This is a genomic window from Anabaena sp. FACHB-595, from assembly GCF_048568275.1.
In the GTDB taxonomy this organism is placed as follows: Bacteria; Cyanobacteriota; Cyanobacteriia; order Cyanobacteriales; family Nostocaceae; genus Trichormus.
The window spans coordinates 5,895,414-5,940,000 of the sequence record NZ_CP183473.1 but is presented as its reverse complement, the minus strand read 5'-3'; the positions used below and the strand labels follow the sequence as shown (position 1 = coordinate 5,940,000).

The following is a 44,587-nucleotide window of genomic DNA, read 5'->3' as shown; positions in this document are numbered from 1 at the left end:
TGCAGTAATGTATGAAGCTGAGGAGTACTAACAGACCGAGGGCTTGACCTCACAATCTTTGGCATATCGCGTTTTTTGCAGTCTTCAGGGTTTCTGACCCTACAAGTTTTCCTGGTGCCTATGGTGCAGTGGTACCACTCTGACCCCATCCCGAACTCAGAGGTGAAACGCTGCTATGGCTACGATAGTCTAGGGGTTGCCCTATGCCACAATCGCTCGGTGCCAGGTTCTATTTTTTAACTAAGAAGGCGTTCTCATGATTTGAGACCGCCTTTTTGTTTTATCTATTTTATGCTTAATCTAATTCTCTACGTCCTTCTAAAGCTCTTGCCAATGTTATCTCATCAGCGTATTCTAAATCTCCGCCTACGGGCAAACCAAAGGCAATTCTTGTCACTTTAGTAAATGGTTTCAAGAGTTGACCAACATACAATGTTGTGGTTTCCCCTTCGACGCTGGGACTAATTGCCAAAATTACTTCTTTTGGTTGCTGCTGACTGACTCTCCGCAACAAAGGAGTTATGGTCAACTGTTCTGGGCCAATTCCATCCATTGGCGAAATCACCCCACCCAGGACATGATACTTACCTTTGAATTCGCGGGTTTTCTCTAGGGCAATCACATCGCGGGAATCTGCTACTACGCAGATAGTATTATTTTCACGGTTAGGATTGCGGCAGATTTCACAAACTGGTTCAGAAGATAAGTGAAAGCAGACAGAACACAAGCCTATCTGTTTTTTCGCCTCAACTAGAGCTTGTGCTAAAGCTTCTACTTCAGATTCTGGTCGCTTCAAAATATGCAAAGCTAGACGCTGGGCTGTCTTGGGACCAACTCCAGGGAGGCGTTGTAATTGCTCAATTAAGCGTGCTAAAGGACGTGCGTAAACCGTGGTCTTGTCTCCAGAATGCTTTTACTTTAACTATGATGGCATTTTTACACGATTTTTGATTGCTCAATTAATTGAGCAAAACTGAGTAGGCTAACGTTTGAGAAGCGATCGCACTTACTATTACATCATAGATAAAAAAATAGGAGAGGTGAAAAGCTATCGCTCAATCCTCCCCTAAAATAGATCTATCACGCTGTTTTTGCGCCTGGTTGCCCGTTTTCTACTACAAAGGAAGCGAGGGTGCTAATAGAAGCATTCTCTTCAAGGATGCTAGACACAACACGATAATCAGTTTGCCAACGTTCTCTAGTTAGTTGGCAACGAACATAACCGCGATAAGCAGCATCGAAGAATTTTGTATGGGGGTTGTTACTCAGAGCCGCTTTAACTGGTGCGATGGAATTTGTAGGGAAGTTAGAAGTAATGGAAGTACCCACAAACTCAGTCCCAACGGTTGCTGACAGTGGATTATTGAAGTCAGTTTTTAAATCATGTACCCAACTGGAATGGATATCTCCAGTAATAACTACTGGGTTAGAAGGTTTGCGCTGTGCTAAAAAGCTCAAGAGCCGATTACGAGCAGCTACATAACCATCCCACTGGTCAACATTGAAGACTTGGGAATCTGGACGAGCATCGAAATCAAATTGACCAAGCATTGTTTGTTGAGCAATTACATTCCAACGCGCTTTTGATTGGTCTAGTCCTCTGAGTAACCAACCTTCTTGTCTTGCACCTGTCATAGTCGCTTTTGAATCTAAAGCTGCATCACAACGTGGCTTGAGTCCATCATTACAAGGTTGGTCAGTCCGGTATTGGCGAGTATCTAAGACATTGAACTCGGCTAAATCCCCAAAAGTTAATCGTCGATATAGCAGCATACTAGACTGCTTCGGCAAAGAAGATAGGCGCAATGGCATATGCTCATAGTAAGCTTGGTAAGCATTGGCTCGTCGGCCTTCGAATGCTTGCCGACTCTGGTTATCTTCAGGTATGAAGTTGGCATAGTTGTTATCTACTTCATGGTCATCCCAAGTAAAAATCCACGGGAAGTTAGCATGAGCTGCTTGTAAATTTACGTCGGTTCTATACAAGGCATAGCGGTTGCGGTAATCGCTAAGGGTAACGATTTCTGGGCCAATATGCTGACGTGGCGCACCAGAACGAGGCCCATACTCATAGATGTAGTCACCCAGATGCACTACTAAGTCAAGGTCTTCGTCAGCCATGTGCTTATAGGCTGTGTAAAAGCCATTCTGCCAATCTTGACAAGAAGCAAAGGCAAAATTAAATTTTTGAATAGAGCTATGAGGTGCTGCGGCTGTACGTGTGCGTCCTTTAGGGCTGACTTCATTACCCACTTTGAATTGATACCAGTACCAACGATCAGGCTCTAGCCCACGCACATCAACGTGTACTGAGTGAGCTAATTCTGGTGTTGCTAAAACTGTTCCTTTTTGTACAACTTGTGTCATATTTTCATCCCGTGCGATTTGCCACTGCACAGGAACATTGACCCGTGACATACCACCCCCATTTACTGGATCTGGTGCTAGTCTTGTCCATAACACCACGCTATCAGGTAAGGGATCTCCAGATGCAACACCTAGACTAAATGGATAGCCAGAAAATGTTGTTTGCGCCATCACAGGATGCCATTGGCTGGCTACTACTAACCCTGTGATTAATCCTGCACCCAGTAAAAAATTCCTGCGTTTACAATGGGTTGCGAGGAAGTTGCGATTTATTAATTGCATATTCACCCCTACTAAGATTTTGAGATATTGGCAAACTACTTGAGTTTGTCTAACTAAGCAAGAGAAACTTATCAATAAATCATCAAGTAGGGTTTAAGACGATGTTAAGTGATTGGTCAATTAACTTTGACGCAAATAACCATCCTCCATGTGAATAATGCGATCGGCAATATCTAAAATGCGATTATCATGAGTGACTAGCAGGATTGTGCAACCTTGTTCTTTAGCTAATTTCTGCATTAAATTGACGACATCTCGCCCAGATTTACTATCTAAAGCGGCTGTTGGTTCATCGGCTAATACTAGTTTAGGGTGATGTACTAAAGCACGAGCGATCGCTACTCTTTGTTTTTGTCCACCTGAGAGATCATCTGGATAATAATTTAGTTTTTCTTCTAAACCTACAGTTGTTAGCATTTCTGCTGCTTTTGTGGCTGCTGTGCTGAAGGAAATTTTCTGGTTCATTTCAAATGGCATTTGTACATTCTGTTGGGCTGTGAGAAACCCTAGAAGGTTATGGGCTTGAAATATATAACCAATATTACGCCGCACTTCCACCATTTCATTTTTAGTAGCACCAGATAGTTCTTTACCTAATATTTCCAGGCTCCCTGATTGCACAGAACGCAAACTACCAATGAGTGTAAGTAGAGTAGTTTTCCCCGAACCAGAGGGGCCAGTCATGATAACAATTTCTCCTGGTTGAATTGTTAAATTGATATCAAAAAGTATCTGCTTTTTGAGTGAACCTTCACCATAATAATGATTGAGATGAGAGATATAAATGGCAGGTAACATAATAATTAATAACTAACTATATTAGTGTTTAGAAAATATCGGCCGGGTCAGCAGCTTGTAATTTTCTGATGGCTAGTGAGGCAGAAATTGAACACATCAAAGTCGTGAGCATAAATATCAGCACTGCTCTATCTAGTGTCATCATGATGGGGAGGAGTGTTGCTTGGCGCGTAATCATATATAAGCCTTGGGAAATAGCAATGCCAGGAATAAAGCCAATAGCGGCTAAAATCAAAGCTTCTTGAAAGACGATTATGAGTAAGTAGCGATTTTTGAAACCTATAGCTTTTAATGTTGCATATTCTGGTAGGTGATCAGAAACATCACTATAAAGAATCTGATAAACGATAACTGCACCTACCATGAAGCCAATTATTACACCTAAAGTAAATGTAAAGCCTACGGGTGTGCTACTGTTCCAATAGCTTTTTTCTTGGTCGGCAAACTCTTGTTTTGTTAAAATATTTATATCATCAGGAAGATTAGCTTTTAAGTTAGCTAATACCCAATTTATATCTGCTCCTGATTCTAACTTAATCAAACCTAAATCAATTAATCCTGGTTGCCGTCTTTGATTAAAGAGGCGGAAAAAATTCACATCACTAGTAATGAGGTTGCCATTGATGCCAAAAGAAGTTCCTAATTTAAATAAGCCAACAGTTTTAATTTGACGATTATTAATTTCTGTGGTGAAAGTGCCACTAGTTTGAAATTTAGAAACAATCTGACCAAATTCCTTGCGAGAACCTAGATCAAACAACACAGTATCAGGTTCTCTTAATTTAGTTAAATTCTCTTGTACACCAGCTAAATTAAGTACTTTTTCTTCAGGATTAAAAGCAATAACGTAAATATTCCAAGTTTCTTGATTATCAGGATTTTTCCAAGGAATGGGATCGACATAGATGGGACTGACTGATTGCACACCAGTAAAACCCATTGCTTGATAAAGTCTGCGTTGGGAAAAACGCTGCTGTGAAAACAAGGATTTGTAACGACTACTCACCAGCACGATCTCACCTTCCAAGCTGTTGTGTAGTTGCACAGCGCCATCAAACAAAGCTTCGCGGATACCAAGTTGTAAAAACATCAGCACATCTGCAAAAGCAATGCCGGCGATCGCCACTACCATCCGTGCTTTTTCCCGCGATAATTGCAACCATGCTAAAGGAATTTTTCTTTTCATAGTTAGTTGTTGGTTTTCAATTTAAGGCGATCGCTACTTTGACTTTAGAGTTAGTTAAACCTGTAACTCTTTGGCTAGATTCGGGGTTGAGACGGATTTTTACTTCTACCACTCGTGCATCGATATCGGCGGCTGGATCGGTGTTGAGTACGTCTTTTTTGGCAATTAGTAAGCCAATATCCTCGACGGTTCCTGTCAATTCTCCGGGTAGGTTGAGTTGAGTTACAGTTGCGCGTTGTCCAATTTTGACGCGGTTGATATCAACTTCATACACTTCTGCAACTACATACATTTGATTAGTTTGTCCGATTTCTACAATACCTTTGTCGCTGACTACTTCCCCAACTAAGGTATGGATTTTCAGGATTTGACCAGCTTTAGGCGACTTTACATAAGTCAAGTTTAAATTAGCTTGGGCTTCTTGGACTGCGGCTTTGGCACTTTCAACTTCTGCTTGTGCTGCTTGCACATCCGTGGGACGCACCTCTGCAATTTGGTTTAAGGTGGCTTTTGCTTGTCTAAGTCTTTCTTGTAGGGTTTCTGATGTTTGGCTGCGATTAGCTAAGGCTTCCCGTAAACTTTCTTCGGCGGTTTCTAGAGTTAGTTTTTTACTATCTCTAATAGATACGGAAACCGCGCCATCTGCTTGCAGCGATTGATAGCGCTGATATTCAATTTGAGCATTTCTAACTTCTGCTTCTAAGCGCCTCACTGTCGCCACTCTGGCTGCAACTTCTTGGCGTAGTTCTGCTGCTAGTTCTGCAATTGTGGCTTGTTGAGCAGCAATTTCTCCCTGTTTGGCTCCAGCTTTTACTTGTGCTAATTGGGATTGTGCAACTGCGACTTGTTGCTTGGCTCTATTCAAAGCTGCTAGCCGAGTATCGCGGTTATCTAGGATAGCAATTATTTGTCCCTTGTTGATGCGATCGCCTTGTTTTACCAACAGTTCTGCTATGCGGTTACTACCAGCCGTCTGGGAAACTGACACCTGTACCACTTCACCCTGCGGTTCTATCCTCCCCAAAGCAGTAATAGCCTTGATTGGAGGACGGTTATCAATCACCATTGGGGTAATTTCTTTCCCCGGATTTCCCACGCCAGAGAGTAAATACAACGAACCAGCGACGCTTGCCAAAGCTATGGCAACTATACCGAAAATGATCGTTCTATTAGGATAGTTGAGATTCCTGAATCGGTCTGGATGGAGGTTTTGCATAAGTCATCGCCTAGATGTTGGCAGACAAATTTACTGTATACAACATTTTATAATCATAAAATTTTATTCAACTTGTTGTATACAAGCTCTAGTGTACACTTAAGAAAATATCTGTCAAGTAGTTCTTTATGGGTTTATCGCAAGCAATCCTGACCTGTTTAATTGATGCTCCCCACAGTGGTTATGATCTTTCTAAAGTTTTCAGCGAATCTGTAGGTTATTTTTGGCAAGCTTCCCAGCAACAAATCTACAGAGAACTAGGTAAACTGGAGTCTGCTGGTTTGATTGTGTCCGAGGTGATTCCCCGTGAAGGTCGCCTTGATAAAAAAGTTTACTCAATCACCGAACAGGGAAAGCAGCAGCTGATTGAGTGGATGCACAAACCCAGCGAACCTGATGTAATCAGAGAAGATTTGTTAGTCAAAATTTTTTCCGGTGGTCTAGTACCAGTCAGTCTATTGATAGAAGATGTCACACGTCATCGCCGAATCCATTTAGAAAAATTACTTACCTATGGAGAGATTGAAAAAGAGAAATTTCCATACCCGAAAGAACTCAATAAGGAAGAAAAATTGAGAACTTTAGTTTTAAAGGCGGGTATTAAATATGAGCAAGCCTGGATAGAGTGGTGTGATGATGCGCTTGAAGTTTTAAAAAATCTACCATAGGAAGGAAGATAATTATGCTAAATATTTAATATTGACAAAATAAAACCCCAGAAATGAAAAATTCCAGGGTTATCCTCGTGAACCACAGTTTTATTTTTAAACTAAAAATTATAGAAAATCAAATTCTATTTGGACTTATTTTTGGACTTATGTCTAACTGACCAAGTATATAAAATCTAGTTTTTATAATAAATTTTAGTTTGTTTCAATCATTCCTGGGAAAAATACATAGTTAGTAACTATATTTAGCAATTTATTTCTAGAGAAGAACTTAGCAATTATGTCTAAAAATTTAGTCAGAGATACTTGATTTATATCAACTATTCATCAAGAATGAAATCAGCCTCTAGAAAATAGTAGGCCATCTTGGTAATAACCTAACCTTATCCAATGTCCGTAGTCCGCGCAAGCGGACTTTATTTATATCAGCTATTATGTCCGACTATTTCAAAAATCAAGTATGAATCCTACATATTCTATTTTTAATCACTTGGGTTTAGTTACCGTTGGTGCAATAGGAACAGCTTATATAGTTGTAGTTGGCAAAGCCAGCACAGCAATTATCAAAGAAATTACCGACTGGACGGGGCCATTAGGATGGGAGGTTCCCTAATTTGTTTATTTGGTGTAGCCTGGGCATTACACTGCGTGCGATCGCCTATATTCCGAAAGAACGCAACCTGCCTAATTTAGGGTTATGTACTATAAACCATCAAAAACAGCATAAAGACTTCTCTTTTACACACCTCATGGTTATCATACACATATCCGTATAAATAGGGAAATGTTAAAAGTATTCGCTGACCGGGGTGGTACATTCACAGATATTGTTGCTGTTACCCATAATCAAGAGATCATAGAGAGATTATCAAAGTCAACCGAACGTTTTCTGATTGTTCCTCTGCCTAATCAAGAATGGATAATAGTATATAAATTACTCTCCGAAAATCCTGAACAATATCAAGATGCAGTTATCCAAGGTATTCGAGATATCATTGGGCTGTCACGGAATGAACCCATTTCTGATGAAGCAATAGAAGTAGTCAAAATGGGAACAACAGTAGCTACAAATGCTCTGTTGGAAAGAAAAGGAGATAGGGTTGTCCTACTGATTACCACAGGATTTAAAGATGCGTTAAGAATTGGCTATCAAAATCGTCCGAACATTTTTGCACAGCGAATTGTTTTACCGACAATGCTTTATGAACAGGTAATTGAAGTAGAAGAACGCTATGATGCCCAAGGAAATGAATTAACACCTGTCAACATTGCCCAGGTCAAAGAAGATTTACAAGCAGTTTACCATACAGGCATTCGTAGCTGTGCCATTATTTTGATGCACAGCGATCGCTACCCCATTCATGAACAACAAGTAGCCCAAATCGCCCAGGAAATTGGCTTTACTCAAATCTCCATTTCCCACCAAGTTAGTCCCTTAATGAAGTTAGTAAGCCGAGGAGATACAACAGTAGTAGATGCTTATTTAACTCCGATTTTACGGCGCTATGTCAACCAAGTATCTCATCAGTTGCCTAATATCAGATTAATGTTCATGAAATCTGATGGCGGTTTAACGGATGCTGATAAATTTCAGGGAAAAGATAGTATTTTAAGCGGCCCGGCTGGCGGTATAGTTGGCGCAGTTCAAACTAGTAAAAGAGCAGGCTTTGAGTTAGTAATTACCTTTGATATGGGTGGTACAAGTACAGATGTTGCCCATTTTAAAGGTGAGTATGAACGTCAATTAGATTCGGAAATAGCTGGTGCGCGGATGCGAGTTCCCGTATTAGCAATTAACACTATTGCGGCTGGTGGCGGTTCAATTTTATTCTTTGATGGTTCTAGTTATCGTGTCGGCCCAGAATCGGCTGGTTCAAATCCTGGGCCTGCTTGTTATCGGCGTGGTGGACTTTTGGCTGTCACAGATGCCAATGTGATGTTAGGTAAAATTCACCCCCAATATTTCCCTTCTGTGTTTGGGACTGATGGCAATTTACCTTTAGATAAAGATATTGTCATTCAGAAATTTACTCAACTAGCCCAACATATTGCAGATGTCACAGGAAATTATCGTACACCCGAACAAGTAGCGGCTGGATTTATTGCCATCGCAGTAGAAAATATGGCAAATGCGATTAAGAAAATCAGTCTCCAACGCGGTTATGATGTCAGCGATTATGTACTTTGTTGTTTCGGTGGCGCAGGCGCACAAGTTGCTTGTTTAATTGCCGATACATTAGGCATGAAAAAGATATTTCTTCATCCTTATGCTGGGGTTCTTTCTGCTTATGGTATGGGATTAGCTGATGTCCGTGCTACTAGAGTCGCCGGAGTAGAACAATTTCTAACTGAAGCATTAATTCCTCAATTATTACAGTTAATGGAGTTTTTAAAAACCCAAGCCAGAAGTGAATTTAGTAATATTGAAACAATTAATAATGAGATAGTAGTAAGAAAAGTAAATTTAAAATATGCAGGAACTAACTCTACTTTAACAGTTGACTTTTCCTCAGATGTGACAACGATGAAACAAGAATTTGAAATAGAACATAAATCTCGTTATGGTTTCATCCAGTCAGCGAAAAATTTAATTGTTGAATCTATCTCAGTAGAAGTGATTCAACAAATGAATACTCCCGAAGAACCGTTAATTATCCGTAACCCTTCCATAGAGGAAATACCCAAATCTGTTGAAATAGTACAAATGTTTACAGCAGATAAATGGCATAATACACCCGTTTACCGTCGAGAAGACTTACAACCGGAAGATAGTATTAACGGCCCTGCCATCATCATTGAAAAAATCAGTACGATTGTAGTTGAGCCTAATTGGCAGGCAAGATTAACTGAACGCAATCATTTGATTTTACAACGGGTTTAAACAAGAGATTAGAGTCTAGAAACTGATATTTTTGACTCAGCATTCGTTACTTTCTTGGAAACTGCTAGTTTTAAAAACTAAAATTTGACAATATTTTTGGAACATATTAACAATGTACACAACATCTCAACCAGACCCCGTTAGGTTAGAAATATTCAAAAACCTCTATCAATTCATCGCCGAACAAATGGGGATTGTTCTACAAAATACTGCCGCATCAGTCAATATTAAAGAAAGACTAGATTTCTCCTGCGCTATTTTTGATTCATCAGGATTATTAGTCGCTAACGCCCCTCATATTCCTGTACATTTGGGGTCAATGAGTGAAAGCGTCTGTAGTTTAATTAATGATAAAGGCGAAACCATCAAGCCAGGGAATGTCTATCTATCTAATAATCCCTATAACGGCGGAACCCACCTCCCAGATGTCACAGCCATTACCCCCGTCTTCCCAGAAACTCAAGAAAATCCCCCGACACCATTATTTTACGTTGCTTCTCGCGGACATCAAGCTGATATTGGTGGGATTACTCCCGGTTCCATGCCTCCCCACAGTACTACAGTAGAAGAAGAAGGTATTCTTTTTGATAATTTTCTCTTAGTTGAAGCCGGAAATTTTCAGGAAATTCAAGTTAGAAACTTGCTGGCAAATCATCTTTATCCTGCCCGTAATCCTGACCAAAATATTGCTGATTTTCAGGCACAAATCGCCGCCAATGAAAGGGGAGTTAAAGAACTACATAAAATGGTGGCTCAATATGGATTGCCAATAGTCCAAGTATATATGAAATTTGTCCAAGATAATGCGGGAGAGTCAGTAAGACGGGCAATTGATGTCCTCAAAGATGGCACGTTTATTTATGAAATGGATGGCGGCGCTAAAATCCAAGTCAAAGTAACTATAAATAGAGAAAAGCGTAGTGCAGAAATTGATTTCACTGGCACATCTGAACAATTAAATAGTAACTTTAATGCTCCCAAAGCAGTCACCCAAGCAGCAGTTTTATATGTCTTCCGGACGCTGGTTGATGATAATATTCCCCTCAATGCTGGGTGTCTTAAACCTTTAGACATTATCGTTCCTGAAGGATGTATGTTAAATCCAACTTACCCCAGTGCAGTAGTAGCAGGTAATGTGGAAACGTCCCAAACCATCGTTGATGCTTTATATGGTGCGCTGAGTGTGATGGCTGCTTCTCAAGGAACCATGAATAATTTTACCTTTGGGAGCGATCGCTATCAATATTATGAAACAATCTGCGGTGGTTCCGGCGCAGGCTCTAACTTTGATGGTACCGACGCAGTTCATACCCACATGACTAACTCTCTCCTCACTGACCCAGAAGTATTAGAAACTCGTTACCCTGTACTTGTGGAAAGCTTTAGTCTGCGTTCTGACAGTGGAGGTAAAGGAAAATATTCCGGCGGTAATGGAGTCGTGCGCCGCATCCGCTTTTTAGAACCCATGACAGCGAATATTCTCTCTGGACATCGCTTAGTTCCTCCCTTTGGGTTAAATGGTGGAGAAGCCGGACAAGTGGGACACAACCGGATAGAACGTCACGACGGAACCCAAGAAAATTTAGATAGTACCGCCACAGCAGAAATGCAGCCTGGGGATGTTTTTGTCATAGAAACCCCTGGAGGCGGTGGATTTGGTTCAAAATGAAAGGTAATAGGGGAGGAACTGATGACTGTTGACAACTGACAATTGACAAATAACAACTGTTACATTAAATATCAGCAAATAGTATGTTAGGTTATTATGACTTTTGATTATGACTTGTTTGTAATTGGTGCTGGTTCTGGTGGTTTGGCTGCTTCTAAACGAGCTGCTAGCTATGGCGCAAAAGTAGCGATCGCCGAAAATGATTTAGTGGGTGGAACCTGTGTCATTCGGGGTTGTGTACCCAAAAAACTCATGGTTTATGGTTCTCACTTTCCCGCTTTATTCGAGGATGCAGCAGGCTATGGTTGGCAAGTCGGTAAGGCAGAATTAAATTGGGAACATTTCATTACATCTATAGATAAGGAAGTCCGGCGACTATCCCAACTGCACATCAGCTTTCTAGAAAAAGCCGGGGTAGAACTGATCTCTGGTCGTGCTACTTTGGTAGATAATCACACAGTAGAAGTAGGCGAGCGTAAATTTACCGCCGATAAAATTTTAATTGCCGTTGGTGGTCGTCCCATCAAACCAGAGTTGCCAGGGATGGAATATGGCATCACCTCCAACGAAATTTTTCACCTAAAAACCCAACCAAAACACATCGCTATCATTGGTTCTGGTTACATCGGTACAGAATTTGCCGGAATCATGCGTGGTTTGGGTTCACAAGTCACCCAAATTACCAGAGGTGACAAAATTCTCAAAGGTTTTGATGAAGACATCCGCACCGAAATTCAAGAAGGGATGACAAATCACGGTATTCGGATTATTCCTAAAAACGTAGTTACAGCTATTGAACAAGTACCAGAAGGTTTGAAAATAAGTTTATCTGGTGAAGACCAAGAACCAATCATTGCCGATGTATTTTTAGTAGCTACAGGACGGGTTCCCAACGTAGATGGTTTAGGTCTGGAAAATGCTGGTGTTGATGTTGTTGACAGTTCTATAGAGGGGCCAGGATACAGCACCATGAATGCCATTGCAGTGAACGAATACAGCCAAACCAGCCAACCCAATATCTATGCTGTTGGTGATGTTACAGACCGCTTAAACCTCACTCCCGTAGCCATTGGTGAAGGTCGCGCCTTCGCCGACAGTGAATTTGGCAACAACCGCCGAGAATTTAGCCACGAAACTATTGCTACTGCTGTATTCTCTAACCCACAAGCCTCTACAGTCGGACTAACGGAAGCCGAAGCACGGGCAAAACTCGGTGATGATGCCGTCACAATATACCGCACCCGCTTCCGCCCCATGTATCACAGTTTCACAGGCAAACAAGAGCGCATAATGATGAAATTAGTGGTTGATACCAAAACCGACAAAGTTTTAGGCGCTCACATGGTGGGTGAAAATGCTGCTGAAATTATCCAAGGTGTAGCGATCGCTGTCAAAATGGGAGCAACCAAAAAAGACTTCGATGCTACCGTTGGCATTCATCCCTCCTCCGCCGAGGAATTTGTCACTATGCGATGAAGTAAGTAGGAAGCAGGGAGCAGGGGAAAGAAAATTGACAACTGTACAGACGCGATTAATCGCGTCTCTGAGCAATGACCAAATACATCTACCTCCACGGTTTTGCTTCCAGCCCCCTATCTGCGAAAGCACAAGATATTAGCAAGCGTTTCGCCCAAATTCACATACAGCTAACAATCCCTGATCTCAATGCTGGTGAATTTTCTCAGTTAACAATCACGCGCCAAATTCAACAAGTTGCCGCAATTTTCCCTGATAATTCTGAACCAATAACGCTGATAGGTTCTAGTTTAGGCGGTTTAACTGCTGCTTATCTAGGACAGCGATATTTACAAGTACAACGCTTAGTTTTATTAGCGCCAGCATTTGGTTTTTTATCCCATTGGTTGCCCAAAATGGGTGAAGAAGCTGTACAAAGTTGGCAACAAAACGGATATTACCCGGTTTACCATTATGGCGAAGGGAAGTCGCTTCCCCTAAGTTACAATTTCGTCACAGATGCGGCTCAATACCAAGAAGACCAAATACAACGCCCCGTCCCCACCTTGATTTTGCATGGCAAACAAGATGAAGTCATCCCCATCACAGCCAGCCGCGATTTTGCTCATTTCCGTCCTTGGGTGGAACTAATAGAACTCGACAGCGACCACGCCTTAGGTAATGTCATGGAAGAAATATGGCAAGCAATTAGCCTATTTTGTCAGTTACCCGAAAGCGGTAGAATATGAACTCTCCTGATAAATGTTTTGTGTCAGTTGTTAGTTGTAATTTGCTATTGACCACTGACAACTGACCACTGACAACTGATTAATTATGCTTCCTTTTATCCGCTCAGATTTAGCCCAATTTAACGCCTACAAACCTCATCCCAGCAGCGATACAGCCTCAGCCGTCCCGCCCCAATTGGATCGGTTGGATACTAACGAAAGCCCCTATGATTTGCCTCCTGAGTTAAAACAAAAGCTCGCCTGGACTTTTCAGCAAGTAATTGAAAGTAATCGTTATCCTGATGGCGGACATGAGACACTTAAAAGTGCGATCGCCGAATATGTCAACGAATCCGCTAATATTTCATCATTACGGTTTACCGCCGCTAATATATCTGTCGGTAATGGTTCGGATGAATTAATCCGTTCTTTATTAATTGCTACGTGTTTAAGCGGAGAAGGGTCTATTCTCGTTGCTAATCCCACCTTTTCCATGTATGGGATTTTGGCACAAACTTTGGGTATTCCTGTCGTGTCGGTATCAAGGAATCCTGATAATTTTGCCATCGACTTAACAGCAGCTCAATCTGCAATTGAACAAACTCTAAATCCTCCCATTCGGGTGGTGTTCGTCGTTCATCCCAATTCCCCCACAGCTAATCCTTTAACTGCAAATGAGTTGAGATGGTTGAAAAGTCTCAGCGAACGAATTTTAGTAGTAGTTGACGAAGCTTATTTTGAGTTTAGCCAAAATACCCTAGTCAGCGAATTGGCACAGCGTCCTAATTGGATAATTCTACGCACATTTTCTAAAGCTTTTCGATTAGCAGCCATGCGCGTTGGCTATTGTGTCGCTCATCCAGAAGCGATCGCTATTTTAGAAAAAGTCCGCTTACCTTACAATCTACCTAGTTTCTCCATTGCATCTGCTTTAGTTGCCTTACAAAATCGCGCCATCTTACTAGAATCCATTCCTCAAACTCTAGATGAACGCACCAAGCTGATTAATGCCTTCTCTCAGCATCCTGCACTAGCCGTTGCAGAAAGTGCCGCCAACTTTATTTTCTTGCGTCTGAAAGCAGATAGTGACAATTCATCAGACACTACTTTACTAAATCTTCATCAACAACTCAAGAATTCTGGCACATTAGTACGGCAAATAAGCGGCGGATTGAGAATTACCATAGGTACACCTGAAGAAAACATCCGCACGCTTAACCATATACAAACAGCCTTAATAAAGCCAGAGCTTGTAGGCTAGAGGAGACACAAATTACCGATTACCAATCCCCAAATATCAATCTATTCCGTTTCACTACCCCAACGACGTACCATTCCCGCAGTTTGTGGTAGCACTCCTACTAACAAAGCAAAAGCAACATCGGGTAAATCAGCTACCGTCGTAGGTGGAAAGTATTGCTCGAACTGATCCAGAATCTTCTGCACTCGCTGCTGAGGTACTGGGTTTTCTGTAATTTGTTTAATTAAACGAATCCATTGTCGTCGGATTAAATAAGCTTTTTGGCGTTCTTCATAAGATTCAGGGCTTAACAAAGAAAGATTGCCTATGGGTATGACCTTTTGGCAATCACAATCATAGTCCCCACCAATCGCTGCCCCTGGACCCGCAAATTCTGCATGGTAGCGCTTAAATAATATTAATCCGTTCCGTCTCCGACTATTGACGATAAAAACTTCTCCACTGTGCAGAAGTGTCAGAACGTCCGAGCTATGTGATTGCTCAGTCCCATCTAGCATGACAAAATCGTCAAGGCAACTTGTGTCAGGGTAGTAAGTTGATACCATAGTAGTTTGATAGCGGTGGAGTTTTTCGCTATCCATGTTTTTGCAAACTTTTTAATAACTGAGTTGTGTGGACAACTTAAAGTGGATATTTATGGTTAAAACCACTTCAGTTTTTATTGCTTCTTAGTAATATAAATTGGTTGTTCAATTTAACTAAGATACAAATATATTAATGCAAGTCATTAATCGAGTGATCACATTGTATGTGAATTAATCAATATTGTCTCTAAAAATACGTGCATTTTGTTTAAAGTTTTGATAAAGTCTAATATATTTAATGATAAGTTATTGTAAGGATTTAATAATTTATTTAAGGTAGTTCTACTGATATTGCTGTTTATCTAAAAATTGATATTTCGCAATATTTTTATTTGGTAATATTATAGCAAATTCACGTTTTATATGAAGATGAGATATTCATATTATATTTCTTGGTCGAAATAATATAAAGTCAATCAAAAAGCTGAGATAGCATTATTTCCACAGAAGAGTTAGTACAAATTCATTTAGAACCATCCTCACATAAGGATTCATAGCTATTGTCCGTAGAGGCTAGCACTAAGGCAAGAAGGAATGATAGCATACAGCTTTATGAAGTTAATCTTACTGGAAAATCTATGAGTGTCTTATTAGTGAGTGGTGAATGCTTACTAATTCATAAGATTTAACCAAAATATTAAGGTGATTGATAAAAGTTTATGAATTAAAAATTCTGTTCAGAGAATAATAATTCCATGATTAAGTACCTCCTAGAACATAAATTTTCAATCACGACTGTATGAGACTCCTATAGAGGTTGTTCTCTACAATGAACCGAAAAGAACCGTTTTATCACTGCACTTTTTCTCACAAACAATTAATTTAGCTAGTGGAAATGATATTGATGTGTTTGTGCAGAAGAATGTGTTGAGAGCGGCGAAATAAAAAACTATTCCAGTGAGAATCAATTTTGTGTACCTGATATCCTAACTTAAAATAGAGCTGACGCGCTTGATAGTTATTTTCCAGAACGTGCAGGTATAAATTCTGAAATCCCCATTCTTGGGAAACTTGCTCACATTTGACAAGCAATTTTGAAGCCACACCATGCCTACGGTATTGAGGATGAACCGCTAAATTAGACAGGTAAGGAAAGCTTTTGCCCGTCTGCGTCCAGTAATCACTAAAACGTACGCCAACTTCTACCGTTCCCACTAACCGATCAACTCCATTGTTGGTAGTTTCCACAGCAACCAAACAAAGGTGATGGGGGGTAGGCGATAATAGGCGATGTTTGAAATCTTCATAAATACCCAAGCGGAGTAGTGGAAAAGCCCATCCCCAGAAACCATTCTGAGAGTGAAAACTTTCCGCAATAATTTGGGCGATACTAGTCAAATCAGCAGGTGTAGCAGCACGAATGTGAACCTGGTGAGAACTTGGCTTAGTATCTGCTGTGACTGGCTTGTGGCTAGATGGATCAAAAAACCAGGATGTCAAGGCTAGTTGAATATTTATATTATTCAAATAAAATCTTCTCAAATATTCTAAACAGCAACTGGGAAAATTGAACTTGTAAATTGATTTAATAGTCAATGGTCAGTGGTCAGTTGTCAACTATTATTCCATCCGTCTCCTTAGGCTTTCGCACTCTTAGCCCAATTCTGTTCGGACGGCGACGTAAAATTTTGAGACTTCGACAAAACTTAGGCAGTCTGAGCGCTCAGTGTATCACAAATTTAGTGCGAAGACTCTCAGATACTCGGCTAAGACTTCCTTGTGGGATGCTACGCTTACCTCTCTGGGGAAGCAATGCTCTGTCATATCTTTTAATACTGACGCTTACGGAGAAAGCCTAGCCCCTAATTGCTGTCCTCTTACTCTAAGATAACTGCTATAAATAAAATTTACTTAAATGTGTTAGCACAACTGTCACAACGGGCAAACTTAATATGTAGCTTCATCTAGTTGGTTTTTGCACCAGACTCGAAGAATGTATACAGTAAGACTGAAATGTTTTTGTTGGAGGTGAGGCAAGATTTGACTAATAAGCATCAAATCTGTAAAGCAAAACTTGATAACGAGACCAATTGCACTGCACTAGCGCAAATGGCAGCCCTAAAAAGCCATTGAGGCAAATTACTGTGAACCAATCCTTCCCAATGAGATTAACCTTTATCCGACTGCCGTTACAGCAGGAAAGCGGTGCATGAAATCCCCAGTAAACAGTAAGCCCAAAATTTTGGTTGTTGATGATGAGCCAGACAACCTTGACCTGCTTTACCGCACCTTTTATCGTGACTACAAGGTGCTGAGAGCTATATCTGGCCCTGCGGCACTGGATCTGCTGGCGCAAGAGGGAGAGATCGCAGTGATCATCTCCGATCAGCGAATGCCGATCATGAGTGGTACGGAATTTTTGAGCCTGACAGCTACACAATATCCAGATATTATTCGGATTATATTAACTGGTTACACTGACGTAGAAGACTTAGTAGAAGCAATTAATGCTGGTAAGGTATTCAAATATGTCACCAAACCTTGGGAAGCCGAAGAACTCAAAGCAGTAGTCCGCCAAGCCCTGGATACTCACAATGTTCTTAAAGCCCGCACTCGTGAACTAACCCGCACGCTGCGTCAAGAGTCACTGCTGAACACCGTCACCAATACAATTCGTAGTGCTTTAGACTATCGACAAATTTTGCAAGCAATTGTCGATACAGTTGGTCATATGTTAGAGGTGGATGTCTGTTTATTACGTTCTTTTCAAGATGGTCAATTAGTAGATGAAGGATTTGTCTACCAAAAAGATTCTCCAGCCGCAGTAGAAAAAACTATACATGATTCTGCCCCTCTGACTATTCTGGCTGATACTGTCTGGGAAACCCGCGAAGTGCAGATAATTCATGATGTGGCAGGTGATGAGCGCATTCACGGAGATAGCCCCGAACTACAGCACAGAAATGATGCGTTTGCTGCGGCTGATATCCGTTCTAGTTTAGTTGTGCCACTGATTTGCCAACAAGAACTGATGGCTGTTTTGGCACTGCATCAATGTTCCCAAGCACGCGTCTGGGGAGAAGAAGAAGTGCAGTTAGTTTTGATGGTAGCAGATCAAGCTGCCTTGGCTTTGTCCCAGGCTTATGCTTATGAACAGGTACGGGCGCTGGCAAAACGAGAGTCCTTGATCAATACCATTACAACAGCGATTCGCTCTAGTCTCAACCCTGAAGATATTTTTGCAGCAATTACCCAAAAATTGGGGCAAGCTTTACAAGTGGATGGATGTGTCTTGTCTTTGTGGACGGAAGAGGATGAGTTTGTCAAGTGTGTAGGCTTGTATGATAGTTCTCGACATAGCGAAGACTCACTAGACAATCACCGTCTGATAACTCAGGAATTACCAGAGTCCCAAGCACCTATTTTAGAAAATCCAATTTTACAGGAAATATTAAAAACCCATGAGCCTGTAATAATTACGGATATGAATCATTCGGATTGGGAAACCAAAAGGTTTGATTTACATTTGAAAATGCCAGCGCGATCGCTCATGGTTGTGCCTCTACTGGCGGATGGCAAATGTATAGGCAGTATTACCCTGCGAGAAGGGAAGAGAGCTAGGCAGTGGCTATCAGCTGATATTGAACTGGCAAAAGCTGTAGCCGCACAAGCAGCGATCGCCGTACAACAGTCCCATTTATACCAGAAAACCCGCGAACAAGCCGAGCGCCTGCTGCAACTAGACAAGCAAAAAACCGAATTTTTTCAAAACATATCCCACGAATTTCGTACTCCCATCACCTTAATTCAAGGGCCGTTAGAATCGGCAGTGGGAACAGGGGAGGGGTTATCTTATGCCCAAAGTGCGATCGCCTTGCGTAACTCCCGACGGTTGTTGCGGTTAGTTAACCAACTACTAGATTTGCAACGTCTCGATGCAGGGAGAATGCAGCCTAGTTTCCGTCCTTGTGATTTAGTGGATTTTGTCAGTCAAATTGTTGAGTCATTTCGCCCCTACTGCGAAAAAAAGGCGCTACATCTGACTACAGAATTAGATGAATGTCCTACTGTCTATATAGACATGGAAAAATTTGACAAGGTGGTTTATAACTTGCTGTCAAATGCCATGAAATTTACACCAGAAGGTGGCACAATCAGTGTCAAGTTACAATCCCAGGGACACCACTGCATCTTGCAAGTCCAAGATACAGGTATTGGCATTGTTAAAGAGCAAATTCCCCATCTGTTTGAGCGCTTCCGCCAAGCCGAAGGTTCAGAAAATCGCTCCTATGAAGGTAGCGGCTTAGGTTTAGCCTTAGTAAAAGAATTAGTAGAACTACACGGTGGTAGAGTTACTGTCGAATCAGTCTATGGTAAGGGTACAACCTTTACCCTATGGCTAGTTATCGGTAATGCTCACTTACCTCTACAGCAAGTATCAGATACGCCTGTTGAACTGACCACTAGCCGGGCTAGTGTAGAACTAGCTGATTTAGAACTGGTAGAACCAACACTAGAAAATATAGATATAGAAACTATTAATCCCTTACCTATTTCTGAGACTCAGCATACAGCAAACAGCACACAGCAATCCACACATTCAATCCTCGTTGTTGATGACAACCCGGATTTGCGAACTTACGTATCCGATATTCTCCGCCGTAGTGGCTATCAAGTCTATACAGCTCGTAACGGCTATGAAGGATTTAGTAAAGTCCAAGAACTGACTCCTAATCTAATTGTTACGGATTTGATGATGCCTTTGGTAACTGGGTTAGAGATGATTCGGATGGTTCGCAACGATGAAAAGGTGAAAGGAACGCCAATCATTTTGCTAACCGCAAAGGTGGATGAGGAAACCCGCATCGAAAGCACAGAACATGGGGCGGATGCTTATTTAGCAAAACCATTTAATGACCGGGAACTTCTGGCAGAGGTTCGCAATCTTCTAGCTTTGAAGGAAAATGAAAAGCGAGTTTTGGAGTTAAATACTTACCTAACAGAATCAGTTCTTAAGCGCTTTTTGCCGCCTGCTTTGGTGTCGAAAGCGGCTGCGGGTTCTTTGAGCTTAGATTTGCGTCCAGAACCGCGTTTAATTACGGTGTTGTTTAGCGACATCGTTGGTTTTACACAGTTAGCCAACACTCTCAGATCCCGGCGAGTGGCAGAATTACTGAATGAGTATTTAGAGTTCATGACTAAAGCTGTGTTTGATAATGGTGGCACTGTAGATAAGTTTATGGGAGATGCTATCTTAGCTCTCTATGGAGCGCCAGAAGAACTCACACCTAATGAGCAGGTGCGTCGAGCAGTCAATACGGCTAGAGCTATGCACAGCTCATTGGCCCAATTAAACCAGCGTTGGCGGAATCAGGGGATCTTTGATACTCATGATTATGGCGGTGTGCAGTTTCGCTGTGGTATTCACCAAGGGACGGCGGTTGTGGGAATGTTTGGTAGTGCTGAACGTGCTGACTATACTGCCATTGGGCCTAGTGTCAATATCGCTGCTCGATTGCAATCGGCTGCTGTTCCCGGTACAATTCTGGTTTCTGCTGCTGTAGCAGATTATTTACAAGACGAAGAAATTACTAAAGGTAGTCCGCTAAAACTTAAAGGAATAGATGAAACAGTTCTGACTTTTGCTGTGAAATCAGAATTAATGGTTAACCGTTAATATTCACCTAGATTCACTAGCAATAGCTCCGAATCATATATTTATATCTAAATATGACAACATCGGTAGCGGATAAAACTCCCACTCCCGCTAAAGTCTGGCGGAGACATAATGATCCACCTGGTCTATGGTTTGCTGTAGCTATAGGTTCAGCTTCACTCCACTTATTAGCTTTTTGGTTAATACGTTCATCTAGTACTGTGGGTTTGTGGTTTCCACCGCAAGATCAAAGTGTTGTCCCTATAGAGTTGATAGAAGTTACACCTCAGACTAACTCTACAGATGAACCTGCTTCGTCACCACCTCAACAGTCTGTACCAAACACTACCACAACACAACCACCACAAACTTCCATAAATCAGGATGCTGAGATTGTAAATTCTGGTGAGCAATCCCAGCAGGAAAATAATAATGTTGCTCAATCTAAGGTGAAAGTTTTTCCTCAATCGGTATCTACACCAACTACAGAACCAGAACCTACACCTACACCTACCACAGAAGCAGAACCCACTCCTACACCAACCACAGAAACAGAACCCACTCCTACTCCAACAGTTCCTGTAGGTGAACTTCCTTGGAATCGTCGTGAAGAAATCGAACTGGGACAGGGAAAACCCCTACCTTCAGATATTCCACCTGTTACACCGGAACAAGTACAAGAGTCGGAAGCAGTAGAAGACAAAACTCCGCGAGATGAAGAAGACACCCCAGATACATCCTCTGGAGAAACTGCAAACACTCCAACGCAGGATAACCCAGCTAATGCTAACGGTGAAACGGCAAACACTCCATCTGGGGACAATTCACCAACCCCAACAGGAGAAACTGCAAAAATTCCTACTGAGCAATATACACCAACTCCAACAGAAGAACCTGCAAACACCCCCACTGAGGATAATGCAAATTCTACCGCCAGGGGAGCGATCACCTCCGGTGGGCGGAACGCCATCGCCACATTGACTCCTCTGGCAGAGTCAGAAGCACGTCAATTAGTCAATGATTTACCAGAAGTCTTGTCTGCATACCAAGGAAGTAGTTCAAAAACTGTAGACTCTAGCTATCTTCCTGGCGATTCTCCAATTAAGCCGACACAGTTACTAGCCAGTTTGGTAATTGATAAAAATGGTAACTTCCAACAGGCGATCGTGATCAACATAGAGCCAGCAAGTTTACAAGCTGAGAAAAGCTTATATGAGCAACTTATTGGTGATTTGTTCAAAAACGAAAGCTTTACTCCTGGACATAATCGGGATGGAAGCAAACCAGACTTCAGTAATTTTTTTGTCAGAGTGACAATAGAGCCAACTGGTCAATAGTCGCGTCGCTGACTCTAGGTCTTCACCTGATGATTATCTACGAATGTATAATTTGGGTGTGGAGGTAATAGCATGACCCAAGCATTGACCAAATTATTAACCTTCCATGAATTGACGGGATTTCAAGGGAATAGCGCGATCGCATCACCTAGCTTTCCCCAGTTAAATTTAACCGCACAGCAAATTCTTGATGCGGCTAATTAAGGGAGTATTGCAATTTCAACTCCTCTGTCCCTGACGGTGATTAGCCGCTTGGGTTAACAAACTTTCCGCAAAAGCGATCGCATCACTGGCGGATTTCCCACCAGCCAACTGGGCTAATTCTTCCCGGCGTGTAGTCAAATCATCTAAGTTTGTCACACGCACTACAGTACGCTGTTCACTGTTGCCATTGTTGGATTTTTTACCCTTACCTTGGGTAATAGTCTGCTTATCTACGCGGAAATGCTTATCTGCCATCGCTGCTACTAGTGGTTGGTGAGTGACACATAATACTTGATGACTTTGACTCAATTGGTGCAATTTTTCGGCGATCGCCTGTGCTACTCTCCCCGAAACCCCAACGTCGATTTCATCAAATACTAATGTCGCTGCCGCATCAGCTTGATTAAAACAGGCTTTCAGGGCTAATAAAAAACGGCTCATTTCCCCACCAGAAGCAATTTCTGTTAATGGTTGTAGTGGTTCCCCTGGGTTGGGGCTAAACATAAAGGTAATTTTGTCTGCACCAGCAGATGTTGGCACAGTTGGCAAGATTTCTACTTGAAACTTCACCTTTTCCATTGCCAAGGGTTTAAGTTCAGCTATCAACCGAGATTCTAAGGTAGCGCCTGTTTTCTGGCGTAACTGAGTTAACTTTTGGCAGGACTGAGTTAGTTTATCAAAACAGACTTTTTCTTGCTGTTCTAAACTTTCAATGGATTGTTCGCTATCGTTGAGGGCTGCCAATTCGGCTTGGATTTTTTCACTGTAGGCGATCGCTTCTGTTAAGCTGGGGCCATACTTACGGCAGATTTGTTTTAACTCTCGAATCCGTTCTTCTACTTCTTCCAAACGCTGGGGGTCAGCTTCCAAACTTTCCCCGTAAGTATTAATTTGCCTTGCTACTTCTGAAATAGCTGTTTGAGCATCCCTCACCAAATCTAACAGTGGTTGTAACTGCCCGTCATATTCCACCATGTCGTTTAAGGTGGCTTCACTGTCGCCAAGGAGGTCTGAGACGGCTAGGGTTTCATCTTCAGTTTGATACAAAGCCTGATAGACCTTGTAACTCATCTGTTGTAAATCAACAACGTGATTCAGGCGTTCTCGTTCTTGTTGCAGTTGTTCCAATTCCTGGGGGTCGCTGAGATTGGCTGTTGATAACTCTTGGACTTGATAGGTTAATAAGTCCAGTTGTTGCAGTCGTTCCCGTTCTGATGTCCGGCGCTTTTCTAAATTTGTATGGGCTTGCTGATAAGCACTAAAAGCTGTACCGATGTGTTGACGCTGCTGAATTAAAGCATCACCACCATACATATCTAACCAGTCCCGGACTTGGGCTGATTGTCCTACTTGTACTGTTTGACCTTGGGCTGTAATTTCCACCAAGCGATCGCGCAGTCCGCCCATAAGTTGGCGATTGACCAACACACCATTCACCCGCGATCGACTGCGGATATTACTAGTACTAACGGTAATCTCTCGACTAATGACTACAGAATTATCGTCAATTAAATCTATTTCTTGTTCTGTCAACCAAGCCGCTAAGGGGGGATTTGTAGTGAAAGTGGCTTCCACCATTGCCCTAGATGTCCCAGTCCGAATCACCCGACTAGAAACTTTTCCACCTAACACAGCATCGATTGCATCTAAAATAATTGATTTTCCCGCGCCGGTTTCACCTGTTAAAACATTTAGACCCGCGCCGAAATCCAGTTCCAGTTGATCAATTAGGGCAAAATTTTCAATCCGCAGGCAAAGCAACATCAAGCCATATTCTCCTAGAGGGGCAGATGCCGGATATTTCCCACTTTCGGCAACCAGCAATACCTACTACCATTGAATTAGCAAGCACATTCAAGTGTAACAAAAAAGGCAGGATGGGGAGCAAAGGAGCAAAAAAAGACCAGGTAAATTATATTCCTAGTCTCTAGTTCTCAATTCCCAAACTAAATTAGCAATTTCCTGTAAAGATATTGTTACAATACTTAACAAGTTCAATCCGACCGGTGGCTCTATTCATGACTGTGAAGACACTTCCCCCAAATTCCCGACCGATTGAGGGCGAACTACAGCTAAAGGATACACAAGCCTTGGTTGTGCGCTCATCAAGACCCGTAAGCTCTGAAAGACCCCAGGTGGTGGTAACTGCAAATCTCGAACCTGAGACAATAGTTTACGACCCTGTAGCGGTAGCAGAGCATTATCGTCATCGACCCCTGCAAGTTTTGCGGCGGATTTTTGCTGTGTTGGGGCCTACTTTCTCCTTTGCCTTTGGGTTGTGGTGGGATATTAAACGGGGAGTAGTCGTCAAAAATGACCGTCGTCGAGCTATTGAGTTAAAAGAATTATTAACGCAACTGGGGCCTGCTTATATCAAAATTGGTCAAGCCTTATCTACTAGACCAGATTTAGTCCCTCCCGTATATTTAGAAGAACTAACAAGGTTACAAGACCAGTTACCACCCTTTCCTAATGAAATTGCTTACCAATTTATTCAAGAAGAATTAGGACAGCCACCACAAGAGGTTTACGCTGAACTTTCAGCCCAACCAATTGCGGCTGCTTCTTTGGGACAAGTTTATAAAGGTAAGTTAAAAACAGGGGAAGAAGTAGCGGTTAAAGTCCAGCGCCCAGATTTACGAGAACGAATTACGATTGACTTATATATTTTACGTGGGCTAGCGGCTTGGATACAGAAGAAAGTCAAGAGGGTACGGAGTGACTTAGTTGGGATTTTGGATGAATTAGGCGATCGCATTTTTGAAGAGATGGATTATATCCACGAAGGTGAAAATGCTGAACGTTTCTTCCAACTATATGGTCATATGCAAGACGTATATGTACCGAGAATATACTGGGAATATACGAACCGTCGTGTCTTGACGATGGAGTGGATCAACGGCACAAAACTGACCCAGACAGAAGAGATTAGCTCCCAAGGGATAGATGCTCGTTATTTGATTGAAGTTGGTGTGCAGTGTTCCTTAAGGCAACTTTTAGAACATGGCTTCTTTCACGCTGACCCCCATCCTGGTAACTTGTTAGCCACACCAGACGGTAAACTCGCTTATCTTGACTTTGGGATGATGAGTGAGATTAAACCACCGCAACGTTATGGTTTAATTGAGGCGATCGTCCACGTAGTTAATCGTGACTTTGAAGGGTTAGCAAAAGATTACGTTAAGTTAGATTTCCTTTCCCCAGAAACAGACCTCACCCCAATTATTCCCGCATTTGGCAAAGTTTTCGCTAATGCTCAAGGCGCTAGTGTCGCCGAATTTAACATTAAGAGCATCACTGATGAGCTATCAGAATTGATGTATGAGTATCCTTTCCGCGTACCTCCCTACTACGCTTTAATCATTCGCTCTCTCGTTACCCTGGAAGGGATTGCTATCTATATAGATCCCAACTTTAAAGTTTTGAGCGAGGCTTATCCCTACGTCGCTAAACGTTTGTTAACCGACCCAGCACCAGAATTAAGAATTTCACTGCGAGACTTGCTTTTTAAAGATGGTAGATTTCGTTGGAATCGGTTAGAAAACTTATTACGTAATGCGCGGAAAAACCAAGACTACGACCTTAACTTAGTAGTGAATCAAGGTGTAGATTTTCTCTCATCTGAACGCGGTTCTTTTATTAGAGATAAGTTAGTCGATGAATTTCTCAACGGAATCAATGCTTTAAGTAAAAATGTGCTGCATAACTTTACCTACCTCCTAAGAGAAAGAGTAGGTATCACAGCCATCAACGAAACTCCAGCCGCGACAGTTGAGCAACAACAAACCTTAGAACACGTCAAAAATATTTTAAATATTTTGCAAGAAACCCGTGGCTTTGACCCAGCACAGTTTGCACCTCAAGTGGCTCAGTTGGCTTTCAATCCTGGTGTGCAACGTTTGGGACAGCAAGTTGCTAATCAATTATTTCAGAAAGCTACTGTGCGTCTAATTCGGGAATTATTAACAGCAGAAGAGGTCAAGAGTAGTGAAATTGAATACCCCACGAGAAAAGTGTGATATCTAGTTCTGCTAGTTCTGACGATATGTTTGGTCTGGGTAGGTAATAGCTAATTGGTCATTTGTCGCACTATACAAATTACCAGTTAGCAACTCCAAAGATATATAGCTGGGGACTGGGGAATGGGTTAAAAGTCTTGTTGTGTCTAGGTTGTATCATCTATTGATGTCCTAACACTACTGGCGACAGCTATAAATAAGTTTCAACTGCATATAGTATTATTCATCACCAGGCAAGTTCAAAGTTTAATGTCCCCCATGAAGATTCGTTACTACGAATTCAGTGGGGGACAAAAGTTGAATTAGGTGCTAAAAAAAGTCCATTCTGTGTTAAATAGCCTGAATCCACTCCTTAACAGCATATTCAGTCCAAATATTATGTTGCCAATAGGGGTCATTTTCAATTAACTGACGTATTGTGGCTTCATCTTCCGCCTCGTAAATACCAAACACTTTTGTCACATCTTTGGTCGGGCCAATAGTAATCAGCACACCAGATTCTTTTTGTTTTGCTAATCCATCCAAGTGTGCTTGACGGTAAGGTGTGCGTTTTTCGAGAACGTCTTCGCAGTAGGTTCCCCAAACAATGTATTTAGGCATAGTGATTCAATTCAAAATTCAAAATTCAAAATTAATCATAAGTGATGAGTGATGTGTCAACTCATCACTTATTTTTAGTTAACTGCGGAGGTTTACACCGAATTTCTCTACTAAAGCTTCGCGGACTTTGTTGTGTACTGGTTCGACCTCCGTATCTGTGAGAGTGCGATCGCTTGCCCGATACACTAGTCTAAATGCTAAACTCCGTTGTCCTTGGGGGACGTTTTCACCGCGATATTCATCAAATATTTCTACCGACTCTAGTAAACCTTTGCCAGCCTTGTTAATGGCTTTTTCGATTTCCGAGACGGAGACTTTTACAGGTGCAAAGAAGGCGATATCGCGATCGCTTGCGGGATAAGTGGAGTAAGGTTTGAATGTAGGTACAAGAATTTCATCTTTATCTAAAGCATTCAAAAACACATCCAAATCCAGTTGGAACACATAGACTGACTCTGGTAAGTCTTTGTCACGCCGTAGTTGGGGGTGGAGTTGTCCAAAGATGCCTAATCTATTACCACCAATCCATAATGAGGCAGTGCGTCCTGGGTGTAAGCGTTCGTCACGACAGTCGGGTTGATATTCTACCAAGATGCCGAGTTGCTGAAATACGCTTTCTAGGATGCCCTTAGCTTCAAACCAAGCCAGGGGTTGCTCTTTACTACCCTTCGACCATTTGCCCAGGCTTGTATCTCCTCCTATGATGCCAGCGATCGCATCTTTTTCTTGTAACCCATCTTCTTCTTGCCAGAAAATGCGCCCAATTTCAAAACCATTTAGGGAACCATTCCCTTGTTCTAGGTTGTATTGGAAAGCGTCAATTAAGCCAGCGAGTAAATCAGTTCGCAGGGCTGAATATTCAGCAAATAAGGGATTACTCAAGACTATTTGTCTATCTTCCCCTGGCTTAACTAAGGAGTAATGGATTAATTCTGTTAAACCTTCCGCCCGTAGCGCAGCGCGTAACTTGCGTACCAGTTCTTGATCTACAGGTAAATAACCAGCTTCTGCTTTGTCTGGTAAGGTATCACAGAAATTATCATAACCGTAGAGACGAGCAACTTCTTCAATTAAATCAATTTCCCGTTCCAAATCGCGGTAACGATAGGGTGGTACGGAAACATTCCAAGTCCCTTCGCCGGCTGGAGTTAACTCACATCCCAATGCAGTCAAGGTACGTTCTACATCTTTGGCTTCCAGTTCTCCAGTTTCTCCCACGTTGATTGGGCCGAGTACTTCATTCACCCGGTCTAAACGTAGTAAAATCGAACGACTCCAACTTGCAGGATCGGGACGAGTATCAGCGATTTCCTGATGGACAATCACACCAGCAGCCAATTCACTAATTAAAGATAAAGCGCGGCGATTAGCTATTTCCAACTCTGCCCGATTCACTCCCCGCTCGTATCTACCAGAGGCTTCACTGCGTAACCCCACACTACGAGAAGAACGACGAATTGCCACAGAATCAAATAATGCTGCTTCTAAAATTAGGCTTTGTGTACCCTCGTGGACTTCGGTTTCTTCACCGCCCATAACTCCCGCTAAAGCCACGGGTTGATCATTAGCCGTAATTAATAAATTTTGTGTTGTCAGGTTGCGAGTTTGCCCATCCAGGGTTTTCAGCGTTTCCCCTGGATTGGCAAAGCGCACACCAATAGTTAAACTGTCAGCATTGGCAACAAACTTTAATCGCTCTTGGTCAAAGGCGTGTAATGGTTGTCCCCATTCCAACAACACATAATTAGTAATATCAACTACATTACTAATCGGTCGTACCCCAGCCGAACGCAAACGCTGTTGCAACCATTCAGGGGATGAAGCAATTTTTACCTGTTCAATGACTGTGCCAATATAAGCAGGACAAGCTTGGGTGTCGGCAATTTTTAAACCTAACTTGCCCACACTTCCAGACACAGATACTTCCCCCGGTTCAGGGATATTCAATTTTGCATCAGTCAGCGCAGCCACTTCTCGCGCTATACCCACCATACTTAAGGCATCTGCACGGTTAGCCGTAGCAGTGACATCTAAAATCACATCATCCAAACCCAACAATGGACGCACATCGCTACCCAAGGGTAAGTTCTCTTGGGGGAAAATATAAATGCCGTCTACCTCACTAGGTAAACCGAGTTCTTTCAAAGAACAAATCATCCCTTGGGAGGGAACACCACGCAATTTTGCGGGTTTAATTTTCAAATCAATGTTAGGTAAATAAGCGCCTACAGTTGCCACAGGCACATAAATATCGGCTCTGACATTAGGTGCGCCACAGACAATATTTAAAGTTTCCGATGCACCGACATCTACTTGGCAAACGCTCAACTTATCAGCGTTGGGGTGGGGTTGACGCTCAAGCACTCTCCCCACAACAACGCCATTTGCCCAAGTGCGGCGGTCTTCAATATCTTCGACTTCAAACCCAGCCATTGTGAGAATATGGGCTAATTCTTCTGGGCTAAGTTTTATCTCTACTAGTTCCCGCAGCCAGTTCAAAGAAATACGCATTGGAGTGTGCTTGTTTGAGGAATCGTCTTTTGCTCTAATTCTAGGTTGCCTAATTGTGAATGAGTCACATCTCTAGGCGTACCTGAACAATCCTACTACGTACGTTAACTTTGGAGAAACAGAGGGGTGGGAATAGGCAGGGGAGGTAGGGGAGGAAAGAGGGTTATTTTGAGAATTTTTTCTTCTCCACTTACTCAAGAACAGCCTGGCTAACTAATAAAAAATCGGTGTAGGTTGACTGCACCGATAACTGCGCCGACGCTTCGCGTACGCACTTCGTAACTCTATTTGCACCAGACATTTACCTCACGCCAATGCTGAAGCTTGGGGTTTAGCAAAAATCATTCTCCCGGCTGAGGTTTGCAACGCACTAGTAACTACTACTCGCAGTTCACCACCTACATAACCTCTACCTTCTTCCACGACAACCATTGTGCCATCGTCTAAGTAGCCAATTCCTTGAGTCGGTTCTTTACCTTCCTTGAGAATTTTTAGGTCAAGGTTGTCCCCAGGTAAATAGCTAGGACGGACTGCATTTACTAGGTCGTTAACATTCAACACAGGCACTTTCTGCACGCTGGCAACTTTTGATAAGTTGTAGTCGTTGGTGAGTAGTGTACCGTTGATGTCTTGAGCAAATCTGACTAATTTAGCATCGACTGTAGCAATGTCTTCGTAGTCAGATGGATTAATCAAAATGCGGTCTGGGTAAGTTTCCCTAATGCGGTTGAGAATTTCTAGCCCACGTCTTCCCCGCACCCGCTTTTGGTCTTTGCTGGCATCAGCTACTTGTTGTAGTTCCAGTAAGACAAATTGTGGCACGATGATTTGCCCTTCCAGAAATCCAGTTTCTAGCAATGCCTCAATCCGACCGTCAATAATACAACTAGTGTCTAAAACTTTAGTATTGGCGGGTTTGAGTGTCCCTTCCGCCACCATTGTTTCTACGGTGTTGGGGTTAATAAACCTTAATAAGCCCCGTCCGTGGGTGTCGGCTAAATTCATCCCCGTGACAGAGAGAATAATACTACCAACCACCGCCACCAGTGGTTTAATAAAACTAAAATCCGTGGGAATAGGTAGCAAAAATAGCGGAGCCAGCATTAAGTTTGCCAGCAATAATCCAATCACTAAGCCAATGGCACGCGTTAAAATTACTTCCAGTGGCAAATCTCGGACTTGGGCTTCTAAGCGACGATAGGTCGTTTGGAAACTTAAACCAACAGCGCCACCAATAATGGCGGCAAAGACGGCAACAGTTAAGCGTAAAGCTTCGAGGTTCGTTACCCGGTCTAACGTACCATTGGGTAGTAGTTCGGTGCTATAGAACCCGATTCCTGCTGCTGCCAGGATGAATGAAAAAATAATAATGGCATCAAGCATGATTTTGCTGTTTTCCTGCGACTGTTTTACCCGATAAAGTCAAGTATTTTTAATTTCATCGGTAAGAGAGACTAATTATATTGACTCAGACTAGGGTTTTTATGCAGGCAATATCTGCAAACATTATAACCAAAGTCACTCCGCTTAAGATTTGTCATAGTTACGTCAAAAAACGATAGAAACCTGTAAATAAACTATTTATTTTCATTATTTCTAATTTTCCGTTAATTAAGTTTATTCTTGTTCACAAATATGCAAAAAGTTAATGTTCCTAGCCTCGCTAGTTCTGCTTATGTACATATTCCCTTTTGCAGAAGGCGGTGCTTTTATTGTGATTTCCCGATATTTGTTGTTGGCGATCGCCAACGTGGTGAAACATCTGTTACCATCTCCGGGTATGTCGATGTTCTCTGTGAAGAAATCGCCATTACACCAGCCTTTGGTCAACCCCTCAAGACCGTATTTTTCGGCGGTGGTACGCCTTCGCTGTTATCTACAGAGCAATTAGCACAAATACTAGTAACGCTAGATAAGCAGTTTGGGATTGCGCCTGACGCAGAAATATCTATGGAGGTAGATCCAGGCACATTTGATCTAGCACATATCCAAGGCTATCGTAGTGTTGGTGTAAATCGGGTCAGTTTGGGTGTACAAGCGTTTCAAGAAGAATTGTTAAAAGTAGCTGGGCGATCGCACTCGCTTAAAGATATTTTTGCAGCTATAGACTTGATTCACCAAGTCGAGATTCCCGAATTTAGCATAGACTTAATTTCTGGCTTACCGCATCAGTCTTTAGATCAATGGCAAGATTCCCTAGACACAGCCGTTAACATCGCACCCACCCACATATCTATATATGATTTGACAATTGAGCCAGGAACAGCTTTTGGTCGTTATTACAAACCTGGGGATAATCCCTTACCTACCGATGAAACCACGGTAAAAATGTATCAGATGGGTCAGAAGATTTTGACTGGTGGCGATTATGAACATTACGAAATTTCCAACTACGCCAAGCCAGGACACCAGTGTAGACATAACCGAGTTTATTGGGAAAACCGCCCTTATTACGGCTTTGGTATGGGTGCGGCGAGCTATGTAGAAGGTAAACGCTTTACCCGTCCCCGGAAAACAAAGGAGTATTATCAATGGGTGCAAGAGTTGATTGCTAATCACGGTGTGATTGATTGGGAAATTACACCAAAAGCAGATGTATTGTTAGAAACGTTAATGTTGGGGTTACGCTTGGCTGATGGTGTGAGTTTAGCAGCACTGACGGAGGAATTTGGCAAGGAGAAAATACAAGAACTGCATCAATGTCTGCAACCTTATTTTACTCAAGGTTGGGTACAAGTTGTGGGTGATAGGTTGCGGTTAAGTGATCCCGATGGTTTTTTATTTTCCAATGTGGTGTTAGCCGATTTGTTTAGTCAGTTGGGGTAACAGTAGGAACACTCAAGAGGGGTAAGATCGCGCTATAAAAAGAATAATGAAGAGTAAAAAGCGACGGAACCCCCTGCGCCAATCACTGGCAGTTTTCCGTTATAGTGGCAGGGCGATAAATTTGGTGTGGACTACTAGCCACACTATGACTATAATTTTGGCTACTTTAACTTTAGTGGCTGGTTTGTTACCTGCGGCGATCGCCTATCTCGGTAAACTAATTGTAGATGGCGTAGTTTTAGCATCCCAAGGCAATACACAAGGGAATATTTATGCACCTTTATTGTATGTCGGCTTAGAGGCGATCGCAGTAGCTTTGTTAGCAGGTTCTCAACGGGGACTAATTATCTGTCAGTCACTATTGCGGGTGTTACTCGGTCAGCGAGTCAATGTGTTAATCCTCAAAAAAGCCCTGACTTTAGATTTGACTCACTTTGAAAACTCAGAATTTTACGACAAATTAACCAACGCCAGACGAGAAGCATCAGTACGTCCCCTCTCTTTAGTTAACCGTACCTTTGGCTTAGTCCAAAATGCCCTTTCTCTCATCACCTTCGGCTTTTTGTTAGTCAAATTCTCGATTTGGGCAGTAATTGTCTTAATTGTGGCAGCAATGCCCGCCTTCATAGCCGAAACTCGCTTTGCTGGGGAAGCTTTCCGTCTATTTAGTTGGCGTGCGCCAGAAACTCGCCAACAGCACTATATAGAAAATCTTTTAGCTAGAGAAGACTTTGCCACCGAAGTCAAACTCTACCAACTAGGAGATATGCTTTTAGGACGTTACCGCAACGTATTTCGCCAACTCTACAACGAAGACCGCGATTTAACCATCCGTCGGGGAATGTGGGGATACCTTTTAGGTTTAGTTAGTACCGTAGCCTTTTACATCGCCTACGCTTGGATTGTCATAGAAGCAGTAGTCGGGAGAATTTCGTTAGGTGATATGACGATGTATCTCACCGTCTTTCGCCAAGGACAATCTACCTTTGCTAATGCCCTGACTTCCATTGGTGGTATGTATGAAGATAACCTCTATCTCTCCAACCTCTACGATTTCTTAGAAGAAAAAGTCACTCAACCCTGGGGTAAAATCACAAAAGGTATTGATACCCAAGACGGTATCCGCTTTGAAAACGTCACCTTTACCTATCCAGGAAGTTCTCAACCCGCCTTAAAAAACATTTCCCTACATTTAAAACCAGGCGAAAAACTAGCAATTGTCGGTGAAAACGGTTCTGGAAAGACCACCCTAATTAAACTCCTCACCCGACTCTATACCCCAGACTCCGGCAGAATTTTATTAGATGGCGTAGATTTGCAATCATGGAATGTAGACGCACTGCGTCAACGCATCGGCGTAATATTCCAGAACTTTGTCCGCTATCAGTTCACCGTCGGCGAAAATATTGGTGTCGGGGATGTAGACAGCCTCAATGATACAACCCGTTGGCAAATAGCCGCCCAAAAAGGTAACGCCCATAGTTTTATCGAACGCTTACCCCAACAATTCCAAACCCAGCTAGGAAAATGGTTCAAAAGCGGACAAGAACTATCAGGCGGACAATGGCAGAAAATCGCCCTAGCCCGTGCATTCATGCGGACTCAAGCAGACATTTTAGTCCTAGACGAACCCACCTCAGCCATAGATGCCCAAGCCGAGTATGAGATTTTCAATCATTTCCGCGCCCTTACCCAAAATCAAATGGTATTTTTAATATCTCACCGCTTTTCAACAGTCAGGATGGCAGACAAAATCCTAGTAATTGAAAATGGGGAAGTAAGAGAACAAGGAACTCATGAAGAATTGTTAGCCCGTGAAGGACTATATGCCAAATTATTTTTATTACAGGCAGCAGGTTATCATTGAAACTCCGCGCCCCTCCGCGCATACCTCCGCGCCCCTTTGCGTTTAACCAATCTCAAGTCCTTATACTATCTAACAGGGAATTTTTAAAATCTACCGCACTCTTAAAATAAATTTCCGGCTTTTCTACTAATCCCAAATCAATCACTTCCGCTAAATTCTTGGGGATACTTGCATTGCGTTGCAGAATTGGTACAGGATCATTTTGCAACACAGCTAAAAACGGGTCGCCTGTAAAATTGCGCGGAAACTCTCCTGTTAACATATTATAGAGAGAGGCAGAAGTAGCCCAAACATCAACTTCTGGTTTTGTATATTTAAAATTAAGTAGCTGTTGACGAGGGATAAAAGCAGGTGTTCCAGCCTGAGAACCTGTGAGAGTTTGTCCGCTTAACCCTGCTAAATCAAAAGCTTTAGCTAAACCATAATCGCCTATTTTGGCGGTGATTTTACCGTCAATGTAATTAAGTAAAATATTAACCGGTTTTAAATCACGGTGGACTAAACCCCTTCCTTTACCAAAACCACCATCGCTTAATTTCACATAAGGAATTTCTGCATTGTGACTATATTCCAAACCGTTGAGAACTTGCAGAGTAATTGGTAATGCAATATCAACAGGTAATTTACCACCATATTGTTGCATTAAATCTGCAACAGTTCCTCCTGCACAATACTCCATTGTGAAGAAGAAAATACCCTCAAAAAAGCCATAATCAATGACTTGCACAACATGAGGATGGTGTAAAGCTTTAGTATTTTCTGTCTCTCGTAAAAACCTCTGCACAGCATTTTCATTTCCTGAAATTGCAGGTAACATCACCTTCAAAGCGATAAATTTACCTGAACTATTGTGCTGTGCTAAATAAACTTCGCCAAAACCGCCTCTACCCAATAATTTAATGATATTATACCCCTGAATCGCCAGCAATTGGTTATTGCCATTGGCTGCTAAACCCAACCAGCGTTTGATAATTTCTAAGAAGTTGGGCGGTTGTGTTGGTGGTTGATTATGGTTAATAGTTACAGGAGAAAAGTTAGGAATATTTATTTCTGCTGGATCGGCTTCGATATGAACTGCAAATACAGTATTGCCCAATTCAATTTCATCATCAGATTGTAAATCGTATTCAGGAAAATTTATTTTTGCTCCTTCTTCTGGTGTTTGATGTGCTTCTCTCTGTCCAATTTTCTGCCCGTTTACATAAGTACCATTTTTGCTACCAAAGTCTCTGATTCTTATATTTGGTGGCATTATATCTAACAAACAGTGATAGCGAGAAATGGTTTTATGTTCTGCATCATCTGGTAGTTGAATGTTTGCTTCTGGACTTCTACCCATGATACAGGTGGCGCGGGAATCGAAGGTATATTGTCTTCCTAAGAGCTTACCTTTAACGATAGTAAGGGTAATTTGAGCAGGCATAGGATGTTTTAAATTTAAATAGTATTAAGTTTAAATTGATTAGTAAGCAAGTTTGTGTAAATTGAATGCTTATTAGTTCAGGACTTTATTCCTTAGATAAATCAGGACTAAAGTCCTTACTACAAACCTGAAATAAATATTTAATTCGACTGTAACCAATTAACTAAATCTGTTAGGTTACTGAAGTCTAATAAGGCTTCACTCAGATTTTCTAGTTGGTTTACAGAAAGAGATTGGATACGTTGTTGAATTTCTGGTGATAGTTCACCTAATCGTCTTTTGAGTAGCTTTAGAATAATTCCTAATTCTCCTTCTTGGATTCCACGCTCGTAACCAATGCGCTCTGCTGAGGTGACATATCTCATAGTCCGCTCCTGCTCTAATTGTTGAACTTCTGAACACAATTGATTTTCTAAGGCTTTTGGTAAGATCATAACCCAATCAATAAAACGATAGAGGTTACGAATATCTTGTTCTTGTAAGCCTAAATCATACAATCTGCGAATCAAGCTGAATTTCCAGATTTTGCGTTCTTGGGGTGATGAGCGTGTTTGCTGGGTTTTTAAATGCGCCATCACGACTGTCGCAAAGGGATTAGTGTTATTTTCTAACTCATCAAAGCGATTTTCGTAATCTAACAGTTTAACAATGCCAAATTCAAAATTTAGGCGAGTTTGGGGATAATTGTAACTGTAATTACTGGGTCGCCATTGGCGGTTGGTGTCGCATAATATTGCTAAACTAATGGCTGGTTTTTCAAATCTGTCGAAGATGCGAAAGTTGTAGGTGAACATCCGTTTACTGAAGTCATCTTCTTTTTGGGCTTGAATTTCTACGTGGATTAATAACCAGATTTCTTCGCCTTGGATTTGCCAAACTTTGACTAATTGATCAGCGTAGGGTTTACCTTGTTCGGCTTCGCGGGCGATTTGTTGAAATTCGGTGTTGAGAAATTCGTAAGGGCGTTCCCAGTTAATTAACGCGGCTGTTTCTGGGAAAAAGAATTGCACGGCTTGGGGGAAATATGCTTCGAGTATTTCTTTCCACGGGCTGTCAAAATCTGCGCGTTCATTATTGTCTGTCATGAATTGATGGTAGATGACTTTATTTGTATTGTAGGTTCTGACTTTTCATGGCTGATAAAGAATAAACATTGCAGAGACACTTAGAATTACTGTCGGTTACTTCTCCAGTCACCTCTACATCTTGGTTAAGCTTCTTAATTCTTTTCTAAAAATTCTTGAACAGTCAGAATCTCAATGTCTCTCCAGGGGTTTAGCACCAGCAGATCATCGTCTCCGGTCACAATACATTCTGCTTTTCCACTGACTGCTAATTCTAAATATTTGTTATCTTTTGGATCTCGACATTCATTAATCTGTTCAGTTACTTTAATGAACTGTACAGTTTCGGATAAATCTACCAGGAATTCGTTTCTTTCTTCTAGCGTGATGTACCGATTAAATTTGGGTCGAGCGAGTACCTGTTCTAGCTCCAGCCAAATGGACTCGGACACCAATAATTCTCCCAAATCTTGAGCTTTTCTCAGTGCGCTTTCTGGTTTGCTCCCTGGTAATAACACTGCGCTAATGATGACATTCACATCAAACACAAACCGTCTTTCATTCGTCCTTATTCAAGATTGACTCCAAAATCTCTGGCGTTAAACCCCTTTGGGTGGCTCGTTTGCCAATATCATCCATTGTCTGCCTGAGCTTGGCAATGGCTTCTTGCCTGGAAGTCATTGAAGACTTGAGTAACACTGCAATCCGGGTTTCAATTTGTAAGCGTTCTTCTTCCGTGGCATTGCGGTATGCCTCTGCTACCTCAGATGGGACTTTGATGGTAATTTCTTCTTTAGCTATCATGGTTTTTTGTTGTCATAATCTCTCATATTTCACCATGTTACTTCTTCTGCTCAGAGTTACTCATCAGCCTGTTTTAAGACAGTCGCTACATTTAGTTTTATATGTCCCGACAAATAAGACAATTTCAACCAGGATATTCTTACCACATCACCATTCGGTGTAATAACCGTGAGTTCCGTTTAACAAGGTGGGAATGTCGTCAAGTTTTACTTTATGCCATCAAAAAGGCTATAGATAAATACCAGTTTAAATTGTACGGTTTGTGCATCATGTGCATCATGAGTAATCATATTCATTATCTCATCGAACCGCGCGAACCTCAAGATGTACCCAAAATTATGCACTGGTTAAATTGGTATACTGCCATGTGTTTTAACCAAATGCTCAACCGTACAGGACATTTTTGGGAAAAGCGTTATCACAGTACGGAGTTTGAGAATACAGATAAAAAAAGGGCTTTAAATACTTTGCGTTATATCCATGCTAACCCGAAGGCGGCGGGGGTACAGCAAGGATTTTTTTATGACTTTAGTAATTATGGTGTCCATGATCGCTTAGGTGATGATGGTATCACTACTTGGCATCCGGCGTTTTTGTCTCTGGGGAAGACTTTGGATGAATGTGCGGCGAAATATCGAGGGTTTTGTAAAAAATACCGTCCCCAACCTAAACCGGAAAAGCGACATCGTTGGGGAAATCGGTTATTGGCAGGGATGAAACCTAAAGGTAAAGGTAAAAAGTGTTCACCGGGACAGTTGAAGTTACTTTGGGATGACTGGGAAATGGATAATGAGGAAATTGAACGGGTAGCGTCTAAGTTTGTTAAAGCGAATTGTTATAACCCTAACCCTATAGCTAAGGATAATGTACTACAAAAAGAAGAGCCAGAATGAAAAAACGCAGTGCCAGGTATCGAAAACCCAGAACCCGCAAGGCTTCGTAAGAAATCGCCTATTCATAAAAGTTAATAATTCTCTGTAACCTTTATATGTTACATTTTACAAGTCTCGACGCGAGAGAAGAGACCACCCCCCCACCACCACCACAAACCAAAACCCGGACTATAATCAGTGTAACCAACTTCACCTCGTGAAGTGTAAGGGATAGTAAGAGTGTAACAAGGGAGGTGTGCTTCTGGTGCTGTTATATCAAAAGTAATATCTTTGTAGTACAACCACTCTCCTCCTTTCCGCCATCCTACCTTGTCGCCAAAGGCTCGCCAAATTTCCTCGTCGTAGCTTCTCTTTCCCCCTAAACTTTGGTAGATGCGCTTTTGAACGGAAAAACCAAACCGCCCATTGCTGTATTTTACCCACAACTGGTCAATGGTTCGGAGGTCTTCGCAGGGAAAAAACCATGTGTCTTCTTCTCGTAACCAACCTTCTTTTTCCCGTTTCATCGCTGCTAACATTACGCGTGCTGTTTCCGCATCTGCTTCTTTCCACTTCCCAACAGCGAGTAAGTCACGCAGTTGGCGGTAGTCCATCCCCACAGATGACTTTAATTGTACTTCTGCCCCCCCACTACTCACCAAACCTAAATTTTTCCGAAATTCTAAGACTGTGGGAGTACGTTCTTGTGGTTCTAACTCCATCCCTTTGAGAATCGCATCATTCACTCTCTGACTAATCTGGGAATTAAATTGCTTTGGCGGTGGTAAAGGTATACCAGCCTTGCGAAAATTAACTGGTAAAGGAACTTTTCCTGTTAACAAATTATACAGGGTGGCTGCTAAAGCATAAACATCTACGTAAGCATCAAACCTCCCTCGTCTTTCATACTGTTCAGGCGGCGCATAACCTTCTGTCTTAGCATTAGTCATGCTTCCTGTTTGATCAATAGTAAATTCACGAGCTAAACCAAAATCAATTAATATGGCTTTCCTGGTAGTGTGCCGTAGTAAGATATTTTCAGGTTTAATATCTCGGTGTAAATGTTGTTTTTGATGAATCAATTCTAAGGCTTGACCAATTTGGTTTACATATAACAATGCTTCTGTTTCTGATAATTGTCCTTTGTCTTGGACATATTCAAATAAAGTTACTCCATCTATATATTCCATCACCACACCAAACAGTTCACCTTCTTGGATGACTTCATGAACTTTGAGAATATGGGGATGGTCAAAACCTTTAATAGTCAAGGCTTCGTTAATAAATTTAATCTGTTGTTCAGCAAAGTCACTCCTAAGAAGTTGCATTTGCTGATTGAGGGTTTTGATGGCGTATAGTTTGCCTGTGCTGGGTTCTAAGGCTTTGTAGGTGATCCCAAAACCACCCTCACCCAAGGGTTTACCCTGAATGATAAATCTACCGTTGTTGATTTTTTGATCAGGCTGCCAAATTATCATGGGTTTGTGAAAGTTAACTACCCTTGTTAACCTAAGATAACGGGGGTGTGGTGATATATAGTCAAGTATATTCTAGTTACCAATTATAGGTATTTGTAGGGGTGTGATATTTTGTGTCTCTAGTCGTTTAGGGAACATGAGCAAGGAAATTATCTTATATTCAGGGTTTGGTAGTGGTGTGTTAGCCACAGCGCAACGCACCTCCCCCCTCAACACTTCAGAGATAACCACCAATGAAACTGATTTCCGAACCGTCGATTCCTGTAAAAATTCAAAAGATGAAGGATAGGGTGCGGTGGAAGCATCCTAGTATTGTGCAACGGGGAATCGACCAAACGAGTATGGTAATAGACGATGGTCGGGATGATAACCCGGAATTTTCGTTTATGGTGATTGGGGATAGTGGTACAAAGTCTCATTACGGCCATCATCCCCAAAGACAAGTTGCAGAACTAATGCTTCCTCACAAGGATGAATGCCGTTTTGTGCTGCACACGGGGGATGTAATTTATGTGGTGGGTTCCCATGAGTATTACCCAGCAAATTTTATCGAACCTTACCGGGAGTTTTTAGTGGGTGGTGAGCATCCCCAAAATATTGCTTACGATCGCATGACTTTTAATTTACCGTTTTTACCAGTCTTGGGCAATCATGATTATTATGATGTGCCTTTGATGTATCGCTTGTTGACTGGTAGTACTTTACGGTTGCGGCGAATGCTACGGTATAAGGATTTTGAGATTGGTTGGCATGGTTCTAACCAAGGGGATGCTTACTCACGAGCCTTTATTGATTATCTAGCAACCATTACACCAGAAGACTTACATCGTCATTTAGATTTACACTACACCGCTAAAAATGATACTAATCGCTGTCTACGTTATGTACCCGGAAGTTTCACCCGTGTACCTAACCGCTATTACAGTTTTCGTTATGGTGGGATAGATTTTTTTGCCCTTGATTCTAATACTTGGAATACACCCTCACCTTTACCAACAACCCAAGCTGGAGACATTTACCGCCGGGAATTGCAAAAGCGTCGCCAAGAAATAGATCAAGAAGAAGTACAAATATTAGCAGAATGCGATCGTCTCAATCCAGATCAACCAGATGATGCAGAACAACTCGACGACCTCAGCGCCAAGTTAGACCAAATCAATGAAATCAAACTCGACATCGAGAAGCAACTCGCATCTCACGACACAGTAAATATCGATTTTGAACAACTCGACTGGTTACGAAATCGCTTAATCGAATCTTGGAATACCAAGGAAGTCCGGGGAAGAATCTTATTTTTCCACCATCCACCATACGTTACAGAAGCAACCAAGTGGAATCAAGCCCAAACTTTGGCGGTGCGTCATCGTCTGCGTTGGGTATTCGACCAAGTGGCGGAAAATCTCGGCGCTTTGGTGAAAGAACGCCCCATAGTTGATTTAATATTTAACGGTCACGCCCACTGTTTAGAATATCTCCGCACAACTGATACAGGTTATGCAGACTCACACCTCAATTGTATTATCTCTGGTGGTAGTGGTCGCCGTCCCCGTCGTCAGCGACCAGAAGGGACAGAGTTGATGGAGATTTTTAGCGATGTTCCTGGTCATTCTTTGCGGAAAGTTGCAGACTCGCGGTTGTATGTGGGACGCAGTGAACAAAACCTCCAAAAGTGTCTTTCCTACTCTGGTGTACGAATTGATGTTCAAGATGGTAATCCGCCTAAATTTATTGTCAGACCTTTGGTAGCAGAACGGGTTGATGGACTGTGGAATCAGCGTGAGTTGGAGTCTTTTGTGATTTAACCAGAACTATGATGATTTATAGAATTTGGCATTTAATTGTAATTATTTGGTTGATTGGAGGATGTTGGCTACTGGATGGTACAGGCGTAGCAATAGCGAGTCCCACAACTTCCAATATTTACGAACAACGGACTATCCACAGCCCAGACGGTATTGGCAAATACTACATGGGGCGAGAAATTGCCAAATTCATGGGACACACAGGCGCAGGTTGGCTGGAAAGACCAAGCCGTGAAGCGGAAGAACAGCCTAGTAAATTAATTAATGCCTTAAATTTAAAACCTGATGATGTTGTCGCAGATATTGGTGCTGGTACAGGTTACATTAGTTTGCAAATTGCACCTTTACTTACAGTCGGTAAGGTTTTCGCTGTGGATATTCAGCCAGAAATGTTGGAGATTCTGGAGTTTTTCAAACAAGAGAAACATATCTTCAATATTGAGCCTATTTTGGCAACTGCCAATAATCCAAATCTTCCACCCACAAGTGTAGACTTAGCACTGATGGTGGATGCTTACCATGAGTTTGAATATCCCCAGGAAGTGATGCAAGGAATAGTCCAAGCCCTGAAACCAGGCGGTAAAGTTGTACTGGTGGAGTATCGAGGCGAAAATCCATTTATCATGATTAAGCGTCTGCATAAGATGACGCAAAAGCAAGTCCGTCAAGAAATGGCTGCTGTTGGATTAACGTGGCGAGAAACTCAGAATTTATTACCACAGCAACACTTAATGATATTTGAAAAAGCGGTCAGAAACTCATGATTAGGCTGGGCTGAAGAGCTATGAGATGCGATCGCTGGTACAGGCTCACACTCATATAAAATATCACTATCATCCTACAATCAGTCCATGACTAGGTTTCCCTACGACCAATTCGCCAAAGATTATCTTAAAGAATTATTACAGCCATTGGGAGATGTAGAAACAAGTCGCAAAGTACCTACAGAAATACGAGAGATTGATGTTTACTTTGCACCTTCACCCCCATCAAGCAATAGTACAATACAAATAGGGCTGTTAGGAAAAATCGCCTCTGAGCCTGCACTAATTGAACCATTCAGAAATGCAGCTACAATTGCAGAAATTCGTAGTTGTATGAACAAATTATTTGACATCTTTGCTGAAATTAAGCGTCAGGCTAAAGGTGAAAAAAACCGCACTGCCGAATCAGAATTACCGCGCTTATGGATTTTGTCACCCACAGCCTCTGAATCTATACTAGACGGCTTTAGAACTAGCATAGATGAGGAAAAATGGGGTAAGGGTATACATTTTTTAGGTGAATATTTACGAACGGCTATTGTGGCTATTCATCAATTACCTTGTACAGAAGATACATTGTGGTTGAGAATTTTAGGAAAAGGAAAAGTTCAAAAACAAGCAATAGAGGAATTAGAAGCGCTTCCCTACACAAACCCCATACGTTCCAAAGCAATTGATTTATTATTGAGTTTAAAGACCACCTTAGAAGTAAGTCAAAATCTAGACGAAGAGGATAGAGATTTAATTATGCGCTTATCACCTATTTATGAGCAGAAATTAGCAGAAGCTAAACAACAAGGTCTTCAGGAAGGCCTTCAAGAAGGACTTCAGGAAGGTCTTCAGGAAGGTCTTCAAGAAGGAATCCAAGCCGAACGTCGTCAAGTTATAGAGAATGTATTGCAAGTTCGATTTGGCTCTTTAGATGCAGAATTAAGCGCAGTTATTGAACCTCTATTGAAATTAACTCCTGAACAATTCACTCCTATATTACTGCAACTATCGAGGGAAGAACTATTAAATAGGTTCCTCAATTCCTAATGTTAGGAAACACCAAAAAATAAAAACTCCATCCCCTTATGGGTGGAGTTTTGTCAGTAGTCAGTCATTAGGGTGCGTCAGTGTAAGAAAACCTAACAGTCCCAAAAAATTATTCACACTGACGCACCCTACCAATTGGATGCTTTTTTATCTATAAGCCCCTATTGACTATTTTTAATCACCTCCAATAATTCCCTTGGTTGGTGAATTAAAAAATCTGGATTTTGTTTAGCTAATATTTCGGGAGAATTGAAACCCCAAGTCACGGCGATTACTTTGATGTTGGCTTTTTTTGAAGCTTCTATATCTCTAGTTTCATCACCAACATAAATTACGGATTGGGGTTTGAATTGTTTTTGTCGGAGAACATTATTAATTATAGTTGTTTTACCAAAAATTGTGACTCCTGAGTAAATAAAATCAAACAAACTATCTAGTTCATTAATGCTCAAGAAATTTGTCACATTTTCTCTGGAATTGGACGTAATAATTCCTAGTTTATAATCATGTTCTTTCAGTTCTAACAAGGCTTCTTTAATACCAGGAATAGGTTTCAATTCATGAATTTTATTTTTTAACTCTGACTTAACTTTTTTAACTAAAAATGGTATTTTTATCAGAGAAACTCCTGAATATTTGATAATTTCTCTAGATGAAAAATTCCTGAGGAGAGTCAATTGCTCTGGTGTGATTTGTACATAACCGAACTCTACCGCCAAGCGGTTGGCAATACTTACAAGAGCATCCACGGTATCCGCAATCGTGCCATCAAAATCAAAAATGATTACTTTCTGTGTCATTATTTCGCTTAGATGCGTCTAGATTAGCACGGGCATTCCGTCTTAACATTTCTGGCTTAATTCTCCTTAACGCTGATGCCGGAAATCGTTTATCCCACTCCTCGTCTGAGATTTGCGCTAATTCTATCAGCTTAGGAGCAATATTGTCTGGGTATGGTTGAAAATCTACCATATCTGTTGTTTGTGCAAAACGTTGATTCCAAGGACAAACATCTTGGCAAATATCACAACCAGCTACCCAGCCTTGCATTTGGGATGCGATCGCTTCCGGTAATTCTGCTGCTCGATTCTCGATGGTATGATAAGCAATGCAGCGATTAGCATCCACCACAAACGGCTGAGTAATCGCCCCTGTAGGACAAGCATCTAAACAACGAGTACAGCTACCACAATGTTCTGTATGGGGACTATCCTTTTCTAGTTCTAGATTCGTCACTACTTCACCCAAGAATACCCAAGAACCATACTCTCTAGTAATTACATTCCC

The 44,587-nt window shown here is 41.8% G+C and carries 35 protein-coding genes and 2 rRNA genes (2 of these 37 only partly in view); 19 read left to right on the top strand and 18 right to left on the bottom strand.

Going from position 1 to position 44,587, the window contains the following annotated elements:
• Window positions 1-51: ribosomal RNA gene (locus ACN222_RS24855) — 23S ribosomal RNA — on the top strand (it extends 2,777 nt beyond the left edge of the window).
• Window positions 52-110: 59 nt separating this feature from the next.
• Window positions 111-228, top strand: a 5S ribosomal RNA gene (rrf, locus tag ACN222_RS24850).
• Window positions 229-295: 67 nt separating this feature from the next.
• Here the strand turns inward: rrf and recR are convergent.
• From recR to ACN222_RS24825, 5 genes are all read right to left on the bottom strand, one after another.
• Window positions 296-862, bottom strand: a complete 567-nt coding sequence (gene recR / locus ACN222_RS24845; RefSeq protein WP_041456203.1) for a recombination mediator RecR — start codon at window positions 860-862, stop codon at window positions 296-298.
• A gap of 218 nt (window positions 863-1,080) precedes the next feature.
• Complete coding sequence (locus tag ACN222_RS24840) at window positions 1,081-2,649, bottom strand: alkaline phosphatase D family protein (protein ID WP_044522427.1); 1,569 nt, start codon at window positions 2,647-2,649, stop codon at window positions 1,081-1,083.
• Window positions 2,650-2,769: 120 nt separating this feature from the next.
• On the bottom strand, window positions 2,770-3,447 hold the full coding sequence (locus ACN222_RS24835; RefSeq protein WP_010999101.1) for a DevA family ABC transporter ATP-binding protein: 678 nt from the start codon (window positions 3,445-3,447) through the stop codon (window positions 2,770-2,772).
• Window positions 3,448-3,475: 28 nt separating this feature from the next.
• Window positions 3,476-4,633: an ABC transporter permease DevC gene (gene devC, locus ACN222_RS24830; protein ID WP_010999100.1), complete on the bottom strand. Its 1,158-nt coding sequence runs from the start codon at window positions 4,631-4,633 to the stop codon at window positions 3,476-3,478.
• Between the two features lie 16 nt (window positions 4,634-4,649).
• Window positions 4,650-5,849 (bottom strand): ABC exporter membrane fusion protein, encoded by a 1,200-nt coding sequence (locus tag ACN222_RS24825; protein ID WP_010999099.1) that lies wholly within the window; start codon window positions 5,847-5,849, stop codon window positions 4,650-4,652.
• A gap of 128 nt (window positions 5,850-5,977) precedes the next feature.
• Between ACN222_RS24825 and ACN222_RS24820 the strand changes: the two genes are divergently transcribed.
• The 7 genes from ACN222_RS24820 to ACN222_RS24790 all read left to right on the top strand — a co-directional run bounded on the left by ACN222_RS24820 (window position 5,978) and on the right by ACN222_RS24790 (window position 14,511).
• Window positions 5,978-6,517 carry a PadR family transcriptional regulator gene (locus ACN222_RS24820; protein ID WP_010999098.1) on the top strand — a complete coding sequence of 180 codons (540 nt, stop codon included), beginning with the start codon at window positions 5,978-5,980 and terminating at the stop codon, window positions 6,515-6,517.
• 460 nt (window positions 6,518-6,977) lie between these two features.
• Window positions 6,978-7,130 carry a hypothetical protein gene (locus ACN222_RS24815; protein ID WP_010999097.1) on the top strand — a complete coding sequence of 51 codons (153 nt, stop codon included), beginning with the start codon at window positions 6,978-6,980 and terminating at the stop codon, window positions 7,128-7,130.
• A 171-nt stretch (window positions 7,131-7,301) separates the two neighbouring features.
• Complete coding sequence (locus tag ACN222_RS24810) at window positions 7,302-9,398, top strand: hydantoinase/oxoprolinase family protein (RefSeq protein WP_010999096.1); 2,097 nt, start codon at window positions 7,302-7,304, stop codon at window positions 9,396-9,398.
• 112 nt (window positions 9,399-9,510) lie between these two features.
• Window positions 9,511-11,067 carry a hydantoinase B/oxoprolinase family protein gene (locus tag ACN222_RS24805; RefSeq protein WP_010999095.1) on the top strand — a complete coding sequence of 519 codons (1,557 nt, stop codon included), beginning with the start codon at window positions 9,511-9,513 and terminating at the stop codon, window positions 11,065-11,067.
• Between the two features lie 96 nt (window positions 11,068-11,163).
• Window positions 11,164-12,543: a glutathione-disulfide reductase gene (gene gor / locus ACN222_RS24800; protein ID WP_010999094.1), complete on the top strand. Its 1,380-nt coding sequence runs from the start codon at window positions 11,164-11,166 to the stop codon at window positions 12,541-12,543.
• 74 nt (window positions 12,544-12,617) lie between these two features.
• A complete protein-coding gene (locus ACN222_RS24795; RefSeq protein ID WP_010999093.1) occupies window positions 12,618-13,271 on the top strand; it encodes a YqiA/YcfP family alpha/beta fold hydrolase in 654 nt (217 codons plus the stop codon).
• Window positions 13,272-13,356: 85 nt separating this feature from the next.
• Window positions 13,357-14,511 carry a histidinol-phosphate transaminase gene (locus ACN222_RS24790; RefSeq protein WP_010999092.1) on the top strand — a complete coding sequence of 385 codons (1,155 nt, stop codon included), beginning with the start codon at window positions 13,357-13,359 and terminating at the stop codon, window positions 14,509-14,511.
• 41 nt (window positions 14,512-14,552) lie between these two features.
• Here the strand turns inward: ACN222_RS24790 and ACN222_RS24785 are convergent, their stop codons facing one another.
• Entirely contained in the window at window positions 14,553-15,092 is a 540-nt protein-coding gene (locus ACN222_RS24785) for a hypothetical protein (RefSeq protein ID WP_010999091.1), read from the bottom strand.
• An 825-nt stretch (window positions 15,093-15,917) separates the two neighbouring features.
• Complete coding sequence (locus ACN222_RS24780; protein WP_231865493.1) at window positions 15,918-16,562, bottom strand: GNAT family N-acetyltransferase; 645 nt, start codon at window positions 16,560-16,562, stop codon at window positions 15,918-15,920.
• 682 nt (window positions 16,563-17,244) lie between these two features.
• On the opposite strand from ACN222_RS24780, the gene ACN222_RS24775 reads away from it, so the two are divergent.
• The 3 genes from ACN222_RS24775 to ACN222_RS24765 all read left to right on the top strand — a co-directional run bounded on the left by ACN222_RS24775 (window position 17,245) and on the right by ACN222_RS24765 (window position 22,232).
• Window positions 17,245-20,712 (top strand): response regulator, encoded by a 3,468-nt coding sequence (locus tag ACN222_RS24775; protein WP_010999089.1) that lies wholly within the window; start codon window positions 17,245-17,247, stop codon window positions 20,710-20,712.
• 53 nt (window positions 20,713-20,765) lie between these two features.
• Complete coding sequence (locus tag ACN222_RS24770; protein ID WP_010999088.1) at window positions 20,766-22,028, top strand: hypothetical protein; 1,263 nt, start codon at window positions 20,766-20,768, stop codon at window positions 22,026-22,028.
• A 72-nt stretch (window positions 22,029-22,100) separates the two neighbouring features.
• Window positions 22,101-22,232, top strand: coding sequence for a hypothetical protein (locus ACN222_RS24765; protein ID WP_269083584.1), 132 nt, complete (start codon window positions 22,101-22,103; stop codon window positions 22,230-22,232).
• A gap of 15 nt (window positions 22,233-22,247) precedes the next feature.
• Here ACN222_RS24765 and recN read toward each other — a convergent pair whose 3' ends face one another.
• Entirely contained in the window at window positions 22,248-23,996 is a 1,749-nt protein-coding gene (gene recN / locus ACN222_RS24760; protein WP_010999087.1) for a DNA repair protein RecN, read from the bottom strand.
• A 254-nt stretch (window positions 23,997-24,250) separates the two neighbouring features.
• Between recN and ACN222_RS24755 the strand changes: the two genes are divergently transcribed.
• Entirely contained in the window at window positions 24,251-26,251 is a 2,001-nt protein-coding gene (locus ACN222_RS24755; protein ID WP_044522419.1) for an ABC1 kinase family protein, read from the top strand.
• Between the two features lie 330 nt (window positions 26,252-26,581).
• Here ACN222_RS24755 and ACN222_RS24750 read toward each other — a convergent pair whose 3' ends face one another.
• From ACN222_RS24750 to ACN222_RS24740, 3 genes are all read right to left on the bottom strand, one after another.
• Window positions 26,582-26,851, bottom strand: coding sequence for a YciI family protein (locus ACN222_RS24750; protein ID WP_010999085.1), 270 nt, complete (start codon window positions 26,849-26,851; stop codon window positions 26,582-26,584).
• A gap of 78 nt (window positions 26,852-26,929) precedes the next feature.
• Window positions 26,930-29,362, bottom strand: coding sequence for a phenylalanine--tRNA ligase subunit beta (gene pheT, locus ACN222_RS24745; RefSeq protein ID WP_010999084.1), 2,433 nt, complete (start codon window positions 29,360-29,362; stop codon window positions 26,930-26,932).
• Window positions 29,363-29,668: 306 nt separating this feature from the next.
• The gene (locus ACN222_RS24740) at window positions 29,669-30,745 is read right to left on the bottom strand and encodes a PIN/TRAM domain-containing protein (protein WP_010999083.1); all 1,077 of its coding nucleotides are present in this window, start codon (window positions 30,743-30,745) and stop codon (window positions 29,669-29,671) included.
• Between the two features lie 252 nt (window positions 30,746-30,997).
• Here ACN222_RS24740 and hemW point away from each other — a divergent pair, with 252 nt between their 5' ends.
• Together hemW and ACN222_RS24730 are read left to right on the top strand one after the other, a co-directional pair.
• Window positions 30,998-32,188, top strand: coding sequence for a radical SAM family heme chaperone HemW (gene hemW, locus ACN222_RS24735; RefSeq protein WP_010999082.1), 1,191 nt, complete (start codon window positions 30,998-31,000; stop codon window positions 32,186-32,188).
• A gap of 46 nt (window positions 32,189-32,234) precedes the next feature.
• Window positions 32,235-34,055 carry an ABC transporter ATP-binding protein gene (locus ACN222_RS24730; protein WP_010999081.1) on the top strand — a complete coding sequence of 607 codons (1,821 nt, stop codon included), beginning with the start codon at window positions 32,235-32,237 and terminating at the stop codon, window positions 34,053-34,055.
• Between the two features lie 52 nt (window positions 34,056-34,107).
• Here ACN222_RS24730 and ACN222_RS24725 read toward each other — a convergent pair whose 3' ends face one another.
• The 4 genes from ACN222_RS24725 to ACN222_RS24710 all read right to left on the bottom strand — a co-directional run bounded on the left by ACN222_RS24725 (window position 34,108) and on the right by ACN222_RS24710 (window position 37,346).
• Window positions 34,108-35,478, bottom strand: coding sequence for a protein kinase domain-containing protein (locus tag ACN222_RS24725; protein WP_010999080.1), 1,371 nt, complete (start codon window positions 35,476-35,478; stop codon window positions 34,108-34,110).
• 140 nt (window positions 35,479-35,618) lie between these two features.
• Window positions 35,619-36,563, bottom strand: coding sequence for a DUF4351 domain-containing protein (locus ACN222_RS24720; RefSeq protein WP_010999079.1), 945 nt, complete (start codon window positions 36,561-36,563; stop codon window positions 35,619-35,621).
• Between the two features lie 134 nt (window positions 36,564-36,697).
• Window positions 36,698-37,090, bottom strand: coding sequence for a putative toxin-antitoxin system toxin component, PIN family (locus ACN222_RS24715; RefSeq protein WP_010999078.1), 393 nt, complete (start codon window positions 37,088-37,090; stop codon window positions 36,698-36,700).
• A gap of 10 nt (window positions 37,091-37,100) precedes the next feature.
• Window positions 37,101-37,346 carry a hypothetical protein gene (locus ACN222_RS24710; protein ID WP_010999077.1) on the bottom strand — a complete coding sequence of 82 codons (246 nt, stop codon included), beginning with the start codon at window positions 37,344-37,346 and terminating at the stop codon, window positions 37,101-37,103.
• A 101-nt stretch (window positions 37,347-37,447) separates the two neighbouring features.
• On the opposite strand from ACN222_RS24710, the gene ACN222_RS24705 reads away from it, so the two are divergent.
• Window positions 37,448-38,239 (top strand): transposase, encoded by a 792-nt coding sequence (locus tag ACN222_RS24705; RefSeq protein ID WP_010999076.1) that lies wholly within the window; start codon window positions 37,448-37,450, stop codon window positions 38,237-38,239.
• A 98-nt stretch (window positions 38,240-38,337) separates the two neighbouring features.
• On the opposite strand, the gene ACN222_RS24700 is transcribed toward ACN222_RS24705, so the two are convergent.
• Window positions 38,338-39,696 carry a serine/threonine-protein kinase gene (locus ACN222_RS24700; RefSeq protein WP_010999075.1) on the bottom strand — a complete coding sequence of 453 codons (1,359 nt, stop codon included), beginning with the start codon at window positions 39,694-39,696 and terminating at the stop codon, window positions 38,338-38,340.
• A 233-nt stretch (window positions 39,697-39,929) separates the two neighbouring features.
• Between ACN222_RS24700 and ACN222_RS24695 the strand changes: the two genes are divergently transcribed.
• From ACN222_RS24695 to ACN222_RS24685, 3 genes are all read left to right on the top strand, one after another.
• Complete coding sequence (locus tag ACN222_RS24695; protein ID WP_044522408.1) at window positions 39,930-41,498, top strand: metallophosphoesterase family protein; 1,569 nt, start codon at window positions 39,930-39,932, stop codon at window positions 41,496-41,498.
• Window positions 41,499-41,506: 8 nt separating this feature from the next.
• Window positions 41,507-42,262: a class I SAM-dependent methyltransferase gene (locus tag ACN222_RS24690; RefSeq protein ID WP_010999072.1), complete on the top strand. Its 756-nt coding sequence runs from the start codon at window positions 41,507-41,509 to the stop codon at window positions 42,260-42,262.
• A gap of 87 nt (window positions 42,263-42,349) precedes the next feature.
• Entirely contained in the window at window positions 42,350-43,300 is a 951-nt protein-coding gene (locus ACN222_RS24685) for a hypothetical protein (RefSeq protein WP_010999071.1), read from the top strand.
• 161 nt (window positions 43,301-43,461) lie between these two features.
• Here ACN222_RS24685 and ACN222_RS24680 read toward each other — a convergent pair whose 3' ends face one another.
• Both ACN222_RS24680 and queG read right to left on the bottom strand, forming a co-directional pair.
• Window positions 43,462-44,100 carry an HAD-IA family hydrolase gene (locus ACN222_RS24680; protein ID WP_010999070.1) on the bottom strand — a complete coding sequence of 213 codons (639 nt, stop codon included), beginning with the start codon at window positions 44,098-44,100 and terminating at the stop codon, window positions 43,462-43,464.
• A protein-coding gene (queG, locus tag ACN222_RS24675) for a tRNA epoxyqueuosine(34) reductase QueG (RefSeq protein WP_044523338.1) crosses the window boundary here: on the bottom strand, window positions 44,075-44,587 show its 3' portion. Its footprint extends 462 nt past the window's final position; only the last 513 of its 975 coding nucleotides appear in the window; the start codon falls outside the window, past its right edge; it ends in the stop codon at window positions 44,075-44,077. Before queG ends, ACN222_RS24680 begins: the two co-directional genes overlap by 26 nt.

What these genes read in the sequence shown, in the direction of transcription:
- ACN222_RS24840 (WP_044522427.1), bottom strand. Translation starts at nt 2,649, where the DNA reads ATGCAATTAATAAATCGCAACTTCCTCGCAACCCATTGTAAACGCAGG.
- ACN222_RS24835 (WP_010999101.1), bottom strand. Translation starts at nt 3,447, where the DNA reads ATGTTACCTGCCATTTATATCTCTCATCTCAATCATTATTATGGTGAA.
- devC (WP_010999100.1), bottom strand. Translation starts at nt 4,633, where the DNA reads ATGAAAAGAAAAATTCCTTTAGCATGGTTGCAATTATCGCGGGAAAAA.
- ACN222_RS24825 (WP_010999099.1), bottom strand. Translation starts at nt 5,849, where the DNA reads ATGCAAAACCTCCATCCAGACCGATTCAGGAATCTCAACTATCCTAAT.
- ACN222_RS24820 (WP_010999098.1), top strand. Translation starts at nt 5,978, where the DNA reads ATGGGTTTATCGCAAGCAATCCTGACCTGTTTAATTGATGCTCCCCAC.
- ACN222_RS24815 (WP_010999097.1), top strand. Translation starts at nt 6,978, where the DNA reads ATGAATCCTACATATTCTATTTTTAATCACTTGGGTTTAGTTACCGTT.
- ACN222_RS24810 (WP_010999096.1), top strand. Translation starts at nt 7,302, where the DNA reads ATGTTAAAAGTATTCGCTGACCGGGGTGGTACATTCACAGATATTGTT.
- ACN222_RS24805 (WP_010999095.1), top strand. Translation starts at nt 9,511, where the DNA reads ATGTACACAACATCTCAACCAGACCCCGTTAGGTTAGAAATATTCAAA.
- gor (WP_010999094.1), top strand. Translation starts at nt 11,164, where the DNA reads ATGACTTTTGATTATGACTTGTTTGTAATTGGTGCTGGTTCTGGTGGT.
- ACN222_RS24795 (WP_010999093.1), top strand. Translation starts at nt 12,618, where the DNA reads ATGACCAAATACATCTACCTCCACGGTTTTGCTTCCAGCCCCCTATCT.
- ACN222_RS24790 (WP_010999092.1), top strand. Translation starts at nt 13,357, where the DNA reads ATGCTTCCTTTTATCCGCTCAGATTTAGCCCAATTTAACGCCTACAAA.
- ACN222_RS24785 (WP_010999091.1), bottom strand. Translation starts at nt 15,092, where the DNA reads ATGGATAGCGAAAAACTCCACCGCTATCAAACTACTATGGTATCAACT.
- ACN222_RS24775 (WP_010999089.1), top strand. Translation starts at nt 17,245, where the DNA reads ATGAAATCCCCAGTAAACAGTAAGCCCAAAATTTTGGTTGTTGATGAT.
- ACN222_RS24770 (WP_010999088.1), top strand. Translation starts at nt 20,766, where the DNA reads ATGACAACATCGGTAGCGGATAAAACTCCCACTCCCGCTAAAGTCTGG.
- ACN222_RS24765 (WP_269083584.1), top strand. Translation starts at nt 22,101, where the DNA reads ATGACCCAAGCATTGACCAAATTATTAACCTTCCATGAATTGACGGGA.
- recN (WP_010999087.1), bottom strand. Translation starts at nt 23,996, where the DNA reads ATGTTGCTTTGCCTGCGGATTGAAAATTTTGCCCTAATTGATCAACTG.
- ACN222_RS24755 (WP_044522419.1), top strand. Translation starts at nt 24,251, where the DNA reads ATGACTGTGAAGACACTTCCCCCAAATTCCCGACCGATTGAGGGCGAA.
- ACN222_RS24750 (WP_010999085.1), bottom strand. Translation starts at nt 26,851, where the DNA reads ATGCCTAAATACATTGTTTGGGGAACCTACTGCGAAGACGTTCTCGAA.
- pheT (WP_010999084.1), bottom strand. Translation starts at nt 29,362, where the DNA reads ATGCGTATTTCTTTGAACTGGCTGCGGGAACTAGTAGAGATAAAACTT.
- ACN222_RS24740 (WP_010999083.1), bottom strand. Translation starts at nt 30,745, where the DNA reads ATGCTTGATGCCATTATTATTTTTTCATTCATCCTGGCAGCAGCAGGA.
- hemW (WP_010999082.1), top strand. Translation starts at nt 30,998, where the DNA reads ATGCAAAAAGTTAATGTTCCTAGCCTCGCTAGTTCTGCTTATGTACAT.
- ACN222_RS24730 (WP_010999081.1), top strand. Translation starts at nt 32,235, where the DNA reads ATGAAGAGTAAAAAGCGACGGAACCCCCTGCGCCAATCACTGGCAGTT.
- ACN222_RS24725 (WP_010999080.1), bottom strand. Translation starts at nt 35,478, where the DNA reads ATGCCTGCTCAAATTACCCTTACTATCGTTAAAGGTAAGCTCTTAGGA.
- ACN222_RS24720 (WP_010999079.1), bottom strand. Translation starts at nt 36,563, where the DNA reads ATGACAGACAATAATGAACGCGCAGATTTTGACAGCCCGTGGAAAGAA.
- ACN222_RS24710 (WP_010999077.1), bottom strand. Translation starts at nt 37,346, where the DNA reads ATGATAGCTAAAGAAGAAATTACCATCAAAGTCCCATCTGAGGTAGCA.
- ACN222_RS24705 (WP_010999076.1), top strand. Translation starts at nt 37,448, where the DNA reads ATGTCCCGACAAATAAGACAATTTCAACCAGGATATTCTTACCACATC.
- ACN222_RS24700 (WP_010999075.1), bottom strand. Translation starts at nt 39,696, where the DNA reads ATGATAATTTGGCAGCCTGATCAAAAAATCAACAACGGTAGATTTATC.
- ACN222_RS24695 (WP_044522408.1), top strand. Translation starts at nt 39,930, where the DNA reads ATGAAACTGATTTCCGAACCGTCGATTCCTGTAAAAATTCAAAAGATG.
- ACN222_RS24690 (WP_010999072.1), top strand. Translation starts at nt 41,507, where the DNA reads ATGATGATTTATAGAATTTGGCATTTAATTGTAATTATTTGGTTGATT.
- ACN222_RS24685 (WP_010999071.1), top strand. Translation starts at nt 42,350, where the DNA reads ATGACTAGGTTTCCCTACGACCAATTCGCCAAAGATTATCTTAAAGAA.
- ACN222_RS24680 (WP_010999070.1), bottom strand. Translation starts at nt 44,100, where the DNA reads ATGACACAGAAAGTAATCATTTTTGATTTTGATGGCACGATTGCGGAT.